Origin of the sequence: Roseicyclus sediminis, assembly GCF_025515305.1 — a bacterium.
In the GTDB taxonomy this organism is placed as follows: Bacteria; Pseudomonadota; Alphaproteobacteria; order Rhodobacterales; family Rhodobacteraceae; genus Roseibacterium; species Roseibacterium sediminis.
In genome coordinates this window covers 279,088-334,251 of sequence record NZ_JAOPHT010000004.1, presented here as the reverse complement: position 1 = coordinate 334,251, position 55,164 = coordinate 279,088, and the positions used below count along the sequence as shown (strand labels likewise).

Genomic DNA, 55,164 nt, shown 5'->3' with positions numbered 1-55,164 from the left:
GTGGACATGTCCTGTCCGGGCACGGGAACCTTCCGGGCGCGCCTGACGGGATTTGACACGCCCGAAACGGTTGACCCCGGCTGCCCGGCCGAAGCGCAGCTTGCGAGGCAGGCCACGGCGCGGCTGAGGGCGCTGGTCCGGCAGGCCAATTCGATCGAGCCGCGCTTCGGCGGAACGGACCGCTACGACCGCCGCCTCGTGCGGCTCGGATTGGACGGGCGCGACGTGGGCGCCATCCTTGTGGCAGAGGGTCTCGCGGTTCCCTATTCGGGCGGCCGCCGCATCGACTGGTGCACGCGCCTGGGCTGAGGCGTGCGCGATTGACGGGGCCGCGGCTCCGGTCCATCGTCCGGCCATGACATACCCCACGCCAGAAGACATCGCCGCCGCCGCCGCCCGGATCGCGGGCCGCGTGCGCGTCACCCCGGTCCTGCAGGTGGAGGCCGAGGCCTTCGGCCTGCCCTGCCCCCTGACGTTCAAGCTCGAACACACGCAGGTGACCGGCTCGTTCAAGGTGCGCGGCGCCTTCAACAACATGCTTTCGCGCGACGTGCCGCCCGCGGGCGTGGTCGCGGCCTCGGGCGGGAACCACGGCGCGGCGGTGGCTTATGCCGCGACCTCGCTCGGCCATGCCTCGCGCATCTTCGTGCCGCGTGCCATCGCCCGCGAGGAGAAGCTGCGCCGGATGCGGGACTTCGGCGGCGAGGTGATCCTGACCGACGGCACCGTCGCGGACTGCATGGCCGAATACGCGGCGTCGGCGGAAGAGACCGGGGCGCTGTCGGTCCACCCTTACGATACGGACTGGACACTGGCGGGCCAGGGCACCGTCGCGCGCGAATTCGAGGAACAGGCGGGCGGGCTCGACACGATCCTCGTCGCGACGGGCGGCGGCGGCCTGATCGGCGGCATCGCGGCGTGGTTCGGCGACCGGGTCAACGTCGTCTCGGTAGAGACCGAGGGGACCGACACGCTCGCCCGATCGCTGCGCGAGGGCCCCGATATCGACATCTCGGCCACCGGTATCGCCGCGGGCTCGCTCGGCGGGCCGAGGCTTGGCGTCACGTCATGGGAGGTGATCCGCGACCGGGTGAAGACCGCGCTCGTCCTGCCCGACGAAGCGGTGTTCGAGGCAGCGCGCAAGCTCTGGGAAACCACGCGCCTCGTGGGCGAACCGGGTGCCGCCGTGGCATTGGCCGCGCTGACCTCCGGGGCCTACGTGCCGGCGAAGGACGAACGCATCGGCGTTCTGCTGTGCGGGGGCAACGCGGACGTGGACTGGTTCGCGACGTGACCAGCCGGTTTCTTCCCGGCGCGCTCGCTCTGACCATTGCCGCCACGTTCCCGGCCGCGGCGCAGACCGACCGGCCCCCGGGCGAGACCGAGGCCTTCGCCGCCGCCATGGCCGAGACGCTGGGAGGGACGGGAAATGCCGCCTCGCTCCTGCGATGCACGGCCGTGTTCCGGGCCTTTCACCTCTATGCCGGGACCGACACGCAGGTCGGCGCCACCGCGGCCGAGCGCGAGACCGACATGGCCGTCAGCGGGGTCGTGGTCTGGCAGGACGAGACCGGAACCGACGATCTGGACGCCGCCTTCGAGACGGTTGTGCCGATGGTGACGGCGGCCACCGAGCTGTACCTCGACCGCATGGTGGCGAACGCCGAAGCCGGCGACAGCGTGTTCGACCCAGACTTGGAGGCGGAGCTGTCCTATTGCTCGGCGCTTCACGAACGGATCATGGACCGCGATGCGGAGTAGCGCCGCCGCCCTGCTGCTTGCCCTGCTGGCAGGCGGGGCGCAGGCGCAGCACCTCGACCAGCACGAGGCCGCGACGTTGCCCCGCATCATCGACAGCCTCTGCGTCGACCTGCACCCCGAGACGGGCTGCGAGACGGCGATCCTTCTGCAAAGCTCGGAGGAACCCGATACCGCCGATCTTGTCATCCTCGGCGACCGGCGAAGCGCGGCGGGAGCGCAGCCTCTGGCCGTCGCCCGCGCCATCGTCTTCAACGGCGCGATGTGGGGCATGGCGCCGTCGCTCGAGGCCGGCGAAGCGCGGACCCTCACGCTCCTGTCCGAACAGATCGGGATCGGGCGCAACGCCTGGATGCAGGCGCTGACCATCGGGTACGGACCGGACGGCTTCGCGGTACGCGCCTTCCACTGGTCCACCTATGACCGGGCCATCGGCGGCGCCTTTTCCTGCGATCTGGATCTTGCGACCGGCGTCTATGGGCTGGAGGCGTCGGCCGCCAATCCCGAAACGGGCGAGGAGCGCGTGCTCTTCGCGGAAACGGGGTCCGTCCCGGCCGGGGTCGTGCCGGTGTCGGACTGGCCCGCCTTCGGCCCCCTGCCCGCCCCCTGCGAGGAGGGACATGCGCGTTATGCCGCGCGGGAGTGACCCGGCCCCGGTGCACCGATCCGCCTTGCCCTCGCCCGCGCCGCGCGCCACATTCCCCCCATGAGCAAATCGCCCAACGACAACCCCGCAGACCCGTTCAAGAAGGCGCTGGCCGAGGCCACGCGTGTTCTGGCCGACGACCCTGACCTTGCGGTCACCTACTCGGTCGATCCGCCGGGTCTCGCCGCCGACAGCGTGCGCCTGCCGCAGGTCAGCCGCCGGATGACCCGCGACGAGGTCCTCCTGGCGCGCGGGACGGCGGACGCGCTGGCGCTGCGGCACCGCTACCACGACACGGGCACGGCGGCACGCTACGCGCCCCCCGGGGCCATGGCACGCGAGCTGATGGACGCGATGGAGACCGCCCGCTGCGAGGCCGTGGGCGCCCGTGCCATGCCCGGCACCGCGGGCAATATCGACGCCAAGATCGGCCACGAGGCCCGGCGCAAGGGCTATGGCGAGATCCGGCAGGCCTCCGACGCGCCGCTTGCCGTGGCCGCCGGTTACCTGATCCGACATCTGGCCACCGGACGCCCGCTTCCGCCCGAGGCCGCCAATGTCATGGAACTTTGGCGCGGCTTCATCGAGGACCGCTGCGGCGGGACGCTCGAGGATCTCGGCGACGTCCTGAAGGACCAGGCCGCCTTCGCCCGCTTCGCGCGGCAGATGATCGACGATCTCGGCTATGGCGACCAGCTGGGCGACGACCCGGACGAGCTTGATGACGAGGGCGATGAGGAAGGCTCGGAAGAGGAGCAGGACGCCCCCGATTCGACCGGCGAGGACGACAGCGAGGAAGACGACGCCGAGGCGAGCCCCGAGCGCAGCCAGGAGCAGCAGCAGGACGCCTCGCAGGCGCAGGTCGAGATGGACGACAGCGCCGACATGGAGGAGGCCGAGGAACAGGAGCTGCCCGACGGCGAGGCGCCGCAGGAGCCGCCACCCCCCGCCCCCCATTCCGAGGCCGATCCCGGCTATGCGGTCTTCACGACCGAGTATGACGAGGAGATCGAGGCCCAGGATCTCGCCGAGCCGCAGGAGCTGGAACGTCTGCGCGCCTATCTCGACCAGCAGCTCGAGCCCCTGAAGGGCGCCGTCAGCCGGCTTGCAAACAAGCTGCAGCGCCGCCTTCAGGCGCAGCAGAACCGCAGCTGGGAGTTCGACCGCGAGGAAGGCATCCTGGATGCCGGCCGGCTGGCGCGCGTGGTGGCGAACCCCACGACGCCGCTCAGCTTCAAGGTCGAGAAGGACATGGAATTCCGCGACACGATGGTGACGCTCCTGCTCGACAATTCGGGCTCCATGCGGGGGCGGCCGATCTCGATCGCGGCGATCTGCGCCGACGTCCTGGCCCGCACTCTGGAGCGCTGCGGCGTGAAGGTCGAGATCCTCGGCTTCACCACGCGTGCATGGAAGGGCGGCAAGGCGCGCGAGGACTGGCTGGCTCAGGGCCGCCCGCAGCAGCCCGGCCGCCTGAACGACCTGCGCCACATCATCTACAAGCCCGCGGACGCGCCATGGCGCCGGGTGCGCGACAATCTCGGGCTGATGATGAAGGAAGGCCTGCTGAAGGAGAACATCGACGGCGAGGCGCTGGAATGGGCGCATCGCCGGATGCTGGTGCGCCCCGAGGCACGCAAGATCCTGATGGTGATCTCGGACGGGGCGCCGGTGGACGATTCGACCCTTAGCGTGAACCCCGCGAATTACCTCGAGAAACACCTGCGCGACGTGATCGCGATGGTCGAGAAGCGCAAGGCCGTGGAACTTCTCGCCATCGGGATCGGGCACGACGTGACGCGCTACTACCAGCGCGCGGTGACGATCACCGATGCCGAGCAGCTGGCCGGGGCGATCACCGAACAGCTTGCAAGCCTGTTCGACAGCGACCCCAGGGCGCGGGCCCGCGTCATGGGGATGAGGAAAGCGTCCTGAGGGATTGCGCCGGCTTCGCCGTCGCCCGGGAGCGCGGGCTTGCGCCCGCGCGGGTGCTTGCGGCAGACCCCGCGCATTGCGGCGTGCCTCCGGGGATGCGTGACGGGCGGATGCCTCCGGCGGGAATTTTCTTGCCAGGATGAAGGGGCGGTCCCGAGGAAGGCGCGGGCGATGAACCGCGCGCGGGCCGGACGGACAGGGGAAGAGGAAAGATGTTCCAGAGTTTCGAGGTGCGGACCCGGCCCGAGCAGGGCCCGCCACGGGTGGCGGCGCTGCGCGCGGAGATGGCGGAGGCCGGGGTGGATGCCTTCCTCGTGCCGCGCGCCGACCGGTTCCAGGGCGAATACGTCGCCCCGGCCGACGAACGGCTGGCCTGGCTCACAGGGTTCACGGGTTCGGCCGGTTTTGCAGTGATCCTCGCGGAGCGGGCCGCGATCTTCGTCGACGGGCGCTACCGCGTGCAGGTGCGGGCGCAGGCCGACATGGACACCTTCACGCCGGTCGCCTGGCCCGAGACGAAACTCGAGGACTGGCTGGCGGACGCGCTTCCCAAGGGCGGCGTCGTGGCCTACGACCCCTGGCTGCACACGGCGGCCGAGATCGCGCGGCTGACCAAGGCGCTCGGGCCGCGGCAGATCTCGCTCCGGGCGGTCGAGAACCTCGTCGACCGGATCTGGGACGACCGCCCGGCCCCGCCCATGGCGCCCGCGATCGATTGGCCGGTCGAGTTGGCGGGCGCGAGCGCGGGCGAGAAGATCGCCGCCGTGGCGGGCGACCTGGCCGACGCGGGCGAGGATGCCGCGCTGATCACCCAGCCCGACAGCCTGTGCTGGCTTCTGAACCTGCGTGGCGGCGATGTCGGGCACACGCCGCTTCTGCACGCGATGGCCGTCCTTCACCAGACGGGCCAGGTCGACCTGTTCGCGGAGGCCGGAAAGCTCGCCGATGTGGCGCTGCCCTCGTCCGTGCGCATCCTGCCCGAGACCGACCTTCCCGCGCGCCTTGCACAAGCGACCGGCCGGGTGCGCGTCGACAGGACCTCCGCGCCGCAGGCCGCGCTCGATGCGCTGTCGGCCTGGCCTGCGGAGGTGGTCGAGGGCAGCGACCCCTGCCTTCTGCGCAAGGCCAGAAAGCACCCCGCCGAGATCGCCGCGACGACCGAGGCGCATCTGCGCGACGGGGCGGCCTTCGCGCGGTTCCTGCGCTGGTTCGACGAGACAACGCCGGGCGGCGGGCTGACGGAGATCGACGTGGTGCGCGCGCTGGAGGGGTTTCGCGCGGACACCGGCGCGCTGAAGGACATCAGTTTCGATACGATCGCGGGCGCGGGTCCGCACGGGGCCATCGTGCATTACCGCGTCACCGAGGAAACGAACGCGCCGGTCCTTCCCGGCCAGCTTTTCCTGGTCGATTCCGGCGCGCAATACGTGGACGGCACGACCGACATCACCCGGACGCTGCCGGTGGGCGAGATCGGCGAAGAGGAGAGAACCGCCTTCACGCTGGTGCTGCGCGGCATGATCGCGATCCACCGCGCGCGGTTTCCAAAGGGCGTCACGGGCGCGCATCTCGATGCGCTCGCCCGCGCGCCGCTCTGGGCGGCGGGGCGCGATTTCGACCACGGGACGGGGCATGGCGTCGGCGTCTATCTGGGCGTGCACGAGGGGCCGCAGCGGCTCAGCCGGGTCTCGACCGTGCCGCTCGAGCCGGGCATGATCCTGTCGAACGAGCCGGGGTATTATCGCGAGGGCGCCTTCGGCATCCGCATCGAGAACCTGATCGTCGTGCGTCAGGCGGCCCCCTTGCAGGGGGGCGACGACCGCGAGATGTTGGACTTCGGCACGCTCACCTGGGCGCCGATCGACCGGCGGCTGATCCGCGCGGACATGCTCCACGCCGAGGAACGTGCCTGGCTCGATGGCTACCACGCCGAGGTGGCGGAACGGATCGGCCCGAGGCTCGACGCGGAGACCGCCGCCTGGCTGAAAAAGGCAACCGCGCCGCTCTGACATGCTCTCGTCACGCGAGGACGGCAGAGAGGCGTACCTGGAAGAACGGGGTCCGGGGACACGGACCGGAAGGGAAGAACGGACATGGCAGACCACATCACGATCAGGAACGCGCCCGGCAAATGGGTGGTACGCGCGGGCGGCGCAATCGTCGGCGAAAGCTCGAACGCACTGGAACTGATCGAGGGCGGCGCGGCGCCGGTCATCTATTTCCCCCGCGAGGACATCGGGATGGCGCTGTTGGAGAAGACCACGTCGAGCACGCGCTGCCCCTACAAGGGGACGGCAACCTATTTCTCCGTCTCGACTGCCGCCGGAGACATCCCCGACGCGGCCTGGTCCTACGAGGCGCCTCTGGAAGGGGTTGCGAGGATCGCGGGCTACATCGCTTTCTATCCCGACCGCGTCACGGTCGAGCAGCTCTGAACCGGCTCAGGGCGCGATGAGCGCGCCGAGGGTCCCGTTCTCCCGAGCGCGCAGAAGGGCGGCGAGCGCATCGTTCGACGCCGCCTCGTCCTCACCCCAGTCGCCACCGATGGTCAGCACGAAGCCCGGGCGCGGACCGGGAATGGGGGTGATGTCAGGGTCCGCCGCCCAGCGCGCCAGCATCGTTCCTGGCCAGTTCTCGCGAAGCCGGGCCACGATGGCATCGACATCCGTCCCCGGCGGGTAGAGCACCCCGACAAGCGCCGCCTCCTCGCGGCGGTTCACGACATCGGCGAGGAAAACCCCCGCAAGTGCCGCCTCGGGCCAGTCGGCAAGCCCCTGCCCCGAGAGGTCCAGCGACAGCGCGACCGAGACGAGACGCCCATGGCGCCGCACCGCCTCCGAGAGGCCGGCGACCGCCTGCGCCACCTCCGGCCGATCGGCCAGCGTCGGAAAACCGCCCGCCTGCATCAGGTCGATCTGCGGCCAGCCCGTGGCCCAGCGCGCCCATTCGCCCTCGACCACGAAGCGGGTCGAAAGCCCCTCCGCGCCACCGAAGGGATTGGTCGGGTCGACCGCGTCGGGCCGCGCCGCGTGGTCAGCCTCTCCCTGCCATAGAACCATCTGGCCGTTCCGAGGCGTCATCTCCATCCCGTGCCCGAAAAGCGCGCCGCGCAGCCGCATCTCGCTGTCGGGAAAGAGGAAATGAACCCCCATCCGCGCCGGGGGCGCGGAGACCTCCAGCGTGTGCACCCAGTCGCGCCACGAAAGGCTCAGCGCCTCGCCCTCGCCGGCACGAAGCGCGGCCGCCTGCCCGGGGCTGGCCGAGCGCAAGGCCGCGTATTCATGCGCCCAGTCGTCGGCGGGCCAGGCCATGTTGCCGTTCCGCGCCACGCCGCGCACCGCGTCACCGTCGCCATAGGCGATGTCGAGCCGTGGGGCGCCGGCGGGGATCGCCGCATCGGGGATCATCTGCAGCATGTCGGACAGCCGCCCCGTATCCGCCGCGACCGAGAGCGGCAGGGCAAGGCAAACGGCGGTCAGCATCCCCAGGGTTCGCATGTCGAAACCCTAATCGCGCCAGCGCCTTGCTGGCAAGCGGGGCATTGTCTCAGGAATGTTCCTCGGCCGCCGTCGCCGCCAGGGCCTTGTTGTAGGCCTTGAGCGCATCGACATGGAACAGCGCGCCTTCGAGCGCGGGCGGCCCGTCGCCCGGGGCGAGTTGCACCACGGGCACGAAGTCGAGGCCCGTGCGCTCGAAGATCGGCAGCGCACGCTCCAGCGTGGCGTTGGTGTCGGTGTAGATCCCCTGCTCGATCAGCGTCAGAAGCTTTTCCTCGGGCGCGGCGTTCTCGTGATCCATCGGCCGCATCACCCGGCCGACCCGGAACATGGCGAGGAGATAGGCCTGCGGCCCGGCGGCGAGGTGGATGTTCCGCCGCTCCAGCTGCGTCAGGAAGAACGAACGGTCCACCAGCCGCGAGGCGAGCGCGGTCGAAAGCGAGACCGCGACCATCACGGCAAGGCCCGTCTGCCAGTCCCCGGTCAGCTCGAAGACGATCAGCGTCGTGGAGATCGGGGCACCGAGGACGGCCGCCGCCACAGCCCCCATCCCCGCAAGCGCATAAAGCGTGCCGGACCCAGACATCTCGGGCAGGATCGAGGTGGCGATGATCCCGAAGGCCAGCCCCGCCATCGCCCCCACCATGAGCGAGGGCGAGAAGACGCCGCCCCCCATCCGTCCCGCGATGGTGATCGCCGCCGCGGCGGCCTTGACGACGGTGAAGATGATGGCCTCGTGCAGCAGAAGCTGCCCGGTCAGCGCGGCACTCGTAGTCTCGTAGCCGACGCCGATGATGTGAGGATACCAGATCGCGATCGCCCCAAGCATGAGGCCCGCGATCGCCGGCCTGAGCCAGCGCGGGATCCCGGTGACGCGTTGCAGGGCATTGCCCATGTCCTCGGCCCAGAACGTCGCCTTCATGAAGACCACGGCGATCAGGCCCGAGACGAGGCCCAGGATCAGGAAGGCCGGCAACTCCACGTAGAATTGCAGCGTGCCGCCGTCGAGCAGGCTGAACTCGGTCACGTCGCCGAATTCGAGCCGGTTGATGACCGTGCCCGCAGCACTGGCGATGACGATGGGCGCGAAGGCGTGGACGGCGAAATGCCTGAGCACGACCTCGAGCGCGAAGAGCGCGCCGGCGATGGGCGCGTTGAAGCTCGCCGAGACGGCGGCCGCCACGGCGCAACCGAGCAGGTCGCGCCCCGTGATCCCGTCGGCGCGGATCCACTTCGACACCCGTGTCGAGATGACGGCGGCCAGGTGCACAACCGGCCCTTCCCGCCCCGAGGACCCGCCGGAGCCGAGCGTGATGAGAGAGGCCAAGGCCGAGGCGATGCCCGCCCGCTCCTCGACCCGGCCGTTGTCGAGCGCGGCGCCCTCGATCACGTCCGCGACCGAGCGCACGCGCCCATCGGGCGTGAACCAGTGCAGGATCAGGCCGACGACAAGACCGCCGCCGACCGGGATCAGGAGAATCAAATACCAGGGCAGGCTCTCGGCGAAGGAATGCATCAGCCGCACATCCTCCACCCCGTAGAGCGTGTGCTGCAGCGCGCTGATCCCCTTGCGGAAGAACAGCGCGGCAAAACCCGCGGCGATCCCGATCATCAGGGCGATGAACCAGAAGGTGACCTGGCTCGGCCCCTTCTCGCGCAGCACCTGCCAGAACCGGACGGCGGAGGCCACGGCCCCGTCCACCTGCTTCCGAAAGACGCCTTGCACTTTGCCGGCCAATGCCTCGTGCCTTCCCTTCCGGCGATGAACGCCGCCGTCGATCGCGCATCCCGTCGACGGACCGCGTTTATCCCGCGTAGTCCACGGGTTGCGCTGTGGCAAGGGGCGCCCCGCCACAGGGGCCCGTCTTCATCCTGGCAGGTAAACTCCCGCCGGAGGCCAGCCGCGGCCGAGCGGCTCCCGGGAACCGGGGGCCCGAGGACGCGGCTCCCCGGATCGGCGCCGAAGGCGACGATCCGGTCAGGCGGCCCCGTCGAGCAGCGCGCGCGCCGCGGCGCGGGCCTCTTCGGTCACCGTGTCGCCCGCGAGCATCCGTGCCACTTCATCGATCCGCGCCGCCGGATCGAGCGGCTCGACCCGGCTGAGCGTCATGCCCTCGCGCACCGCCTTGGCCACGCGCCAGTGATGGGCGCCGAGCGCGGCCACCTGCGGCGAGTGCGTCACCACGAGCACCTGACCGCCATCGGCCAGCGCCGCGAGCCGGCGGCCCACCGCATCCGCCGTCGCGCCGCCCACGCCGCGGTCGATCTCGTCGAAGATCATCGTGAGCCCGCTGTCGTCCCGCGTCAGGCAGACCTTGAGCGCGAGGAGAAACCGCGAAAGCTCGCCCCCCGACGCGATGCGGTTCAGCGGCCCCGCGGGCGCGCCGGGGTTGGTCGCGACGGTGAAGGTCACGGTGTCGGCGCCGCTCGGCCCCGGCTCGCCCGGCGTCAGCTCGGTCGTGAAGACGGCGCGTTCGAGCTTCAGCGGTGCAAGCTCGGCCGCCATGGCCGCGTCGAGCCGAACCGCCGCCTCCGCCCGCGCGGCACTCAGCCGGTCGGCCGCGTCGCGCCAGGCGGCCGCGGCGGCGTCATGCGCCTTCCTGAGCCCCGCGATCTCCCCCGCCCCGCCGTCCAGGGCCGCGAGCCGCGCCTCCAGGTCCGCACCGAAGACCGCGAGGTCATCGGCGACGATCCCGTGCTTGCGCGCGAGCCCCCGCAGCGCGAAGAGCCGTTCTTCGGCATCCTCGAGCTCCGACGGGTTGAACAGCAGCGCGTCGGCGAAGCGTTCGACTTCGCCCTGCGCCTCGCCCAGTTCCACCAGCGCCCGGTCGAGTGCCGCGAGCGCGGCGTCGAGCCCGCCCTCGGCGCGGTCCGTCACCCCCTCGAGCCAGCGGCGCGCGTCGCCGATGAGCCCCTCGGCCCCCTCGGTCGACAGCGCGCCCGCGGCGCGGGCCACGTCGGCGCGCATCTTCTCGGCCGCCTGCATCAGGCGCCGGCGGGCATCGAGTTCCGCCTCCTCGCCCGGCTCGGGCGCAAGGGCCGTGATCTCGGCCACGGAATGGCGCAGGAAATCCTCCTCCCGCCGCATCTCCTCCAGCCGGGCCTCCGCCTCTTCCAGCGCCCGGCGCGTCGCGGCGCGTGTCCGCCAGGCCGCGGCGACCGCGTCGCGGAGCGGTGCGAGGCCGCCGAAATCGTCCAGCATCGCACGGTGGTTCCTGGGATCGAGCAGCCCCCGGTCATCCTGTTGGCCGTGCAGTTCGACCAGCACGTCGGACAACGCGCGCAGCACCTCCCCGCTGGCGCGCCGGTCGTTGACCCAGGCTGTCTTCCGCCCGTCCGCGGTGTTCACGCGCCGCAGGATCAATTCGGGACCGCCCGGCAGGCCCGCCTCCGCCAGCACGGCCTGAACCGGGTGGTCGGGGCCGATCTCGAAGACCGCCTGCACCTCGCCCTGCGCCGCACCGCTCCGGACGAGATCGGCGCGACCCCGCCAGCCCAGGACGAAGCCGAGCGCATCGAGCAGGATGGACTTGCCGGCCCCGGTCTCGCCGGTCAGCACGTTGAGACCCGGGTGAAACCCGAGTTCCAGCCGGTCGATGATGAGAAGGTCGCGGATGTCGAGATGCCGCAGCATGGACGCACCATCAGGCGCGGCGGGCGGCGATGCAAGCGCCGTCCCGCCCCTGCCCGGTCCTCAGAGCCAGTCGCCCCGCACGGTCTGATCCCAGACCTCGCGCAGCCAGTTCTGACCCGCCGCTTCTGCCGAGAGCCCCTGCCCGGTCAATTGCCGGAAGGCATCGTCGTAGAAGGGCGAGCCCTGGAAGTTGTAGCCGAGGATCGCGCCCGCGGTCTGCGCCTCGTCGGTCAGGCCGAGCGCGAGATAGGCCTCCACAAGCCGCATCAGCGCCTCGGGCGTATGGCTCGTGGTCTGGAATTCCTCGACCACGAGGCGGAAGCGGTTGATCGCCGCCGTGTAGTGCGCGCGCCGGAGATAGTAGCGCCCGACCTCCATCTCGCTTGCCGCAAGCTGGTCGAGCGCCACGTCGAAGCGGAGGATCGCGTCCTGGGTGTAGTCGCTGTCCGGATAGCGCTCGATCACGAGGCGGAGCGCCTGCAACGCCTCGTAGGTGATGGCGGTGTCGTTGCCGATCTGGTCCATCTGGTCGTAGTAGCTGAGCGCCAGAAGGTACTGCGCGTAGGCGGCGTCCTCGTCGGCCGGGTAGAAGTCGAGGAAACGCTGCGCGGCGAGGCGCGAGTTGTCGTAATCGCGATCCTGGTGGTAGGAGAAGGCCGCCATGATCAGTCCGCGCTTGGCCCATTCCGAATAGGGGTGCAGGCGCTCGACCTCGATGAACAACTCGGCGGCGCGGTCCGCGCGACCGCGCTCCAATTCCAGTTCGCCCTGCTGGTAGATCGTCTGCGCGTCAAGCTCCTCGAGCGGCGCCGCCCGGTCGCGCGCCGCGAACAGGCCACCGCCGCCACCGCCGAACAGGCCGCCGCGATCTCCCTCGCCGCCGCCGCAGGCCGCCAGAAGCAGGCAGAGCGCGGCAACGCCCGCCCCACGCGTCCAGTTCACGCCGTCCGATGATGCCCGCTGCATGTGATCCATCCCCGCTCGTCTCGCGCCGCGGCTCCCGAAAGGTCTGGGGCCGCCGCACCCGGTCGCAGCGGTCCTAGCACAAAGTTTTTTCGGGCAAAACGCCTGAAATTCCCGTGAGGCGGCTGGACGCCGCCCGGCACGGCGCCTCAGGCGACGTGGGCGAGGTCGGCTGCGTTCACGCCCATTCCCGGCAGGCGCGCGGCCTGTTCGGGGCTGCATTCGACAAAGCGGACCGCGCCGGGCGTGGCGAAGAGCTTGCGCAGAAGGCGGTTCGTCAGCATGTGGCCCGCGCGGACGCCGGTATACCGTGCCAGCAGCGGCGCGCCGGCAAGGGCCAGATCGCCGAGCGCGTCGAGCATCTTGTGGCGCACGGCCTCGTCCGCGTGGCGGAAGCCGCCGGGGCTGAGCACGTCATCGCCGTCGACGACGACGGCATTGTCGTAGGTTCCGCCCAGTGCCAGGCCCGCGGCATGCATCGCGTCCACGTCGGCCTGGCGGCAGAAGGTGCGGCTGTCGCAGTACTCGCGGACGAAACGCCCGTTGGCGAGTTGCGCGACCCGACGCTGACGGCCGATCGCGGCATCGGTGAAGTCGATGGAGAAGTCCATCTCGAGCCCTTCGGCCGGCAACAGGCTGGCCGAGGCGGCACCTTCCGTCACGATGATCTCGCGGGTCACGGCGATCGCGTGGATCGGGGCGTCCTGCTTCTGGATGCCGGCGTCGAGGATGCCGCGCACGAAGGGCGCCGCGGAGCCGTCGAGGATCGGGACCTCGGGACCGTCCACCTCGACGAGCGCGTTGTGGATGCCGCAGCCGGCCAGCGCGGCCATCACGTGCTCGACCGTCGAGACGGAGGCGCCCGTGTCGCCGTCGATCCGCGTGCAGAGCCGGCTTTCGGGAACGCGATCGTAGCGGGCGGGAATGAAGGGCTGGTCGGGCAGGTCGATGCGGCGGAACCACAGACCCATGTTGGCCGCACGTGGGCGGATCGTCATGCGCACGAGCCGGCCCGTGTGAAGGCCTACCCCGCTGAAAGTCACGTCGGTCCTGATCGTCGCCTGCATGCGCTCACCCGCTGTCCCTTTACCCCTTGCCGCCTGATCGCTGCGTCCGGTCCTGCCGTCACCGCAGCCCGCGGTCTTTCGGGGGTGGCATCGGTCCGGTTCATCCGGCCCTTTGCCCGCAGTTACGGGCTAACCCCGCCCGTGAAAACTGACAATTCAACGATTATGACGGGTTGCAACATTGCCGACTCAGTTCGGCAGAAACCCGCCGACTCACCCACACGCACCGCATAACAAACTGTTTTTCAAGGAAAAAGGGTCGGCAAGATGCCGACCCTTCCGATTCGATTGTGACCACCGTCAATTGGCCTGGCGACGCAGGAAGGCCGGAATTTCGATGCGTTCCTGCTCGGGATCGACCGCCTCTTCCTGACGAGCCGGGATGTGCGTCTGCGGCGGAGCACCCGTGAAGGACGGCGTGCGCCGTGCCACCGGGGCCGCGGCTTCTTCGCCATGGCCGGTCATCCGGTTGATGAGGTTGTTGATGCCGAAACGCGTGCGGGACGGTTGCGGCTGAGCCTCGGCGGCGCGGGCCTGGGCCGGGGCGTCGGGCCTCGGCGCCTCGCGCTGGATCGCGTCGCGCAGACGCGCCAGCGCTTCCGGGGTCGGAGCGCCTGCGGGCGGGGCCTTCGGAGCGAGGAACCCGCGTTCCTCCTGTGACGGGGCATGCCGGACAGCGACGGTTGCCGCGGCTGTCGGGCGCGCGGGCGCTGCGGCGGGGCGATAGGCGGGCGGCGGAACTGCGGCCTCGTCTTCCGGCTCGAACAGGTCGGCCGGCAGGTCGTCGTCGGCGAAGCTCTCGAACAGCGAGGGCTCGTGTGCGCCGACCTCTTCCTCCGGCGCGGCTTCGGCGGCCACGGCGTGCTTCGGTGCGGCCTCGACCGAGGGGCGACCGCGGTTCTGGATGGCGGCGGCGCCATAGACGTCGCGGTGCGGCTCAACCGCCTCGGCGGAGACGTCGATGCCGGTCGCCACGACCGACACGCGCATCCGGCCTTCCATCTTTTCGTCGAGCGTGGAGCCGACGATGATGTTCGCATCCGGGTCGACCTCTTCGCGGATGCGGTTCGCGGCCTCGTCGAGCTCGAACAACGTCAGGTCGTAGCCGCCCGTGACATTGATGAGCACGCCGCGCGCACCCTTGAGGCTGATCTCGTCCAGAAGCGGGTTGGCGATGGCCTTCTCGGCGGCCTGAAGCGCGCGCGTCTCGCCATCGGCTTCGCCCGTGCCCATCATGGCCTTGCCCATCTCGTTCATCACCGCGCGGACATCGGCGAAGTCGAGGTTGATGAGGCCGGGACGCACCATCAGGTCCGTGACGCCCTTCACACCCTGGTAGAGCACGTCGTCGGCCATCGAGAACGCCTCGGTGAAGGTCGTCTTCTCGTTGGCCAGCCGGAACAGGTTCTGGTTGGGGATGATGATGAGGGTGTCGACGACCTTCTGGAGGGCGTCGATCCCCTCGTCGGCCTGGCGCATGCGCTTGGCGCCCTCGAACTGGAACGGCTTGGTCACGACACCGACGGTCAGGACGCCAAGCTCGCGCGCGGCCTGCGCGATGATCGGCGCCGCACCGGTTCCGGTGCCGCCGCCCATGCCGGCGGTGATGAAGGCCATGTGTGCGCCCGCGAGGTGATCGACGATCTCCTCGATCGATTCCTCGGCCGCGCTTGCGCCGACGGCGGGCCTTGCCCCAGCGCCGAGCCCTTCGGTCACCCGTGCGCCCATCTGGATCCGCGCGGGCGCCTTGGATTGCGAGAGCGCCTGCGCGTCGGTATTCGCCACCACGAATTCGCACCCCTCGAGGGCCTGGTCGATCATGTTGTTGACGGCGTTGCCGCCTGCCCCGCCGACGCCGAAAACGGTGATGCGCGGTTTCAGGTCCTGCCGCGAGTCGGGCATGGTGAGATTGAGTGTCATCGCTCTGTCCGCCTGTTGCCCCGGTTTGTCCGGTTCTTTCGAGATGTGAACCCGGTCTTTCGCCGGCTTGGCACCTTCTGCCTCGGTGTTTCCGCACAACTTAACGATTTCGGCTCCGCCCGTCACGCGGAAAATGGGAAAATCGTGCGAAATGTGGGGCGGATTTCCGCCGACGTGTCAGCCCGTTGCGGTGAGCTACCAGATACGGGGCTCACCAGTTGTCCCGGAACCATTTGACGGCGCGCTTCAGGCTGCGCGCCGGATAGCGGTCGGCGGGCGTCTCGAAGTCCCACCATTCGTCCTGGGGATGGGCGGCGAAGAGCGCGAGGCCCACGCAGGCCGAGAAGGCGGGGCCGCAGGCCGATTGCGGCAGGCCCTGCACGCGGAGCGGCCGCCCGAGCCGGACCTGGTTTCCGAGAATGCGGCTTGCCAGCCCGTCGAGGCCGGGCAGAAGGCTCGCGCCCCCCGTCAGCACGATGCGCTGAGAGGGCAGGTGCTCGAAGCCCGCCGCGTCGAGGCGGGCGCGGGTTTCCTCGAGGATCTCCTCAACCCTCGGGCGCATGACGCCGATCAGTTCGGACCGGGACACGGTGCGCCGGTCGTGGTGCCAGTCGCCGGTCTCGCTTTCCAGCTCGATGATCTCGCGGTCGTCCATGCCCGTCGCCATCACGCCGCCGAAACGGGTCTTGATCCGCTCGGCATGGGGCATGGGGATCTGCAGGCCCTGGCTGATGTCCGACGTCACGTGGTCCCCGCCCATCCGCACGGTGTCGGCGAAGATCATGTGCTTCTTGATGAAGATCGAGAGCGAGGTCGCCCCGCCGCCCATGTCGATGCAGGCCGCACCCAGTTCCTGCTCGTCCTCGACGAGGCTGGAGATGCCGGCGACGTAGGGCGCACTTGCCAGGCCCGCGAGTTCCAGGTCGCAGCGCTTCACGCAGTGCAGAAGCGTCTCGATCGCGCCGGCCTCGATCGTGAGAAGGTGCATGTCGACCGACAGGCGACTGCCCACGTGACCGCGCGGATCGGCGAGCCCCGTGCGATGATCGAGCGAGAAGTTCACCGGCTGGGCGTGCAGCACCTCGCGCCCGTGGCCGAGGTCCGGCACGTCGCAGGCCGCGAGCACGCGGGCGATGTCGCTGTCCTCGACGGTACCGGTCTGCAGCACCGCTTCGCCGTCCAGCCCGTAGCTGCGCGGCCGCGCGCCCGCCAGCGCGACGATCACGTGGTCGACGCGGGTCTGCGCCATCTTCTGGGCCGCCTGCACGGCGGTGCGGATCGCGCGCTCGGTCTCCTGCACCGTGTCGATCTCGCCGAAGCGGACCCCGCGCGAGCGCGTGGTGGCCGCGCCGATGACGCGGAACCCGGCCTGCCCCGCCATCGCGCCGATCCCGTCGCCGGGCGTCACGTCCATTTCGTCGAAGCGCAGGACGAGGCAGGCGATCTTGAAGCTTCCGATGTCGAGCACGGCGACGACGCCGCGGCGCATCGCCTCCTCGCGCTTGGCCCGCATGGCCCGCTGGGACTGATAGAGCAGGTTCATCCGCGTTCATCTCCGACAGGGATCTGGCCCGAGCGCTGCAGCGAGAGCGTCTCCAGTGCGTCGGGCGTCAGTTGCACGGTCATCCGCGAAGGGTTGCGCATGTCGATGCGCACCAGGTCGCGGTCCAGGATCTGCTGCACGTCCTGCAGCAGGAGGACTTCGTCGAGGGCGGCGCGCGGTGCGGCCGCCGGCAGCAAGATGCGCGGGCCGTCGCGCAGCACCACGTCCCAGCGCCGCTGTCCGACCCGCACGAGGCCGCGCACCCGGTCGCCGAGCGGCGCCGCCGCGGCCAGGAGGCGCAAGGCTTCGTCGACGGCAAGATCGGCGCCCGCGCCCGCCACCATGGGCAGCGGCGCTTCAGGCACGCGGTCGGCCAGCGCGGCGACGAAATGCCCCTCGGCATCGATCAGGACGGTGCCGGTCCGGGTCTGCCAGATCAGCGCGGGCACCCTTTCGGCCACGTCGACGGACAGGTATCCGCCGCCCGCGATCCTGACGGAGGCGGAGGCGACGGCCGGCAGCGCCTCGACCCGCGCGCGCAGCGCCTCGAGGTCGATGTCGAACGACGAGACCGGCAGGTCGAGCGCCAGCGCGCCGCGCACCTCCTCGGTCACCGCGGGGCTCGCGCCCTCGATCGACAGCAGGTTGACGCGGAACTCGGGGCGATCCTCGATCTCGCGGCGCACCTCGGCCACCTGGTCCCGGAGCGCGTTCACCTTTTCCTCGTCGGTCGCGAACCAGAGCGCGGCGAAGAGCATGGCGAAGACGGGCAGGCCCACGCGCAGGATCATGCGGAAGAAGGGCGTGAGCCAAAGCCGCTGCGCCCGGTAGGTCAGGCGCGAGGGCGCGGGATCGGGGCGCGGGCGCGGCAGGGGCACGGGACCCGTTTCGCGGCGGGCGATCAGCGGTCGCATGAAGCGTCCTCCACGAGCCAGCGGCAGAGCGCGCCGAAGGTGATCCCCTTCGCCTCGGCCTGTTCGGGGGTGAGTGAGGTGGGCGTCATGCCCGGCTGGGTGTTGGTCTCGAGCAGGATCAGGCCGTCCGCCCCCCTGCCCTCGTCCCAACGGAAATCGGTGCGGCTGACGCCCCGGCACCCGAGCGCTGCATGGGCCCGCGTCGCGTAGTCCATGCAGGCGTCGAAGATCGCGGCCGGGATCTCGGCGGGCACGACATGGCGCGAGCCGCCGGGGCGATACTTGGCGTCGTAATCGTACCAGCCTTCGGTGAGGATATCGGTTACGGTCAGCGCACCGGGGTCGCCCTCGCCCGCGCCCATGACCGAACAGGTCAGCTCCCGCCCGGTCACGAAGGCCTCGACCATGACGTGTTCCGGCATCTCGGCGCCCAGTTTCGGCGGATCGTTCGCGCCCTCGGCCACGAGGTAGACGCCGACCGATGAACCTTCGTTGTTGGGCTTCACCACGTAGGGCGGCGCCATGACGTGATGGGCCATGACCTCGGCCTTGCAGCGGATCACGCTGTCCACCACCGGCAGGCCATGGGCGCGGTAGACGTCCTTCGTGCGCGTCTTGTCCATCGCCAGCGCCGAGGCCAGCACACCCGAATGGGTATAGGGAATGCGGAGCCATTCCAGCATCCCCTGGACGCAGCCATCCTCGCCCCAGCGGCCGTGCAGCGCGTTGAAGACGACGTCGGGCTTGAGGTCGGCGAGACGCGCGGCGAGGTCGGGGCCGGCATCGACCTCGATCACATCGTATCCTTCGCCGCGAAGCGCCTCCGCACAGCCCTTACCGGTGGACAGCGACACCTCTCGCTCGGCCGAGGGGCCGCCCATCAGGACCACGACACGGGACGCAGGTCTGCTCGAACCTGTCACCACCTGAGCCTCTATCTGCCGCCGGAATTCTTTTGCCCGGTCGGCGCTTTTCGTTGTTGCCCCCCGTCTTGCGCGGGGGTGTTGCGCGTTCAGTCGTCCGAAGCGGGGCGGCCGACGCGCATGATTTCCCATTCTAGCGTTATTCCGCTGTGCTCGAAAACCCTTTTTCGCACCTCCTCGCCGAGAGCTTCCAGTTCGGCCGCGGTGGCGCCCCCGGTATTGACGAGGAAGTTCGGGTGTTTGGGCGACATCTGCGCCCCGCCCCGCGTCGCGCCGCGCAGGCCCGCCTCGTCGATCACCTTCCAGGCCTTCAGCTCGTGGCTGTCGTCGGCGCGGCCGGTCGAGGAAAACCCGGCGGGATTGCGGAAGGTCGAGCCGGCGCTCCGGTCCTTGGTGGGCTGGGTCGCGTCGCGGCGGGCCAGCTGCTCTTCCATCTTCGCGGCCAGCTCCTCCGGGTCGCCCGGATCGGCGCGGAGGGTGACGGAGGTGACGACCGTGTCGGGCGGCAGGTCGGTGTGGCGGTAGGCAAAGGCGATGTCGGAGGGGCCGAGGGTCACGCGGCGGCCATCACGCATCACGGCCACGGCCTGCACGAAATGATCGGCGACATAGGTCCCGTAACAGCCCGCGTTCATCCGGAGCGCTCCGCCGATGGAACCGGGGATCGTCCGCAGAAAGGTCAGGTCCAGCCCTGCCTCCGCCGCGCGCCGCGCCACCTGCGCATCGAGCGCCGCGGCCCCGGCGGTGACGGTGCCGGCCGCGATGTCCACGCCGTTGAAGCCACGCCCGAGGCGGATCACCACCCCCGGAATACCCCCGTCCCTCACGATGAGGTTGGAGCCGACACCCATCGGAAAGACCGGTATCCCGGGGTCGAGGGCGGCGAGGAACGCGGCGAGGTCGTCGTCATCGGCGGGCTGGAACAGCCAGTCGGCCGGTCCGCCGACACGCAGCCAGGTGAGGTCCGAGAGATCGCGGTTCGGCGTCAGGCGCCCGCGCACCGGCGGCAGGTCATGAAGGCTCGAAGCGTCGCTGGACATCATGGCGTGTCCCTAGCCCGACTTGGCCGGCGGCTCAATCCTCGCGGTCCACGCGCACCACGATGCGCCGCATCCTCTGGGCCGCGCGCAGGAGCGGCCAGCGCAGGACCGAGGCCCCGGCGGCGAGGCAGATCAGTCCCCAGACCGGTCCCGTCTGCCACGTCACGAAACCCAGAAGCGGAATGCCGGTGGCGATCAGGAGCCAGGCGGCGGGCCAGTGGAACTTCTGCGGCGCCATGCCGGCAACACCTGCCACGAGGCCCCAGAGGCAGGCGAGGACCAGCGAGGTCGGCATCAGGTCTCTCCCTGTCCGAAACCTGGCCGTCCGATGAGGACCGCCCCGATCCCCAGACCGATGAGGCCCCAGACCGGCCCCGCCTGGATCGTGATGAGACCGAGAAGCGGAATGCCGGAGGCGATCAGCACCCATGCGGCCGGGTAGAGAAGCCTTCGGGGTGCGGCGACCGTCAATCCGGCCATGAGGGCCCAGAGGAAGGCGAGGATCAGCGAGACGGGCATCATGTCTCTCCCGTGATGCGGCGGCGAAGGTGCCGCGCCAGAGCGAAAAGGGGACGACGATACATCGAGACAACGGCGAACAGCACGGCCGCAACCCAGGCCCAGCCGACCTCGCGGCCGACGAAGACGGCGAGCGGAAAGGCCAGCACCAGCAGCGTGAGGCCCGGCGCGTATTGCATGCGCATCGGCAGCATCGCGACGGCGGCAGCCGCCAACACCCACAGGCAGGCCAGGATCAGCGAGAGCGGCATGGCGCGCCTCCCCTGTCTGTCCCCTGCGCCCTCATCCCGAGACCACCCGCTTTTCGAGGTCCGACAGCCGGGCGGGCAGCCCCTGCGCCCAGGCCGAGATCGTGCCCGCGCCGAGGCAGACCACGATGTCGCCCGGCCGCGCCTGTTCCCGGACGAGCCGTTCGAGGTCGTCCTCGGAGGTGACCGCGCGGGCGTGCCGGTGGCCATGACGGATCAGGCCCACCACGAGATCGTCGCGGCTGGCGCCCGGGATCGGGTCCTCGCCCGCGGCGTAGACTTCGGAGATGCCCACCACGTCGGCGTCGTTGAAACAGGCGCAGAAGTCGTCGAACAGCGTGGCGAGGCGCGTGTAGCGGTGCGGCTGATGCACGGCGATGACCCGCGCGCCGGGCCTGTCGGCCACGGCCTGGCGGGCGGCCTTGAGGACGGCGGCGATCTCCACCGGGTGGTGGCCGTAATCGTCGATGATGCTCACGCCGCCAACTTCGCCCACCTTGGTGAAACGCCGGTTAACGCCGCCGAACGAGGCCAGCGCCTCGCGGATCTCGGAGGTCTTGAGCCCGAGGTGGCGTGCCACAGCGACGGCGGCCAGCGCGTTCGACACGTTGTGGTCGCCCGGCATCGGCAGCGTGCAGCCCTCGATCATCTTGTCCTCGGCCTGCAGCGCGATGTCGAAATGCGCGACCCCGCCCTTGTAACGCAGGTTGACCGCGCGGACGTCGGCCTGGGCGTTGAAGCCGAAGGTCACGACGCGGCGGTCGGTGATGCGGCCCACCAGTGCCTGGACTTCCGGATGGTCGGTGCAGCACACGGCGATCCCGTAGAAGGGAATGTTGGAGACGAAGTCGAGAAAGCCCTGTCTCAGCCGCTCGATGGAGCCCCAGTGCTCCATGTGCTCGGGGTCGATGTTGGTGACGATGGCGATCGTCGCGGGAAGGCGGTTGAAGGTGCCGTCGCTCTCGTCGGCCTCGACCACCATCCACTCGCCCTGCCCCACACGCGCGTTGGAGCCATAGGCGTGGATGATGCCGCCGTTGACGACGGTCGGGTCCATGCCGCCCGCATCGAGGAGCGTCGCGACGAGCGTCGTCGTCGTGGTCTTGCCGTGGGTTCCGGCGACCGCGATGTTCGAGCGCATGCGCATCAGTTCGGCCAGCATCTCGGCCCGGCGCACGACGGGCAGGCCCCGCGCGCGCGCGGCGTCAAGCTCGGGGTTGCCGGGCTTGATCGCCGAGGAGATCACGACGACCTCGGCATCCTCGAGGTTCTCGGCCCGCTGGCCGATGAAGACGCGCGCGCCCAGTTCCTCCAGCCGCGCCGTGATCTTCGAGGGCTTCAGGTCCGAACCCTGCACCTGGTAGCCGTGGTTCAGCAGAACCTCTGCGATCCCCGACATCCCGATCCCGCCGATGCCCACGAAATGGATCGGGCCGAGCTGAGTGGGGAGTTTCGTGGCGGCGGCGTTCATGCTGCGTCCTTCCTGCCCGGATGGGCGAGATCCTCGACGAGCGCGACAAGGCGCGCGGTCGCGTCCGGCACCGATACCGACAGCGCGGCCTCGGCCATGTGCGATGCGGCGTCGGGCTGGGTGAGAATGGCTTCGATCGTTTCGGCCAGAACCTCGGGCGTCAGACGACGCTCGGGGATGAGGACGGCGGCCTCGGCGTCCACGGGGCCGCGCGCGTTGGCCGTCTGCTCGTCCCGGATGGCGATGGCGAGCGGGATGTAGATCGCGGGGCGGCCCACGACGCAGATATCCGCGACCGAGGAGGCGCCGGACCGGGCGATGACGAGTTGCGCCTCCGTCAGGCGCCGGGGCATGTCGGCGAAGAAGGGTTCGACCTCGGCCCGGACCCCCATCGTGGCATAGGCCCCTGCGACGCGCTCGATATCCTCGGGCCGCGCCTGCTGCGCGACGCGGATCCGCTCGCGCAGGGCATCGGGAAGAAGGCCGATGGCGGCGGGCACCGTGTCGGACAGGATCCGCGCGCCCTGGCTGCCGCCGAAGACCAGAAGGCTCATCGGCCAGTCGCCGGGCGGCATGTAGGGCGCGCCGGCACGCTCCAGGATGGCGGCGCGGACGGGGTTGCCGGTATGCACGCCCGCCACGCCCGCGGGCAACGCCGTGGGCCAGGTGCCGCAGGCGACGAAATCGACCCGCTTGGCGAAGACGCGGTTGACGCGGCCCAGCACGCCGTTCTGCTCGTGCAGCGCGCGCGGCCGCCGCGTCAGCCAGGCCGCCGCCATCGCGGGGATCGCCGGGTATCCGCCGAAGCCGATGACGGCCGACGGCCGGTCGCGCAGCATTCCGAGCGTCGCCTGCAGCACACCGCCAGCGATCCGGAGCGGCACGAGAAGCTTCGCCAGGATGCCCCCGCGCGCGAAGGTGGCCGACGCGACCTGCCGGATCTCGACGGTGTGGGGGAAGCCGCCCGCATAGCGCGCGCCCCGCGCATCCGTCGACAGCACCACGCGCCAGCCCCTGCGCACCATCGCCTCGGCGAGCGCCTGGGCGGGGAACATGTGCCCCCCGGTGCCGCCCGCGGCGATGATGAGATATGGTGCGTCCGTGGTCATGGGTATGCCGGCCGGATGGTCCCTAGCGGTGCCGCGACAGAAGGATGTCGCCGATTTCGCCCTGCGGTCGGGTGCGGGTGAAACACAGCAGCATCCCCACCGCAATGCCTGTAGCGATCAGTGAGGAGCCGCCGTAGCTGACAAAGGGAAGGGTCATTCCCTTGGCGGGCAACAATCGGACCGCAACGCCCATATTGATGAATGCCTGGAGGGCAAGGAGGCTGACCAGTCCCGTGCCTGCCAGGCGGATGAAGGGGTCGCGCTCGCGCATCAGGCGGAAGAAGGAGCGCAGCGCGATCGTGGCATAGAGCGCGATGATCAGGAGAACGAGGATCAGACCGTATTCCTCGGCGGCGACTGCGATGATGAAGTCGGTATGCGCGTCGGGCAGCGTCCACTTGACCGACCCCTCGCCCAACCCGGCACCGAACAGCCCGCCTTCGCGGATCGCGTCGGTGGCATAGGCCAGCTGCGTGTTGGGATCGACCTCGGCCGAGAGAAAGCCGTCGATGCGGCGCGCGAAGTGTTCGGAATTGTGGTAGGCGAGATAGCCGCCGAAGCCCACGAGCCCCATGAACCCGATCAGGATCGTCATCGGCGCGCCCGCCACGAAATAGATCACCGACCAGGCGAAGACGATCAGCGCCGCCTGTCCGAAGTCCGGCTGCATGGCGAGGAAGACGACGATGGTCATGGTGACGGCGAGCGACACCGTCTTGCCCGGCGGCCCGCCGATCTCGGTGCTGGCCGCGATCATCCAGGCGGTGAAGACGACGAAGACGGGCTTCAGGAATTCCGAGGGCTGCACCGAGGCGAAACCGAGCGAGTACCAGCGCACCGCCCCCTGCCCGTAGTCGGTGCCGAAGATAGGCAGCAGCATCAGCGCCGCGAGCGCCGCGAAGAAGCCCAGCACGCCGAGACGGCGCACGGAGGTGGGCGACATCATCGAGACGAGGACCATGACGGTCAGCGCCATGCCCCCGAAGGCGAACTGGCGGATGACGTAGTGGAACGGATCGTGGTTGTTGCGTTCGGCCAGCGGCGGGGACGCCGCAAAGCCCAGCAGGATGCCGATGGCGAAGAGTGCGAGGATGCACCCGATCGTCACCCGATCCACCGTGCGCCACCAGCGTGGCAGCACTGCCTCGCCGGATTGCACGACAATTGTGCCATGCGCGATTTCCGTCATGTCGCCTGCCCGGGCCGAAGCCCTTGTTATGGATTGCGCGGCTGTTTTCGCCGGCTTGTCTGCTCGCTCCGCGCGGGTTGATCCCGCGTCGGATGTTTCATCCTAACCCGAAACGTGGCTTGGGGCCAGTGTTGATGCGATGCCGCCGCGAGTGACGCGCAGCGCCGGATTCGCCGCCGGGCCCGGCCCGGAAAACCGGTGTTTTCCGCTCCCTCACGTCGCCGCGGCGCGCGGCGGCTCCCAGAGTTCCAGCTTGCGGCCATCGGGATCCATGATCCAGCCGAACCGGCCGTAGTCGTAATCCTGGCGGGTCTGCACCTCCTCCACACCCTCCTTCGCGGCGCGGGCGAGGATGGCGTCCAGATCGTCGACCATCAGGTTCAGCATGAAAGGCAGCGTCGAGGGCGCGAAATACTCGGCCGAGCCGAAGGGCGCGAAGATCGTCCGCGCGCCGTCCCCGAAGGTGTCCGCACTTTCCGAATGCATGAAATGGAAGCCGCCGAAGTCGTTGACCTGCAACCCGAGAACCCGCGCATACCAAGCCTTCGTCGCCTCGGCGTCCTTGCAGGCGAGAAAGACACCGCCCAGTCCGACCACCTTTGCCATGACCGTGACCTCCCGTCAGGGTTGCACGGCGAGCCTATCACGAACGGCCGCGTTTTTCAGCGCCCGAGTGCTGCGACCTTGGCCGCGAAATCCTCGCCGCGTTTCTCGAAGTTGTCGTACTGGTCGAAGCTCGCCGCAGCGGGGGCCAGAAGCACCGTGTCGCCCGGCTCCGCCTCGGCGGCCGCGCGGGCCACCGCGGTGGCCATGTCGCCGCAGACCTCGTGCGGCACCCCGCCCAGCGCCAGCGCGAAGGACGCGGCCTCGCGGCCGATGACATAGGCCTTCACCACGTTGCCCGCCGCGGGCGCCAGTGCCTCCATCCCGCCTTCCTTGGCCAGGCCGCCGCAGATCCAACGGATGCGCGGGAAGGCCGACAGAGCCTTGATGGCGGCATCGACGTTGGTTGCCTTGCTGTCGTTGACGAAGGCGACGCCGTCGATCTCGGCCACGCGCTGGCTGCGGTGGGGCAGGCCCGCGAAGCTGGCCAGCGCGTCCTCGATGATCTTGGGCGCAAGGCCCAGCGCGCGCGCCGCGGCATAGGCGCAGGCCGCGTTCTGGTGGTTGTGGGCGCCCGGCAGGCCCGTCATGCCGCGCAGGTCGATCGAGGCCACCTGCCGTCCCTTGCGCCATTCCGAGAGCCATCCCTTGCGGGTCGAGATGTCCCAGCCGGGCCCGGAAAGCTTGCCCGCGGAGACCCGGATCAACCGGTCGTCGCCGGGCGCTTCGGCCAGCTGGTTGGCGAGGAAACGCCCCTCGGGCTCGTCCACGCCGATCACCGCGCGATCCGGCCCGCCTTCGGAGAAAAGCCGCCGCTTGGCCGCGAAATACCCGCCCATGCCGCCGTGCCGGTCGAGATGGTCGGGGCTGAGATTGGTGAAGACCGCGATATCGGGGGTGAGGGCGCGGGCAAGCTCCGTCTGGTACGAGCTGAGCTCCAGCACGATCACCGCGCCGTCGCCCGGCGGGTCGAGGTCGAGCACCCCGCGCCCGATATTCCCGGCCAGCGCGACCGGCGTGCCCGCGGCTTCCAGCACATGCGCGATCAGCGCCGATGTCGTGGACTTGCCGTTCGTGCCGGTCACCGCGACGACGCGGGGCGGCGTGTCGAGGTCGACCCATTCGCCCTGCCCCAGCGAGCGGAAGAAAAGCCCGATGTCGTTGTCGACCGGCACGCCCGCCGCCATCGCCTCGGCAATGGCCTTGTGCGGGGCCGGGTAGAGATGCGGTATACCAGGCGAGGTGACGAGGCAGGCGACGTTCTCGAAAGCCCCGCGCGTCAGCGGGTCGGTGACGGCGAACCCTTCGGCCTCCGCGGCCTCGCGTGCCGCGGCCCCGTCGTCCCAGCACAGGACGTCCGCCCCGCCGGCCCGCAGCGCGCGCGCCGCGGAGAGGCCGGAACGCCCGAGCCCCAGAACCATGACCTTCTGCCCCTCGAAACCCTGAACCGGGATCATGCCGCGCGCCTCTCGTCCTGCTTTCGGCGTGAATACATGGAGCGGACGCGCCCCGCCAGCCCGGCTATGGCGCGGCCGGCGGGCATTCGAGCGCGAAGGCCCGCGCGAGGTGCGCCTCCGCCGCCTCGCGGGTCATGGGTGGCACGCCGCTGAACAGGAAGCCGAGAAGCCCGTCATGGAGCGCGAGAAGGCGCATCGCGGCGCCACCGGGATCGGGGCAGGTCCAGTCGCCCGCCGCCACGCCTTCGGCGATCAGCGCCGCGACATCCGCCACGAAACCGACCATCGCCCGGTCGAGGACCTCGGCCAGCGCGGGGTCGGCGCGCGCCGCGTCGCCCGCCTCGACCCAGACCTGCCACAGAGGGTCGTTGCCGGCGTCGAAGGCCGCCCTGATGAGCCCGTCGCGCCGGGCGGCCGGCGTCTCGGGGCCAAGGCCGAGCAGCCGGTCGCGCCCCGCCCCGAGCACGCGGTCGAGCGCGGCCGCGCGCAGGTCGGACCACTTGAAGTAGTGGTTGAGCAGCCCGACACCCACGCCCGCTCGCGCGGTCACGTCGCGCGTCCGCACGGCCGCAAGCCCGCGCTCGGCGATCAGCGCCGCGGCCGAGGCGACAAGCTCCTCGCGCCGGTCCTGTTTCGTCACAGCCATTCCCCGTCTCCTTCACGAGGCATCTTGACAGATGTTGAGCGGGCGCTCAATTAGGCACGGTCACGAGTTGAGCAATTGCTCAATTGGAGGTTTCCATGTCCCCTTCCCGCGCCCCCGAAGTCGACCTGCTGCGCGCCGTCGCGCTTTACGGCATCTGCATCGCGAATATCCCCTACCTCGCGCTGCCCTTCGACGCGCTGGCGGTTCCGCCGTCCGAAGGCATCGACCGTCTCGCGGCCATCGGCTCGGCCCTCCTGGTTCATGGCAAGTTCTTCGTCCTTTTCTCCTTCCTGTTCGGCTGGGGCTTCGGCGTGCAGCTTGCGGCCGCCGAGCGCCGCGGACGGCCCGCGCGCGAGACCTACCTGAGGCGTCTTGCGGGCCTGCTGGTCATCGGGATCGCCCATGCATTCCTCGTCTTCGCGGGCGACATCCTGATCCTTTATGCAATCCTCGGCCTCGTGCTGTGGACCTTGCGCAACGCCTCCGACCAGACGTTGCGGAGAATCGCGATGGGCTCCGTCGTGGTCGCCGCGCTGGCCTACGCGATCGTGGGCGCCGCGCTGACCATCCCGCTCGACACGATCCTCTCGCCCGAACCATCGGGCTATCTCGGCGGCTTCAACGACGCTCTGGCGCAGCGGGCGGGCGACTGGGTGCTGGCCTTTCCCTTCGTGCTCCTCTTCAACGGGCCGCTCGCCTTCGGCGCCTTCGCGCTCGGCCTTCTCGCCCATCGGCACGGGTTCCTCGAGCCCGGCAGCGCCGCCTTCGCACGGCTCGAACGCGCGATCCCCTGGCTGCTCCTGGTCGCCATCCCGGCCAATGCCGCCTATGCCGCGACGGTCACCTCTACCGGGTTGCAGGCGCTGACCGGCGCTGCGGGCTGGGCCTGCCTCGCGGTCGGTAGCCCGGCACTCGCCTCGGTCTACCTCTGGGCGACGGTGCGACTTGCCCGGACGGGATCCGCGGGCGATCCCGGCATGGGCCGCGTCTCGCTCAGCGGCTACATCCTGCAGGGCATCGTCGCAGGGCTGATCTTCAATGGGCTGGGCCTCGGCCTCCACGGACAGTTCGGGCTCGCCGCGCTCGTCGCCATGGCGGTTCTGGTCGCCGTCATCGTGGACGTCGCGCTGCGCGTATGGCTCCGGTTCTTCCGCACGGGCCCCTTCGAGGCGGTCCTGCGGCGGATCACCTACGGTCCGGCCTGAGCGAGCGCGCGCAGGATGGCCAGCGCCTCCTCCGCGCGGTTCTCGGGGACGAAGGCGTGGTCGTGGTGGAAGGCCGCGACCATGTTGCAGGGGATGCCGGCATCGGCCAGAGCGCTGGCGACGGCGGCGGTGAGGCCAACACCGTCGAGCGCGGAATGAACCGTGAGCGTGATGCAGGCCATCGGCAGCGAGACGTCGAGGCCTTGAGCAGTCGCCTCCTCGATCGGCAGGATCGCCGACAGCCCTTCCTCCTCGGCAAAGGTGGCGATGGCCCCCTCCGGCACCGAGGTCAGGGTCGCAAAGACGTAGGCGCCCTCGCGCCGAACCGGGGCCATGCCCCGGATCATCGCGGACCGGTCGCGGACCGGTCCGGGCATCAGCGCAGCTTCAGCGTAGCCAGACCGATCAGCGCGAGGATCAGCGATATGATCCAGAACCGGATGACAACCTGCGGCTCGGCCCAGCCCTTCTTCTCGAAGTGGTGGTGGATCGGCGCCATCAGGAAGACGCGCTTGCCGGTGGCCTTGAAGTAGGCGACCTGCACGATGACGCTGACGGCCTCGGCCACGAAGAGGCCGCCGACGATCGCCAGCACGATCTCGTGCTTCGTCGAGACCGCGATCGCCCCGAGCGCGCCGCCGAGCGCGAGCGAGCCGGTGTCGCCCATGAACACCGCCGCGGGCGGCGCGTTATACCACAGGAACCCGAGCCCCCCGCCGATCAGCCCGGCGGTGAAGATCAGAAGCTCCCCCGTTCCCGGCACGTAGTGGACATCGAGATACTCGGTGAAGTCGACGCGGCCGACGGCATAGGCGATCACGCCCAGCGTTCCGGCGGCGATCATCACCGGCATGATGGCGAGACCGTCGAGACCGTCCGTCAGGTTCACGGCATTGGCGGACCCCACGATCACGAACATGGCGAAAGGCACGAAGAACCAGCCCATGTTGAACAGGACGTCCTTGAAGACCGGCACGGCAAGCCGTGCCGACAGCTCGTCGGGGTGGACACCCACGGCGATGACCGCCGCGACCGCCGCGATGGCGAAGCCGATACCCAGACGCACGCGGCCCGATACACCCTTGGAGTTGTTGCGGCTGACCTTGGCCCAGTCATCGGCGAAACCCAGAAGCCCGAAGGCCACGGTCACGCCCAGCACGAGCCAGACATAGGGATTGTCGAGCCGCGCCCACATCAGCGTCGACAGCGTCAGCGCGGCAAGGATCAAGAGCCCCCCCATCGTCGGGGTGCCCGCCTTGGTGGCGATGTGGTGGGCCGGACCGTCCTCGCGGATCGGCTGCCCGCGCGAGTATTTCCGCCTGAGCGCGTTGATGAGCGGCCGCCCGAACAGGAACCCGAAGATCAGAGCGGTGAAGAACGCGCCGCCGGCACGAAAGGTTATATAGCGGAAAAGATTGAAGAAATCTCCGCCATCCGACAACTCGTTCAGCCAGAACAGCATTCAGGAGGATCCTCGCGGTTTGGTCGGCGTCGCTTGCCCGAGTTTACGCAGCGCGTCAACCACGCCGGACACGCGGCTGCCCTTGGAGCCCTTGACGAGCACGACGTCGCCGGCCCGCAGTTCCCGCGGGAGGAGACGCGCAAGCTCGGCGGCGGTCTCGGCATGGAGGCCGCGGCGGGAGGCTGGAAGCGCGGCGTGAAGATGCTCCATCAGAGGGCCGGCGGTATGCACCATGTCGACGCGCGCCATGGCCGGCAGGTCGGCCACCTCGGCGTGGATCTCGGGCGCCGAGGTTCCCAGTTCCAGCATGTCGCCCAGCACCGCGATGCGGCGGCCCCGGCCCTGGGGCTCGGCCGCCGCAAGCACGTCGAGCCCGGCGGCGAGAGAGGCGGGGTTGGCGTTGAAGGCGTCGTCGATGAGTTCGATCGTCAGGTCGCCGGTGCCCGACAGGTCGAGCGCCTCGCGCGTGCCCCGGCCCGAAACCGGCTCCCAGCGGGACAGCGCGAGCGCCGCCTCGGCCACGTCGGCACCGACCACGTCGCAGGCCGACAGGGCGATCAGCGCATTCATCGCATGATGCCGACCGGGAACCGCCAGCTTGAACAGCCGCTCGTCGCCCCGCATGCGGGCGCGCACCACCGTGCTCGTGTCCGACAGCCGCACTTCGGTCAGGCGCATCTCGGCCTCCTCCGCCTCGCCGAAGCGGATGAGCTCCGCACCGACCGAGCGGGCCTTGTCGAAGAGGATGGGCGCCGTCTCGACGTCGGCATGGGCGAGCGCGATGCCGCCCGCGGGCAACCCCTCGTAGATCGACGCTTTTTCGTGCGCGATCCCCTCGATCACGCCGAAGGCCTCCAGATGCGCCGGGGCGACGGTGGTCACGATGGCGACATCCGGCGCGGCCATGCGCGCGAGCGGGGCGATCTCGCCCGGGGCGTTCATCCCGATCTCGATGATCGCGAAATCCGTGTCGGCCGGCATCCGCGCCAGCGTCACCGGCACGCCCCAGTGGTTGTTGAAGCTCGCCTCGGCGGCGTGCGTCGCGCCCTGCGGCGACAGGGCGGCGCGCAGCATCTCCTTGACCGTCGTCTTGCCGACCGAGCCGGTGACGGCGATGACCCTGGCCTTCGTTCTGGCCCGCGCGGCGCGGCCGAGCGCGGCCAGACCCTCCAGCACATCCGGCACGATCAGCAGGCGCGCGGGGTCCACGCCGGCCGGCACCCGCGAGACGAGGGCCGCGACCGCGCCCTTGTCCAGCGCGTCGGCGACGAAATCATGGCCGTCCCGCGCGGCGGAGAGCGCGACGAACAGGTCGCCCGGCTGCACCGAGCGGCTGTCGATGGAAATGCCGTTGGCCTGCCAGTCGCCCGTGGCCTCGCCCCCCGTGGCGGCGGCGGCCTCGGCCGCGGTCCAGAGCGAAGCCCTCATGCACGGCCCTCCAGCGCGGCGACCGCAACGCTCGCCTGTTCCACGTCGTCGAACGGATAGACCACGTCACCCACCTGCTGCCCCGTCTCGTGCCCCTTGCCCGCGATGAGGAGCGCGTCGCCCGCCTCCAGCGCATCGACGGCGCGCAGGATCGCCTCGGCCCGGTCGCCGATCTCGGTCGCATCCGGGCATCCGCCCAGCACGGCCGCCCGGATCGCGGCGGGGTCCTCGCTGCGGGGGTTGTCGTCGGTGACGATCACCACGTCGGCATAGGCGGCCGCCGCCTGCCCCATCAGCGGACGCTTGCCCCGGTCCCGGTCGCCGCCCGCGCCGAACACGACGTGGAGCCGCCCCAGCACATGCGGGCGCAACGCCTTCAGCGCGTTCTCGAGCGCGTCGGGTGTATGCGCATAGTCGACATAGACCGGCGCGCCGCTCGTCCGGACACCGGCAAGCTGCATCCGGCCGCGCACGCCAGTGAGCCGCGGCAGGACGCCGAACACGGCCTCGACCTCCTCGCCCGCGGCGATGGCGAGGCCCGCGGCGGTCAGCACGTTCATCGCCTGGAAGGCACCGATCAGCGGCAGGCGCAGGCGGATGGGCTTGCCCCAGGCCTGCACCAGGAGGTCCTGGCCCCGTTCGTCCAGCCTGCGGCCGGCGATGCGGAGTTCCGCGTTCTCGGCGTATTGGGCGACGCCGATCACCTCGTTGCCGCGCATCTCGACGGTGTTGGCGACCTCGCGGCCATAGGGGTCGTCGACGTTCACCACCGCCACGCCGTCATCCACCAGAAGCTCGGTGAACAGTCGCAGCTTGGCGGCGAAATAGGCCTCCATCGTGCCGTGGTAGTCGAGATGGTCCTGGGTGAGGTTGGTAAAGGCGGCGGCGCAGGGGCTGACCGCCTCCATCCGCCGCTGGTCCAGCCCGTGGGACGAGGCCTCCATCGCCACATGCTCGATCCCGTCGGCCTTGATCGCCGCCAGCAGGGACTGAAGCGTGAGGGCGTCGGGCGTGGTGTGGATACCGGGCGCGGAATAGCTGCCTTCGACACCGGTCGTCCCGATGTTGACCGCGGGATGGCCCAGGTGTTCCCAGATCTGTCGGGTGAAGCTCGCCACGCTGGTCTTGCCGTTGGTGCCGGTGACCGCGACGAGGGTTTCCGGAACCGGCCCGAACCAGAGCGCGGCGGCATTGGCCAGCGTGGCGCGCGAATCCTCGGCCACAACCAACGCGACGCCGGACCCTTCGAGCGCATCGGCGGCCAGCGCCGCGCCCTCGCGGTCGGTCAGGATCGCCGCCGCGCCATCGGCGATGGCCTGCGCCACGAACCGTGCGCCGTGCACCGTCGTGCCGGGCAGCGCGGCGAACAGCGTCCCTTGCCGGATCTTGCGGCTGTCGATGGCGATGCCGCTGACCACGACATCCGCGCCGCCCTTCGCGGCGAGGCCAAGCCCCGAGAGCGTCCTTGCCTCTGTCGTCATCGGCGGCCCCCTTGCCCCGCCGACCGCGAACCCTGCGCGGTCAGTTCGAGCTGCTGGATAGCGGAAGTGCGGGGGTGGGTTCAATCTCGGGACGCAGCCCCAGAAGGGGCGCGGCGCGGCGGATCACCTCGGCGGCGACGGGAACGGTGGTCCAGCCCGCGGTGCGCCGCGGCTCGGGCCCGGACAGTTCGACCGGCTCGTAGAGCGTGGTCACCAGCACGTATTGCGGATCATCCGAGGGGAAGACCGCGGCGAAGGTGTTGATGTTGCGGTCCTCGTAGTAGCCGCCGCGGGCGCGCGGCATCTCGGCCGAGCCGGTCTTGCCGCCGACGCTGTAGCCCTCGACCTCGCCGAAACTCGCCGTTCCATCGGTCACCACGGCCCGCAGGAGTTCGCGGATCTGGGCGCTGACCCTCTCCGAGATGATGCGCTCGCCCGTGGCGGGCGCATCGGTCCGCAACAGCGTCGGCGTGACCAGCGTGCCGCCGTTCACCATCGCGGCATAGGCAGCCGCGAGATGCAGCGGCGACGTCGATAGGCCATGCCCGTAGGAAATCGTCATCGTGGACAATTCTCCCCAGCGGGCAGGCCACAACGGACGACCGCTCGGCGCCTCGATCATCTCGATCGTGGTGGGCGCGAGAAAGCCGAGACGCTCCATGAAGGCGCGCTGCCGTTCGCCGCCGATCAACTGCGCGATCCGCGCGGTGCCGATGTTCGAGGAATGGGTGAAGACGTCATGCACGGATTGCTCCGGCCCGCGGGAGCGGAAATCGGTGATCGCGAAGCCCGCCATCCGAAGCGGTCCGCGCGTGTCGATCAGGTCGTCGAGGCTGACCAGCCCTTCCTCGAGCGCCTGGGCGACGGTGAAGGTCTTGAACACCGAGCCGAGTTCATACACCCCCTGCAGCGCCCGGTTGAACAGCGGGCTGTCGGCCTGGTCGCCCTCGGTCAGGGGGCGGGGGCGCGCGTTGGGGTCGAAGTCGGGCAGGCTCGCCATGGCGATGATCTCGCCGGTGCGGATGTCCATGAGGACGGCGGAGGCGCCGCTTGCGTTCATCAGGGCCATGCCGCCGGCCAGAACCTCCTCGACGGCGGCCTGAACCGTCAGGTCGAGCGACAGGCGCAGCGGCGCCTCGCGCGCGGGATCGCGCAGCGTCTCGTCGAAATTCGCCTCGACCCCCGCCACGCCGACGACTTCCGCCGCGTTCACGGCCTCCTGGCCGAAGCCCGCGCCACCGAGCACATGGGCCGCGATGGCGCCGTTGGGATAGAGCCGCATCTCGCGCGGCCCGAACAGCAGGCCCGGCTCGCCGAGGTCGTGCACCATCTGCTCCTGCTCGGGCGAGATGTAGCGGCGCAGCCAGATGAAGCGGCTGTCGGAGGTGAAGCGGCGATAAAGCGCCTCGGCATCCATGTCGGGGAAGATCTCGGCCAGCCCGTCGGCGGCGGCGCGGGGATCGACGATCTCGTGCGGATGGGCATAAAGCGCGTTGGTGGCGAAATTCGTCGCGAGCACCCGGCCATGCCGGTCGACGATATCCGCCCGCGTGTTCAGGATCGACGTGCCCGAGACCGCGACGCGCGGCTCCTCGGCCTCGGAGGTGGCGAGCGCCGCCATTCTCGTGCCGACAGCGCCGAACCCCATGAGAAAGCAGATCGCGACCAGCAAAAGGCGGCTTTCGGCGCGCACGCGCATCCGGTCGCGCTGCGCCTCGTGGCGCAGCCGCAGGTTCTCACGTTCGATCGCGTCGGGGTTCTCGCCTTTCTGGCGGGCATCGAGAACGCGGGCGAGCGGGCGGAGCGGCGTGCGGATCATGGCACCTGCTCCTCGGCGGTGGAGGAATTCTGCAGGAGAAGCTCCTCGACCTGCGAGGCAGGGTCCGGCTCTGGCCTCGGATGCGGCAACTCGGCGACGAGGCCGAACTGCTCGGGCACCATCGGCAGAAGGCCGAGGCGGTCGAAGTTGAACTCGGCCAGTTCGCGCAGGCGGTCGGGGCGGTTGAGATAGGCCCATTCGGCGCGAAGCACCGCGAGACGCTCGCGCTCGGCGCCGATCGAGACCTGAAGACGCTCCACCTCGCGGATCGCCGACTGGGTCAGGATCGTCTGGTGATAGGCCCAGTATCCCAGGCCGATGACGGCAAGTGCGGCAAGGATCGTGGGAAGGCCGCGCATCAGTGAAGCCCTCCGACCTGCGGAAGCCCGAGGCGCGCCGCGTCCACGGTATCGGCGGGTGCGTCCGTCCGGGTCGCGACACGGAGCTTGGCCGACCGCGCGCGCGGGTTCGCGGCGATCTCGGCCTCGTCGGCGACGACGGCCTTTTTCGGGGTCAGGACGAAGCCCGGCTCCCGGTGCGCCTCGGCGGGGGCGTGGCGCGAGCCGCCGCCACCCTCCGAGGCGCGCTCCGCGAGGTACCTCTTCACGATCCGGTCTTCGATGGAATGGAATGTCACGACGGCGAGCTTGCCGCCCGGCTTCAGCGCGCGCTCGGCGGCGGCCAGCGCCGCGACCAGCTGGCCCAGTTCGTCGTTCACGGCGATGCGGATCGCCTGGAAGCTCCGGGTGGCGGGATGGCTCTGGCCCGGCTTCTTGCGCGGCAGACAGGATTCAACGATTCCAGCGAGTTGCAGGGTGGACGTGATGCGGCCCGTCGCGCGCTCGGTCACGATGGCGCGCGCGATCCGGCGCGCGGCGCGCTCCTCGCCGTAGAGAAAGAGAATATCGGCCAAGAGCGCCTCGGGCGCATCGTTGACGAGGTCCTCGGCCGAAAGCCCCGCCTGCCCCATGCGCATGTCGAGGGGCCCGTCGCGCAGGAAGGAAAAGCCGCGCTCGGCGCGGTCGAGCTGCATCGACGACACACCGAGATCGAGCGTCACGCCGTCGAGCAAGGGATGCCCGGCGGCGGCCGCGTGTTCGTCGAGTTCGGAAAACGTGCCGGGAACGAGGATCAGGCGATCCCCCCACGCCCCCGCCCAGGGCGCGGCCATCTCGAAGGCGAGCGGATCCCGGTCGATGCCGATCACGATCTCCGCCCCTGCCTCAAGCAATCCACGGGCGTAGCCACCAGCGCCGAAGGTGCCATCTAACCACACGCCAGATATCGGGGCGACCGCCCGCAACAACGGCCCCAGAAGGACCGGCAGGTGCGGCTGGCCGTTGTCTGCGCCCGTCATTCCGCATCGCTTCCGACCACGTCGGGCTTGCGGCGGTTGGCCAGCGAGATGGGATTGAAGAATTCCTTGCCCTCACCGAACTTCTCCAACATTTTCAGGATCTTGTCATCCGCTGCCGTGCCGTCGGCCGGCTTGAGGATGTGAAACTTGCGGCCCTTGCCCTGGAACAGCGCCTCGCCATCGAGGTCCAGCTTGTCGCGGGCGGCGGTCGGCAGCACGAAACGCCCCGTCTCGTCCACGGCGACCTCGTCGCACTTCGCGAAATAGAGGTATTCGAGCACTTCGCGCTCGTCCTCGCCGTCGTCCATCGCCTCGATGCGCGCCACGAGGTCGTCGTAGTAATCGCCCGAGAGGCACTCGACGAAATCGTTCCTGGGGTTTCCGTAGGCGATGTAGAGGCGCGCGGGATCGCCCGGTCCGCAGCGGCTGTCGCTGGCCTGCAGGGCACGACGGAACTTGGCCGGAAGCGACATCCGGCCCTTTCCATCCACCTTGTTCAGGCTTTCGCCTTGAAACCTGCTGTCCACGGGCTTGCGCCTTGTTCTTTTATCGTAGGCCCGTCGCCATTTTTTCGCCGCATTGCGGCCTTATTCGGGCCCCGGGAACGGAAACGGCGGATTGAGCAAGCTGCCACTGCTCAATCCGCCGCCCTCGTCCCATTGCTGGGTGTCCGACTACGCAGGCCACCTGGGGGGATGTCTGCTCGCTTGCGCGCCGGATCTCTTTGTTCTGGCGTTCGAGATTGCCTGTATGAACCTGCCGTTTTTTGTTTTTCCATCAGACCCTTGGGTCCGAAGTTCGATCTCGTTTGCCGATGAACAAGGTGTGCCACGCCACTTTCATCCAATCAACTCCTTTTTTCGGAACTTTCATCCACCACGTGCCTCAGTGCGGAAATGCAACACCGCCATCCACCCGAATTGATGCGACCCGAACGGCAATTGTGGTAGTTTCACGCGCAATGGACCCAACATCTTGGGAGATGTCGGGCCGTGGCAGGTTTTTCCGGGTGGTGGCAGAAAATTCCCGAAAAATCCGGCGAGAGGCCGGGATCGGGGTGTTTTCAGGTTTTCAGGGCCGCGAATCAGCCCGTGGGACGGCCTTGGCTCAGGCCATCCCGCCCGCGATGAAGCGATGCGCGAGGGCCGCGTAGGCCTCGGCCATGGGTCCCTCGCCCGCCGCGATGGGCTTGCCGGCATCCCCCGCGATGCGGGTTTCCAGGCTGATCGGCAGGGAACCGAGGAACGGATGGCCCATGCGCTCGGCCTCGGCCCGCACGCCGCCCTCGCCGAAGATGTGCTCCTCGTGGCCGCACTTGGGGCAGACATAGGTCGACATGTTCTCGATCAGCCCGAGAACGGGCGTCTTCAGGAGCTCGAACATGTTGAGCGCCTTCCTCGCGTCGAGAAGGGCCACGTCCTGCGGCGTCGAGACGACGATCGCGCCCGTCACCTCGGATTTCTGGCAGAGCGTCATGGCCACATCGCCGGTGCCGGGCGGCAGGTCGACGAGGAGGATGTCGAGCTCGCCCCACTCCACCTGTGTCAGCATCTGCTGGAGCGCCCCCATCAGCATCGGCCCACGCCAGACCACGGCCTTCTCCTCGGGCAGCATGAAGCCGATGGACATGCAGGTGACGCCGTGGGCCTTGAGCGGGATGATCGTCTTGCCGTCGGGCGAGGACGGGCGCTTGTTCACGCCCATCATGCGGGGCTGGGAGGGTCCGTAGATATCGGCGTCGAGCAGGCCCACGCGCCGCCCGGCCCGCGCCAGCGCCACGGCAAGGTTGGAGGCGACCGTGGATTTGCCCACGCCACCCTTGCCCGAGCCGATGCCGATGATGTGCCGCACGCCCGAGGGTTTCATCGATCCCGCTTGCGGCTTCATGTGCCCGCCGATCTGCAGGTTGGGGGGCGCGCCCGCGGGCTCCGCGGGCCTCGGCGGCGCCTTCGCGGCCGGACCATGGGCGGTCAGCGCGACGATCACCTGCTCCACGCCCGGCAGCTTCTTCACGAGGTGCTCGGCGGCAAGCCGCACAGGCTCCATCCTGCGGGCGGCATCAGGGGACTCGGCCTCGAGGATGAAGGACACGCGCCCCTCCTGCACGCTCAGCGCGCGGACCATGTCGCGGGAAACAACGTCGCCGCCATCGGGCAGGGTCAGGCCGGAGAGGGCCTGCAGGATGCTGTCGCGGGTCTGCGTCATCGTCTGGGTTCCTTGTCGCGCGCAATCGTTCCGCCCCGAGATAGGACGGAATTCAGGCGCGCGCACCCCCAAGACGCCACACCGCGATGACGAGAAGGCCGACGACCCCCGCCACGGCCAGCGCCCGGCCGATCTGCATGATCTCCGCGACCGCGCCGATGAAGGCCGCGCCGATGGCCACCGTGCCGAAGCCGACGACCGTCCAGAGGCTCATGACCCGGCCACGATAGGCGTCCGGAAGGTCGGTCTGGATCGCGGCCTGCAGGCTGACGCCGCACCATGTCGCACAGAACCCGGCGAGCGCTGTCGCCCCGAGCGCCATCGGCCAGTACGGCGCGAGCCCCATGCCGATGATCGCCGCGAAGCCCAATGTCATCGCCACAACGACGCTGCGGGGAATGCCGGCGGAGACATCGCCCATCCCGAAGGCCTTGAACGAGGCCGACAGCAGCGCACCGGCACCGGCCGCGGCGGTCAGCATCCCGAGGCCCGCCGCCCCCTGCCCGAAGGCCCCGTCGGCCAGCACCGGCAAAAGCTCGAGCCCACCGCGCACCAGCGTGGCGAAGACCAGCGTCAGCAACAGCGCCTCGCGGATCAGGGGCGTGTCGCGGGCGAAGCGGACCCCGTCGCGCAGCTCGGACAGGTAGGGCGCGCGCGGCCGCGGCGGCAGGTCGCGGGGGCGCAGCGCAGGCAGCACCGCCAGCATCGGCATGTAGCACAGCACCGCGACCCAGAGCGCCGCGCCCGCGCCGAAGCCCGCGATGATCCAGCCCGCGGCGACCGGCGCCACGAGGCGCGCGAGGTTGAAGTTCAGCGCCGTGGCCGAGACCACGTGTTGCACCATCTCGCGCGGAACCAGACGCGGCCCCAGCGACATCCGGACCGGATGATGGGCGGAGGTCACGAGGCCGATGCAGAGCGCCGCCGCCGCCACGCCCCAGGGGCCCACCAGCGGCAGGGCGAGCGCAAGGACGGCGAGGACCGCCGCCATCAGCGCGTTCGTGACCAGCGCCGCCCGGCGGATGTTCACGCGATCGGCCATGACACCGAAGACCGGGCCCGCCAGCAGCGTCGGCGCGAGGCTGAACGCGGCGACCATCCCGACGAATCCCGCCGAACCCGTCCGCTCCCAGGCAAGCCAGGACAGTGTCACCCGCTGCACCCAGATCGCCTGCACGGCGAAGAAGACCCCGACGAAAAAGCGGGCGAACTGGGGGTCCCGGAAGGCGCCGCCGACGATCATGCTCAAAGCGCTTCGGGCCCTAGCGCGCAAGGGCGCGACGACCTATGCGGTTTCTGCATAGCAGCATTGAACCCTCGGTTATTGTGCACCTGCAGCATTTCCTTATCTTCCAATCGTAACGGGGTGATCGAAATGCTCCAGCGCCGGGCCATTCGGGTTCGCCGCATCAAGATTTGAGGACGCTATGGCTTACGTATCGAGCAACCGGACCACAAGCATTTCTGTAGGCGCGCGCCTTGCCGAAATCGGCAAGCAGGCCGCAGAAGCATACGCCGCATGGCGGCTTTACCATCGCACCCTGGCCGAGCTGAACGAGCTCTCGGGCCGGGAACTGGATGACCTCGGCCTGAACCGGTCGATGCTCCGGGGCGCCGCCTTCCAGGCCGTATACGGCAAGGCGGACTGAAACGAGATTTCCCGACGGCCCCCTCCTCCCTTGGGGTCGCGGGAATTGCGGGTGCATCTCTCCTCCTCCCTTGGGGTGCATCCGCCAGGATCCCGGGCCCGCAGGTCCGGGGAAGGATCGGTCCCTCCTCCTCCCTTGGGACCGTGACGACCGGCGGCGAACCCTCCTCCTCCCTTGGGTTCGCCGCCACCCAAATCGGCGCCTCCTCCTCCCTTTGGCGCTGAAATCTGGCGGTGATGCCCTCCTCCTCCCTCGGCATCACCGCCATTTTTTTTGTCGAAAGCATCGGTGCGGCGACATGAGGCACGGTCAGTCGGGAATCGCGACTGCGCCCATCTCGAACATCATCGGATCGGCGGCGTGCTTCGGCACGGGCACGGGCCTCTGCGCCGCCAGCGCCGGGCCGAAGCCCCGCGTGACCGACTCCCAAAGGGTTGCGCGCCTCCACATGTCGTGGGCGCCGACGCAGGCCGGGGTTTTCAGGACAGGTTCGGGCCCCGCGCCCTACTTGCGCTCGTCCTTGGGCGAGCCGATCACGACATAGGTGGTGATCGTCGAGACCTGCGGCAGAGCGCCGAGGATATCGGTATGGAAGCGCTTATAGGCCGGAAGATCCGCCGCCTCGACGCGCAACAGGTATTCCACGTTTCCCGTAACGTTGTGGCATTCCCGGACCTCGGACGCCGCCGCCATCGCCTGCTCGAAGGCGGCCTGCGCGGACTTCGTGTGCGTCTTCAGCCCCACCGAGAGATAGGCGACGAAGCCCTGCCCCATCTTCGCGGGGTCCAGCATCGCGCGGTAGCCCGCGATCACCCCCGCCGCCTCCAGCGCCTGCACTCGGCGCAGCGTCGCCGAGGGGCTGAGCGCGACACGCTCGGCCAGCGCGAGGTTGCTGATCCGCCCCTCACGGGCCAGAACTCGCAATATCTGGCGGTCTTTCTGGTCAATTTTCATCATTGATTGCGCAAATAGCGCGAAAGCCGCGCAATTCGCAATTCCATTCGGGGGCGAAAGCGGGAGCGTTGGCGCCATGACCATCGACATCCTCGCCGCCCTTCTCCTCTTCGCCTTCGCGTCCTCCGTGACGCCGGGGCCGAACAACATCATGCTGCTCGCGTCGGGCGCCAATTTCGGGTTGAGGCGGACGGTGCCGCACATGCTCGGCATCTCGGTTGGCCACGCCGTTATGGTGGCGCTCGTGGGACTTGGCCTGATCGGGGTCTTCGCGGCGCTGCCCTGGCTGCGCACCGCGCTGATGGTGGCCTGCGCCGGCTATCTCCTGTGGCTCGCCTGGCGCATCGCCAACGCCGCCCCGCCGCGCGAGGGGCAGGCCGCGGGCCGGCCCTTCACCTTCCTGCAGGCGGCAGGCTTCCAGTGGGTGAACCCGAAGGCTTGGTACATGGCGATCTACGCGCAGACCAACTACAACACGGGGCAGGAGGCATGGGACGCCGTCGCCGTCGCGCTGGCATTCGCCGCCGTGAACCTTCCCTCGGTGACGGTCTGGGCCTGGGGCGGCACGCAGATCCGCCGCTGGCTCGAGGCGCCTGGGCGGCTCAGGGCCTTCAACGTGACGATGGCTCTGCTCCTGGTGGCCTCGCTCTGGCCGATGTTCAGCGCGCTTCGGTAGCGGGCACTGCCGCCACTGCGGGGCCCGAAACCGGCCGCGCCCGCATAGAGCCGAGATCGACCATGACGCAATCGGGATTCGACGCCCGCGCAGCCCCGAGCAGCGCGCGCGCCGCCCCTGCCCCGCGCCGGAGCGCGAGCCGGTCGTACCTGTCGTTCAGCAGCATGAGCCGCGCCTGCGCGAGGCTGCGTGCCACCTCGATGTCGCTGGCGTCTTCGGCAAGCAGGGCAGCATGGCCCCGCGCCCGACTGGCGTCGGGTTCGTAGATCAGCGTCTTCATCGGGATCCTCCCTTGGACGGACCGGTATCCCGGCCCCTCCCCTTTTTCCGATGCGGTGTCGCGTGAGGGTTCATACCCCGGATCACGCGAAAATTACAGTCTTGAAACCTTCAGAAGGGAACGTCGCCCGCCGCATCGGCGGAAACGAGGAAGCGGCCGACGATATGCTTGTCCCCCGCCTTGTCGAAGGCCACGCCCAATTTGTCGCCTTCCACTGTCATTACAGTGCCGTAGCCGAATTTCTGGTGGAACACCCGGTCGCCCGGCGAAAACACGCTCACCGCCTCGGCGTCGATGGTGATGCCGCGCGATTCGGAGGGCTGGCGCAGGCCGAAGCGGCCCTGGTTCTCCTGCAGCCGCTTCCATCCGGGCGAGTTGTAGACATCCGCGCGCGCGGCCTTCTCGTGCAGGTCCGAGCCGCGCATCACCTGCGAAACCGGGCTCGCAGTGGCCGCCATGCCGCCGGTATGCCCGTAAAGGCCCGGGGGCGTCAGGACCTCCACATGCTCGCCGGGCAACTCGTCGATGAAACGCGAGGGCATCTGGCTCTGCCATTGCCCATAGACGCGGCGGTTGCCGGCGAAGGAGATCGTGCAGACCTTCTCGGCACGCGTGATGCCGACATAGGCCAGTCGCCGTTCCTCCTCGAGGCCCTTCATGCCGGTCTCGTCCATCGAGCGCTGAGAGGGGAAAAGCCCGTCCTCCCAGCCCGGCAGGAAGACGGCGGGAAACTCCAGGCCCTTGGCGGCATGGAGGGTCATCAGCGTGACCTTCGGCTCCTGGTCGTCCTGCTCGTTGTCCATGATGAGCGAGACGTGTTCGAGGAAGCCCTGCAGGTTCTCGAATTCCTCCAGCGCCTTGACGAGTTCCTTGAGGTTCTCGAGCCGCCCCGGCGCCTCGGGCGTCTTGTCGTTCTGCCACATCGCGGTGTAGCCGGACTCGTCGAGGATCACCTCGGCAAGCTCCACGTGGGACAGCTTGTCGCCCGCGCCGAGGTCCTCGATCAGGTCGTCGGAGGCGGCGGCGACCGCGCCGGCCATCATGCCGCGCCAGCGGGCGAGACCCTCGAGGAATATGCGAAGCTCCTTCGCTCCCTTGCCGCCCAGCGCGCCGGTCTCGATCACAAGGCGCGCGCCTTCGACGAGACTGACCCCGTTCGACCGCGCCATGCGCTGGATCGTCTGAACCGCCTTGTCGCCGAGGCCGCGCTTGGGCGTGTTGACGATCCGCTCGAAGGCGAGGTCGTCCTCGGGGGAAACGACGAGCCGGAAGTAGGCCATGGCGTCCCGGATCTCCATCCGCTCGTAGAAGCGGGGGCCGCCGATGACGCGGTAGGGCATGCCGATGGTCAGGAACCGGTCCTCGAAGGCGCGCATCTGGTGGGAGGCGCGGACGAGGATGGCGATGCCGTCGGGGGAGATCGGGTCCATGCCGCGGGTGCCGCGGGCCATCGCCTCGATCTCCTCGCCGACCCAGCGCGCCTCCTCCTCGCCGTCCCAGTGGCCGATCAGGCGGACCTTCTCGCCGTCCTCGCCGTCGGTCCAGAGCGTCTTGCCAAGCCGGTCCCTGTTTGCCGCGATCACGCCGGACGCAGCGGCCAGGATATGCCCGGTGGAGCGGTAGTTCTGTTCCAGCCGCACCACGTGCGCGCCCGGGAAATCCTTCTCGAAGCGCAGGATGTTGCCGACCTCGGCCCCGCGCCAGCCGTAGATCGACTGGTCGTCGTCGCCGACGCAGCAGATGTTGTTGTGGCCCTGCGCAAGCAGGCGCAGCCAGAGATACTGCGCGACGTTGGTATCCTGGTACTCGTCCACGAGCACGTAGCGGAACCAGCGCTGGTACTGCGCGAGCAGGTCGCCGTTTTCCTGGAAGATGCGGATGACATGCAGCAGCAGGTCGCCGAAATCGACGGCGTTCAGTTCCTTCAGGCGCTGCTGGTATTCAGCGTAGAGCGCGGGTCCCCGGCCGTTGAAGGCGCCCGCCTCGGCGGCCGGAAGCTTCTCGGGCGTCAGCGCGCGGTTCTTCCAGCCGTCGATGATCGAGGCGAGCTGGCGGGCGGGCCAGCGTTTCTCGTCGATGTCGGCGGCGACGATCAGCTGCTTCATCAGCCGCACCTGGTCGTCGGTGTCGAGGATGGTGAAGTTGGACTTCAGCCCCACGAGTTCGGCGTGGCGGCGCAGGAGTTTCACGCAGATCGCGTGGAAGGTTCCGAGCCAGGGCATCCCCTCGGCCGGCTGGCCGAGAAGCGCGCCCACGCGGTTCTTCATCTCGCGCGCGGCCTTGTTGGTGAAGGTCACCGCGAGGATCTCGTTGGGGCGCGCGGTGCCTGTGGACAGAAGATGCGCGATCCGGGCGGTCAGCGCCCGGGTCTTGCCGGTGCCCGCGCCCGCGAGCATCAGGACGGGGCCGTCGAGCCGCTGCACCGCCTCCGCCTGGGCCGGGTTGAGCCCGTCGAGATAGGGCCGCGGCCGCGACGCCATGGCGCGGGCGGAGAGCGAGAGGGCGGAGGCGGCCTCGAACGCCTCGGAATCGTCGTAACTGCTCATGGCGTGACCATAGGGCGGAATGCGGGGCGATTAAAGGTTTGTTCGCAGATTGTTCCGTTGGCGCGGGAGGGCACATGCCGCTTTTGCGTATTTGGAGAAAGATGAAGGCGGGGCGGCGGGAGAGGCTGGACAAGGGGCGCGCGACAGCGCTTTTGTGCGCCTCATGGACCTGCACGCAAAATATCCCGCGATTTCCGACCTGAAGGCGCGCGCGAAAGCGCGGATTCCGCATTTCGTCTGGGAGTATCTCGACAGCGCCACCGGCTCGGAGAGCGTGACCGCGCGCAACCGCGCGGCCTTCGACCGGGTGCTGTTCCGGCCCGCCGCGCTGCGCGGCGAGATCAAGCCGGAACTGGCGACCGAGTTTCTCGGGCGGGCCTACCCCGTGCCCTTCGGCATATCGCCGCTGGGCATGTCGGGACTGATCTGGCCCGAGGCGGAGACGCTGCTTGCGCGCCATGCGGCCAAGGCGGGCATTCCCTATGGCCTGTCGACCGTGGCGACGCGGACGCCGGAGGACCTGAAGGGCGTGCAGGGCGACCAGGGATGGTTCCAGATGTATCCGCCGCGCGATCCCGGCATTCGCGACGACATGCTCGCGCGCGCCAGGGGGGCGGGCTTTCACACGCTGGTCCTGACCGTGGACGTGCCCGCGGCCTCGCGTCGCGAGCGGCAGACCCGCGGGGGCCTCGTGCAGCCGCCGCGCCTGACGCCGCGGCTGGCGCTGCAGGTGGCGCGCTGCCCGGCCTGGGCGCTGGGGATCCAGGCCACGGGCATGCCGCGGATGCGGCTGATGGACAGCTATGCCGACCAGGAGAAGCTGGGCCGCCTGCCCTCGACGGCTCATGTGGGCTACCTGCTGCGGGCGGCGCCCGACTGGGACTACGTGCGGGCGCTGCGCGAGGCCTGGGACGGCCCCTTCATCCTGAAGGGCGTGCTGGAGGCGGACGTTGCGGCGCGGGCCGAGGCCGAGGGGGTGGACGCCGTCTGGGTGTCGAACCATGCGGGGCGGCAGTTCGACGGGGCGCCGGCGGCGCTCGACGTCCTGCCCGAGATCCGGGCCGCGACCGCCCTGCCCCTCATCCTCGACAGCGGGATAGAGGGCGGGCTCGACATCCTCAGGGCTCTGGCGACGGGGGCGGATTTCGTGATGATGGGCCGGGCCTGGCATTATGCGCTCGGCGCGCTGGGGCGCGAGGGGCCCGCGCATCTCCATGACATGCTGGAAAAGGACATGGCGTCGAACATGGCGCAGATCGGGGCGGCGCGGCTGGGTGATCTGCAAGGGCGGCTGATGCCCGGTACTTGATCCTGCGGCACAGCTTCCGGTTGCAGGCCGCCCCCCGTCGCCCTAAGGATTCTGCATCCGCGAAAGGGAGCCTCGTACGTCATGCCCGAGTTCAAGAAGATCCTGATCGCCAACCGTGGTGAAATCGCGATCCGCGTCATGCGGGCGGCCAACGAACTGGGCAAGCGGACGGTCGCGGTCTACGCCGAGGAGGACAAGCTGAGCCTCCACCGCTTCAAGGCGGACGAGGCCTACAAGATCGGCGAGGGGCTGGGCCCCGTCGCGGCCTATCTCTCCATCCCCGAGATCATCCGCGTGGCCAAGATGTGCGGGGCGGATGCGATCCACCCGGGCTATGGCCTGCTGTCCGAGAACCCGTCCTTCGTGGATGCCTGCGAGGCCGCGGGTATCGCCTTCATCGGGCCGAAGGCCGAGACGATGCGCGCGCTCGGCGACAAGGCCAGCGCGCGCCGCGTCGCGATCGAGGCGGGTGTGCCGGTGATCCCGGCGACCGAAGTTCTCGGCGAGGACATGAAGGCCATCGCGAAGGAGGCCGCGGAGATCGGCTATCCTCTGATGCTGAAGGCCTCCTGGGGCGGTGGCGGCAGGGGCATGCGGCCGATCATGAAGCCCGAGGAGCTGGAGGAGAAGGTGCGCGAGGGCCGGCGCGAGGCCGAGGCCGCCTTCGGCAACGGCGAGGGCTACCTCGAGAAGATGATCCTTCGCGCCCGCCACGTGGAGGTGCAGATCCTCGGCGACAGCCATGGCAACATCTACCACCTCTACGAGCGCGACTGCTCGGTGCAGCGGCGCAACCAGAAGGTCGTGGAGCGCGCGCCCGCCCCCTACCTCTCCGAGACCCAGCGCGAGGAGCTGTGCCTGCTGGGCAAGAAGATCTGCGAGCATGTGAACTACCAGTGCGCGGGCACGGTCGAGTTCCTGATGGACATGGATTCGGGCGACTTCTACTTCATCGAGGTGAACCCCCGCGTGCAGGTCGAGCACACCGTGACCGAGGAGGTCACCGGCATCGACATCGTGCGCGCTCAGATCCTCATCACCGAGGGCAAGTCGCTGGTGGAGGCCACCGGGATCGCCAGCCAGTACGACGTGAAGCTCGACGGCCACGCGATCCAGTGCCGGATCACCACCGAGGATCCGACGAACAACTTCATCCCCGACTACGGGCGCATCACGGCCTACCGGGGCGCCACGGGCATGGGCATCCGCCTTGACGGCGGCACGGCCTATTCGGGCGCCGTCATCACGCGCTACTACGACTCGCTGCTGGAGAAGGTGACAGCCTGGGCGCCGACGCCCGAGGCCGCGATCGCGCGGATGGACCGTGCGCTGCGCGAGTTCCGCATCCGCGGCGTCTCGACGAACATCGCCTTCGTCGAAAACCTGCTGAAGCACCCGACCTTCCTGAATTACCAGTATACGACCAAGTTCATCGACGACACGCCCGAGCTGTTCGATTTCAAGCCTCGCAGGGACCGGGCGACGCGCATCCTGACCTATATCGCCGACATCACGGTGAACGGGCATCCCGAGACCGAGGGCCGCCCCGAACCCCGCGCCGACGTGAAGGACCCGCGCCCCCCCGCGCTCCGGGCCGAGATGCCCGCGATGGGGACCCGGCAGCTGCTTGACGAGCATGGGCCCGAGGCGGTCGCGAAATGGATGAAGGAGCAAAAGCGCCTTCTCGTCACCGACACGACCATGCGCGACGGGCACCAGTCGCTTCTGGCGACACGAATGCGCTCGATCGACATGATCAAGGTCGCCCCCGCCTATGCCGCGAACCTTCCGGAGTTGTTCTCCGTGGAATGCTGGGGCGGTGCGACCTTCGACGTGGCCTATCGCTTCTTGCAGGAATGCCCGTGGCAGCGGCTGCGCGACATCCGCGAGAAGATGCCCAACATCATGACGCAGATGCTGCTCAGGGGCGCCAACGGGGTGGGCTACACGATCTATCCCGACAACGTGGTGCAGGCCTTCGTGAAGCGCGCCGCCGAGAGCGGCGTCGACATCTTCCGCGTCTTCGACAGCCTCAACTGGGTCGAGAACATGCGCGTCTCGATGGATGCGGTGCTCGAGACGGGCAAGATCTGCGAAGGCACGATCTGCTACACCGGCAACATCCTCGATCCAGACCGGGCCAAGTACGACCTGAAGTACTACGTGAAGATGGCCAAGGATCTCGAGGCCGCGGGCGCGCATGTGCTGGGGCTGAAGGACATGGCCGGGCTGCTGAAGCCGGCGGCGGCGGCGGTGCTGATCCCGGCCCTGAAGGACGCGGTCGACCTGCCGATCCACTTCCATACCCATGACACGGCGGGCATCGCCTGCGGCACGATCCTCGAGGCCTCGGCCGCGGGCGTCGATGCCGTCGATTGCGCGATGGACGCCCTTTCGGGGAACACGTCGCAGGCAACGCTGGGCACCGTGGTCGAGGCGCTGAGGTTCACCGAGCGGGATACCGGCCTCGACATCCGGGCGATCCGCGAGATCAGCGATTACTGGGAGGCCGTGCGTGCCCATTACGCCGCCTTCGAGAGCGGTATGCAGGCGCCGGCCTCCGAGGTCTATCTCCACGAGATGCCCGGCGGGCAGTTCACTAACCTCAAGGCGCAGGCGCGGTCCATGGGGCTGGAGGACCGCTGGCACGAGGTCGCGCAGATGTATGCCGATGTGAACCAGATGTTCGGCGACATCGTAAAGGTTACGCCCTCCTCCAAGGTCGTGGGCGACATGGCTCTGATGATGGTGAGCCAGGGCCTGACGCGGGACGACGTGGAGAACCCGACGAAGGAAGTGTCCTTCCCCGACAGCGTCATCGACATGATGCGCGGCAATCTCGGTCAGCCGCCGGGCGGCTTCCCGCCGGGTATCCTCAAGAAGGTCCTGAAGGACGAGCAGCCGATCCTCGACCGGCCGGGCAAGCATGTCGCGCCGGTGGACCTTGAAAAGACCCGCGCAGAGGTGGCCTCGAAGCTCGATACCGAGATCGATGACGAGGACCTGATGGGCTACATGATGTATCCCAAGGTCTTCACCGACTACGCCACGCGGCACAAGGACTACGGACCCGTCCGGACCCTGCCCACGCGGACCTTCTTCTACGGAATGGAACCCGGCGAGGAGATCGAGGCCGAGATCGACCCCGGCGTGCGCCTTGTCGTCCAGCTCCAGGCGATCGGCGAAACGAACGAGGAAGGCGAAGCCAAGGTTTTCTTCGAACTGAACGGTCAGCCGCGCACGATCCGCGTGCCCAACCGCCGGATCGCCGCGACCCAGGCGAAGCGGCCAAAGGCGGAGACGGGAAATCCCGCCCATATCGGCGCCCCTATGCCGGGCGTGGTGGCCACGGTCGCCGTTTCCGCCGGACAGAAGGTGCAGCAGGGCGACCTCCTGCTGACGATCGAGGCGATGAAGATGGAGACCGGCATCCACGCCGAGCGCGACGCGACCGTGAAGGCCGTCCACGTCGCGGCGGGAAGCCAGATCGACGCCAAGGATCTGCTGATCGAACTCGGCGACTGAACCGCCGCGCGGAGGTGGTATCGGCGCGGAAAAACCCCTCGCTCGCCCTTTTTCCGCCCGAGACTGCGGCTACTCCTGATTTTACGTGAAGTTTAATCAGAGTTAGTTTCATGCGGATCTCGGATTTCCTGCGATCGGACAGCGGCGCCACGACGGTTGACTGGGTGGTGCTGACCGCCAGCGCCACGGGCCTTTCGCTGGGAACCTTCATCGTCGTCTCCGGCGGCGTGAGCGGCATGTCCACGACCATCGGCAGCACGCTTTCGGGCTACGAGATCTCCGGCGCCTTCGCCGAGGCCTTCGAGGCCGTGCAACTGGCCGCGGCGGACTTCGCGGGCGGCGCGCTCGGCGGCTGGACCGGCGGCAGCGCGGCGGATGCCGGCGGCGCGATCGGCGAAGTCCTGATGCTTGGGCCGGGCGACATCGCGGAACTGGCGCTCGACGTGCCCGAGGGCGCATCGCAGGCGGTCTTCACCTTCGACCTGATCGGCGGCGACAGCCTCGACGGCGAAACCGCGACCGTGATGATCAATGGCCAGCCCGTGAGCATCGCGACCGGCGGCCACGGCACGATCGACTGGAACAATTCGGGCATCCCGGGCGTGACGGTCGAGACGACGGTTCAGGCACAGGGACAGCAACTGGGCGGCTCGCAGGTCGGCGCATGGACCGAGTCCGTGACCTCCGTCAGCATCATCGTGGACAACCCCGGCCAGACCGTGACGCTCGGCGTCGCCTCGGGCACGAACCAGCCCGTCAACGACGAATGGTTCGGCATCGACAACGTGACGGCAGAGGCCCGCTGACACCGGCACCTGCCGTCTTCCCGACCCGAAGAAGTCACGACTTGGACAGATTCGCTTCGCAGTCTCTCGATCACGGGGGCGCGGGAGACTGCGTGTGTTCAAGGATTTTATTCAAAGCGAAAGCGGCGCGATCACGGTCGACTGGGTCGTCCTGACTGCCGGGATCACCGGAATGGCGATCGCCACGGTCGCCGTCGTCTCGGGCGGGGTCGAGAACCTCGCGGGCGATACGTCCAGTCAATTGTCGGGCTTCTCGATCCAGACCGCCTTCGCGGTGTCGCAATCCCTGCTCTCAACGGACTTCTCCGAGGGGATCGGCGCGTGGGTCGGCGGGACGGTCGCCAGCCTCACCGGCTTTGGCGACGTGCTGCAACTGGGTCCGGGCGAGCTGGCGCAGATGACACTGGCCGTGCCGGCCGGGGCGCAGACCGCGACGATCAGCTTCGACATGCTCGGTATCGACGACCTCAGCGGCGAGCCCGCGACCGTCTTCATCAACGGCCAGCCGGTCGCGATCTACTCCGACAACCACGGAAACATCACGACCTCCGAGATGGGCGTTCCCGGCGTGACGGTCGAGGTCAGCCAGCAATACACCAACGACCCCGTCGGTGCGGGCAGCCACGGCAATGACAGCCGCGCGACCTACACGATCACCGTCGAGAACCCCGGCGAGACGTTGACCTTCGGCGTCGCCTCGGGGACCGGCCAGCCGATCTCCGAGGAGTTCTACGCCATCGACGACGTCGCGATCAGCGCGAATTGACCGTTTCGCGGCCCGCAGCCTGCCTGCGCCTCATTCCACAATGAACTCGGCGACCTTGTCCGACAGGTAGTAGATCGAATAACGCCCGGGTTCCGCGGTGCCGATGTAGTAATTCGACAGCTCGATCGGGCGCGTCTCGTTCTCCCAGGTGGACGAGACCGACCAGCGCGTGCGAACCGAGCGCCCGGTGTCGGTGCCGACGAAGGGAAGCGGCACGCCATCGGGACCCGTGATCCGGATGTAGTTCCCGTACATCAGGAACCGGTTTTCACCCGTCTGCGCGTCCGTCGCCGTGGACATGCGCGGCGTGACGGAGACCGACAGCCGCAGGAAACGCCCCCCGATCCCGGGTTCGAGGACGCCGGGCATGTCCTGCCCGTTGTAACGGTCGTCCAGCGTGATGGTGTCGACCGCGCCGAAGCCCGTGACCTCCACCGCGACGGTCATGCGCGGCGGCATCACCGTGGTGACAGGCATCGTCAGATCGAGAGGGACGTCGATGCGCGCATCGGCGGGACCGACCTGCAACGTCGCCGAGGTCTGGCCCGCGGGAACGATCCAGACCCCGTCGATGAAGGCCTGCGCGGTCTCCTCGGGCCAGTCACGCGGCCGGTTCACGAAGATCGAGGGAGAGCCGAATTCGAACACGGGCATGTGGTCGAACCGTCCCACCGCCCGCTGCCCTTCCTCCGCCCCTGGAAACAGCATCAGCACGTCGGCGGAATTGACCTGCACACGGTCGATCGTCTCGGAAAAGGCGACGTCGAAGACCGCACGCACATGGACGAAATCGGCGTCAGGGCCGCTTTGCTGGATATGCGTGGCGCAGCAGAAGATGCCGCTGTCGCCCGAGAAGTTCGGCAACGCGTCATAGCGCTGGACCGTGACCGAGGCGGCCGAAAGCGGCGATTGCGCCATGGCCGCGCCCGAGAGCGTGCTGGCGGCGAACAGGAGCGTCGCCCCAAGGGCGTGCGAGAAACTGGGCATATCGGACCTTCCCCCGAAAGTTTTGACGGACAGGGGCGTATGCTTCCGGGTTGCCACCGATCGGTCAAGTACGGGATATCCTTCCCTCACCGCCGAGCAAGACCCGCCGGGATTCGCCACAGATGCGAGTGAATAATATTTAAAAACAATGTTTTGCGCCGTTTCCGCGAGGCGGCGACATGGGTCGCAAATTCCCTCTTGCACCCGTGAGCGACACTTTATATCTACGCGTCCTACAGAGCGGGTGTAGCTCAGGGGTAGAGCATTACCTTGCCAAGGTAAGGGTCGTGAGTTCGAATCTCATCACCCGCTCCAGTATCCTCCGGCCGACATGACGGACGGGACGACAGGGCCGCCTTCGGGCGGCCCTTCGCGTTTTCGACCCGGAAAAATCGCCGCCCTTAATCCCCCGTAAAGCCGCGCGAGGCAGGCTGCGTCTTCAGGCGGATGGCACAATGGGCCCCCGCACCAGGCGAAGGGAGGCGGCGGATGCGGGTGCTCCGGAGACGGCGATGATACGGCCAGGCGACCTGCACCTGCGCCGCGGGGATACCTCCCTGTCAGCGCCCCCGCTGTCCCGACGCCGGGCGGGGTCGCGCCGCGCGGCCATCATCGGCACGGTCGGCCTTCCCGCCCGCTACGGCGGCTTCGAGACGCTGGCCGAGCAACTGGTGCGCGCGGCCGACGCGCGCGGCCTCTCGGACCGGCTGACGGTCTGGTGCAGCCGGAGGCGCGGCGACCCTTCCCCGCCCGGGGAGTTCCATGGCGCGCGGCTCCGCCACCTTCCGATCCCGGCGAATGGCGCGGCCTCGATCGCCTATGACGGTCTCTCGGCGCTGGCGGAGGTGCTGACCGCCGACGGCGCGGACAGCCTTCTCCTTCTCGGGGTTTCGGGCGGCGGACCCGTCGCCGCCCTGCGGCCCCTGACAACGCGGCGCATCGTCGTCAACGTCGACGGGCGGGAGGCCGGACGCGCCAAGTGGGGCGGAACCGCCCGACGCGTCCTTGCCTGGTCCGAGGCCCGCGCCGTCGCGGCCGCCGACGCGGTCGTGGCGGACAATGCCGCGCTCGCCGCCGAGATCGAGATGCGGCACCGGATCCGGCCAAGGGTCATCGCCTATGGCGGCGACCATGCCTGGACCGCCGCGCCCGCCGAGATCTCGGACCTCGGGCTTCCGCCGGCCTACGCGCTCTGCCTCGCCCGCGCCGAACCGGAGAACAACCTGACGACGATCCTCGAGGCCTTCTCGGGCGGGCGTCTCGGCCCGCTGGTCGCCGTCGCCAACTGGTCGGCCACCCGCCACGGTCGGACGCTTCACGCGCGATGGTCCGGAACGCCGGGCCTCCACCTCGTCGAGGCCGAATACGACCCCGCCCGCCTGCGCGCCATCCGCGACCGCGCCTGGCTCTACGTTCACGGGCATTCTGCCGGCGGCACGAACCCCGCACTCGTTGAAATGATGGGGTTTTCCGTCCCGATCCTGGCCTGGGACTGCCCCTACAACCGGGAGACCACGGCCGGCAAGGCCGCATGGTTCCGCGACGCCCCCGGCCTCGGGGAGGCCGTCGCCGCCCTCGCCGCAGACCCCGCAGGCGGGGCCAGGATGGGCGCGGCGCTCGCCGGCATGGCCATCGCCCGCTATGTCTGGGACGACATCGCCGAGGCCTATTTCGACCTCCTCGATCTCTGAGCCCCGTGAACGCGCTTCCCAAGCGGCGCCCCCCGCCCTATAAGCGGCCCGCCGCCGAAGGAGAGAGCCGATGCGCCGCGCAGAGATTGCCCGCAAGACCGCCGAGACCGAGATCTCCGTCTCGATCAATCTCGACGGAACCGGCACTTACGACAACGCGACGGGCGTGGGCTTCTTCGATCACATGCTCGACCAGCTTTCGCGCCACGCGCTCATCGACATGGAGGTGCGCTGCTCGGGCGATCTGCACATCGACGACCACCACAGCGTGGAGGACGTCGGCATCGCGCTTGGACAGGCGCTGACGAAGGCGCTTGGCGACAAGCGCGGCATCCGGCGCTACGGGTCCTTCCACCTCGCCATGGATGACGCGCTGGTGCGCGCGGCACTCGACCTGTCGGGGCGGCCCTACCTTGTCTGGGACGTGGACTTCCCCACGCAGAAGATCGGCACCTTCGACACCGAGCTTGTGCGGGAGTTCTTCCAGGCCCTTTCGACCCATGGCGGCATCACGCTCCACGTGACGAAGCTCGCGGGCATCAACTCCCACCACATCGCCGAGGCCGCCTTCAAGGCCGTGGCACGCGCCCTGCGCGAAGCGGTGGATCCCGATCCGCGCAAGGCCGACGCCATCCCGTCGACCAAGGGCACGCTCTGATCCCACGATGACGACTGTCCTGATCGACTACGATTCCGGCAACCTGCACTCCGCCGAGAAGGCGTTTCAACGCATGGCCGCCGAAGTGGGCGCGGGCCCCGTCGTCGTGACCTCGGACCCCGAGGCCGTCGCCCGCGCCTCCCGCGTCGTCCTGCCCGGAGACGGCGCCTTCCCGGCCTGCCGCCGGGGGCTCCGGTCCTTCGACGGCCTGGAGGAAGCCCTGATCGAGGCGGTGGAGGGACGCGCCGTCCCCTTCCTCGGCATCTGCGTCGGCATGCAGATGCTCACGACATGGGGGCGCGAATACGAGGATGTCGCGGGCTTCGACTGGATCCCGGGCGAGGTCGTGCGGATCGCGCCCCGCGATACGTCGATGAAGGTGCCGCACATGGGTTGGAACGACCTCGTCATCGACCGGCCCCACCCCGTGCTCGAAGGGATCGAGACCGGCGACCACGCCTATTTCGTGCATTCCTACGCGATGAAGGTGGAAGAGGAGGCGGACCTCCTCGCCCATGTCGACTACGGCGGCCCGGTCACGGCCATCGTCGGGCGCGGCACTGTCGTCGGCACGCAGTTTCACCCCGAGAAGAGCCAGCGCGCGGGCCTTCGCCTGATCGCGAACTTCCTGACCTGGAAGCCTTGAACGGGATCAGTTGAAGGATCAGGGCCAAATCCACAGGAAATGGCCCCACTGTTTCCTAAACGGAAACAATCGCTCGCCTGCGTCTACTGCACCCGCACCCAGTTCTGCGAGGCGCAGAACAGACCGCCCGCAACGCAGCCGCGCAGGCGCATCCGGTCGCCGTCGATGGCCATCCGGCCGATGTAGATCCGGTCGTTCGAGGGCCGCCAGACCGAGCCCTCGTAGTTGCCGTCGCCTTGCGGGATCATGTCGATCACGATCTGACGCCCGATGGTTTCGGCCTGGTAGGGCGTGCCGCCATCGCGATAGGTGCGCGTGATCGTGCCGCAGACGGCCTGCGGGTTCGCGCAGGGACCAAGCGTCACATGCGCGAAGGACCCGTCGTCGGGTTCGGTCTGCCAGACACCATGGGCGATGTCGGCGGATGCCGCGCTGGCCAGTCCGAGCGCCAGGGCAAGGCCGAGAACAGGGGATTTCATCTGTGCGTCTCCTCCCAAAAAGGCACGGGCGCGATGGTGCCGCGCCGCGGCCCTCCCTGTAAAGCGTGACGTGGCGAGAGCCCTTCCGCTTGCCCCCGGCCGCCCCTTGCGGCAGGAGGACGGCGCGACGACAGACGAAGGGACGGAACCCAT

At 69.1% G+C, this 55,164-nt stretch carries 53 protein-coding genes and 1 tRNA gene (2 of these 54 cut by a window edge); 19 read left to right on the top strand and 35 right to left on the bottom strand.

Features of this window, described 5'->3' with window-relative positions; genetic code table 11:
- The 7 genes from N8I71_RS08655 to N8I71_RS08625 all read left to right on the top strand — a co-directional run.
- Positions 1-309, top strand: the 3' portion of a protein-coding gene (locus N8I71_RS08655) for a thermonuclease family protein (protein ID WP_262877557.1). The gene continues 150 nt to the left of window position 1, outside the view; the window shows 309 of its 459 coding nt (coding positions 151-459); its start codon lies off the left edge, out of view; the stop codon is at positions 307-309.
- Positions 310-355: 46 nt separating this feature from the next.
- Complete coding sequence (locus tag N8I71_RS08650) at positions 356-1,294, top strand: threonine/serine dehydratase (protein WP_262877556.1); 939 nt, start codon at positions 356-358, stop codon at positions 1,292-1,294.
- A complete protein-coding gene (locus N8I71_RS08645) occupies positions 1,291-1,761 on the top strand; it encodes a hypothetical protein (RefSeq protein ID WP_262877555.1) in 471 nt (156 codons plus the stop codon). Before N8I71_RS08650 ends, N8I71_RS08645 begins: the two co-directional genes overlap by 4 nt.
- On the top strand, positions 1,751-2,404 hold the full coding sequence (locus N8I71_RS08640; protein ID WP_262877554.1) for a hypothetical protein: 654 nt from the start codon (positions 1,751-1,753) through the stop codon (positions 2,402-2,404). Before N8I71_RS08645 ends, N8I71_RS08640 begins: the two co-directional genes overlap by 11 nt.
- A 60-nt stretch (positions 2,405-2,464) precedes the next feature.
- Positions 2,465-4,339, top strand: a complete 1,875-nt coding sequence (cobT, locus tag N8I71_RS08635) for a cobaltochelatase subunit CobT (RefSeq protein WP_262877553.1) — start codon at positions 2,465-2,467, stop codon at positions 4,337-4,339.
- Between the two features lie 212 nt (positions 4,340-4,551).
- A complete protein-coding gene (locus N8I71_RS08630; protein ID WP_262877552.1) occupies positions 4,552-6,348 on the top strand; it encodes an aminopeptidase P family protein in 1,797 nt (598 codons plus the stop codon).
- A gap of 84 nt (positions 6,349-6,432) precedes the next feature.
- Entirely contained in the window at positions 6,433-6,774 is a 342-nt protein-coding gene (locus N8I71_RS08625; RefSeq protein WP_262877551.1) for a DUF427 domain-containing protein, read from the top strand.
- A gap of 6 nt (positions 6,775-6,780) precedes the next feature.
- Here the strand turns inward: N8I71_RS08625 and N8I71_RS08620 are convergent, their stop codons facing one another.
- From N8I71_RS08620 to N8I71_RS08530, 19 genes are all read right to left on the bottom strand, one after another.
- Positions 6,781-7,836, bottom strand: a complete 1,056-nt coding sequence (locus N8I71_RS08620) for a hypothetical protein (protein WP_262877550.1) — start codon at positions 7,834-7,836, stop codon at positions 6,781-6,783.
- A gap of 49 nt (positions 7,837-7,885) precedes the next feature.
- The gene (locus N8I71_RS08615; RefSeq protein ID WP_262877549.1) at positions 7,886-9,526 is read right to left on the bottom strand and encodes a chloride channel protein; all 1,641 of its coding nucleotides are present in this window, start codon (positions 9,524-9,526) and stop codon (positions 7,886-7,888) included.
- A 288-nt stretch (positions 9,527-9,814) separates the two neighbouring features.
- Positions 9,815-11,470: a DNA repair protein RecN gene (gene recN, locus N8I71_RS08610; RefSeq protein ID WP_262877548.1), complete on the bottom strand. Its 1,656-nt coding sequence runs from the start codon at positions 11,468-11,470 to the stop codon at positions 9,815-9,817.
- Positions 11,471-11,530: 60 nt separating this feature from the next.
- Complete coding sequence (locus N8I71_RS08605) at positions 11,531-12,436, bottom strand: outer membrane protein assembly factor BamD (RefSeq protein ID WP_262877547.1); 906 nt, start codon at positions 12,434-12,436, stop codon at positions 11,531-11,533.
- A 146-nt stretch (positions 12,437-12,582) separates the two neighbouring features.
- Positions 12,583-13,500 carry a UDP-3-O-acyl-N-acetylglucosamine deacetylase gene (gene lpxC, locus N8I71_RS08600; RefSeq protein ID WP_262877546.1) on the bottom strand — a complete coding sequence of 306 codons (918 nt, stop codon included), beginning with the start codon at positions 13,498-13,500 and terminating at the stop codon, positions 12,583-12,585.
- 300 nt (positions 13,501-13,800) lie between these two features.
- Positions 13,801-15,420 carry a cell division protein FtsZ gene (gene ftsZ, locus N8I71_RS08595; protein WP_262877545.1) on the bottom strand — a complete coding sequence of 540 codons (1,620 nt, stop codon included), beginning with the start codon at positions 15,418-15,420 and terminating at the stop codon, positions 13,801-13,803.
- Between the two features lie 211 nt (positions 15,421-15,631).
- Positions 15,632-16,963 (bottom strand): cell division protein FtsA, encoded by a 1,332-nt coding sequence (gene ftsA / locus N8I71_RS08590; protein WP_262877544.1) that lies wholly within the window; start codon positions 16,961-16,963, stop codon positions 15,632-15,634.
- The gene (locus N8I71_RS08585; RefSeq protein WP_262877543.1) at positions 16,960-17,877 is read right to left on the bottom strand and encodes a cell division protein FtsQ/DivIB; all 918 of its coding nucleotides are present in this window, start codon (positions 17,875-17,877) and stop codon (positions 16,960-16,962) included. The genes ftsA and N8I71_RS08585 overlap by 4 nt, the downstream gene beginning before the upstream one ends.
- Complete coding sequence (locus N8I71_RS08580) at positions 17,865-18,800, bottom strand: D-alanine--D-alanine ligase (protein WP_262877542.1); 936 nt, start codon at positions 18,798-18,800, stop codon at positions 17,865-17,867. The genes N8I71_RS08585 and N8I71_RS08580 overlap by 13 nt, the downstream gene beginning before the upstream one ends.
- Positions 18,801-18,889: 89 nt before the next feature.
- Positions 18,890-19,843, bottom strand: coding sequence for a UDP-N-acetylmuramate dehydrogenase (gene murB / locus N8I71_RS08575; protein ID WP_262877541.1), 954 nt, complete (start codon positions 19,841-19,843; stop codon positions 18,890-18,892).
- A gap of 31 nt (positions 19,844-19,874) precedes the next feature.
- On the bottom strand, positions 19,875-20,135 hold the full coding sequence (locus N8I71_RS08570; protein ID WP_262877540.1) for a DUF2484 family protein: 261 nt from the start codon (positions 20,133-20,135) through the stop codon (positions 19,875-19,877).
- Entirely contained in the window at positions 20,135-20,359 is a 225-nt protein-coding gene (locus N8I71_RS08565) for a DUF2484 family protein (protein WP_262877539.1), read from the bottom strand. Before N8I71_RS08565 ends, N8I71_RS08570 begins: the two co-directional genes overlap by 1 nt.
- Complete coding sequence (locus N8I71_RS08560) at positions 20,359-20,610, bottom strand: DUF2484 family protein (RefSeq protein ID WP_262877538.1); 252 nt, start codon at positions 20,608-20,610, stop codon at positions 20,359-20,361. Before N8I71_RS08560 ends, N8I71_RS08565 begins: the two co-directional genes overlap by 1 nt.
- A 31-nt stretch (positions 20,611-20,641) precedes the next feature.
- Positions 20,642-22,078 (bottom strand): UDP-N-acetylmuramate--L-alanine ligase, encoded by a 1,437-nt coding sequence (murC, locus tag N8I71_RS08555; protein ID WP_262877537.1) that lies wholly within the window; start codon positions 22,076-22,078, stop codon positions 20,642-20,644.
- The gene (locus tag N8I71_RS08550; RefSeq protein WP_262877536.1) at positions 22,075-23,187 is read right to left on the bottom strand and encodes a UDP-N-acetylglucosamine--N-acetylmuramyl-(pentapeptide) pyrophosphoryl-undecaprenol N-acetylglucosamine transferase; all 1,113 of its coding nucleotides are present in this window, start codon (positions 23,185-23,187) and stop codon (positions 22,075-22,077) included. The genes murC and N8I71_RS08550 overlap by 4 nt, the downstream gene beginning before the upstream one ends.
- A gap of 22 nt (positions 23,188-23,209) precedes the next feature.
- Positions 23,210-24,376 carry a putative lipid II flippase FtsW gene (ftsW, locus tag N8I71_RS08545; RefSeq protein ID WP_262877535.1) on the bottom strand — a complete coding sequence of 389 codons (1,167 nt, stop codon included), beginning with the start codon at positions 24,374-24,376 and terminating at the stop codon, positions 23,210-23,212.
- A 213-nt stretch (positions 24,377-24,589) separates the two neighbouring features.
- Complete coding sequence (locus tag N8I71_RS08540; protein WP_262877534.1) at positions 24,590-24,982, bottom strand: VOC family protein; 393 nt, start codon at positions 24,980-24,982, stop codon at positions 24,590-24,592.
- A gap of 56 nt (positions 24,983-25,038) precedes the next feature.
- A complete protein-coding gene (gene murD / locus N8I71_RS08535; RefSeq protein ID WP_262877533.1) occupies positions 25,039-26,436 on the bottom strand; it encodes a UDP-N-acetylmuramoyl-L-alanine--D-glutamate ligase in 1,398 nt (465 codons plus the stop codon).
- A 64-nt stretch (positions 26,437-26,500) separates the two neighbouring features.
- Positions 26,501-27,082, bottom strand: coding sequence for a TetR/AcrR family transcriptional regulator (locus N8I71_RS08530; protein ID WP_262877532.1), 582 nt, complete (start codon positions 27,080-27,082; stop codon positions 26,501-26,503).
- 95 nt (positions 27,083-27,177) lie between these two features.
- Here N8I71_RS08530 and N8I71_RS08525 point away from each other — a divergent pair, with 95 nt between their 5' ends.
- Positions 27,178-28,287, top strand: a complete 1,110-nt coding sequence (locus N8I71_RS08525) for a DUF418 domain-containing protein (RefSeq protein WP_262877531.1) — start codon at positions 27,178-27,180, stop codon at positions 28,285-28,287.
- On the opposite strand, the gene N8I71_RS08520 is transcribed toward N8I71_RS08525, so the two are convergent.
- The 10 genes from N8I71_RS08520 to N8I71_RS08475 all read right to left on the bottom strand — a co-directional run bounded on the left by N8I71_RS08520 (position 28,272) and on the right by N8I71_RS08475 (position 39,282).
- Entirely contained in the window at positions 28,272-28,664 is a 393-nt protein-coding gene (locus tag N8I71_RS08520; RefSeq protein ID WP_262877530.1) for an ACT domain-containing protein, read from the bottom strand. The genes N8I71_RS08525 and N8I71_RS08520 overlap by 16 nt on opposite strands.
- Positions 28,664-29,749: a phospho-N-acetylmuramoyl-pentapeptide-transferase gene (gene mraY / locus N8I71_RS08515; protein WP_262877529.1), complete on the bottom strand. Its 1,086-nt coding sequence runs from the start codon at positions 29,747-29,749 to the stop codon at positions 28,664-28,666. The genes N8I71_RS08520 and mraY overlap by 1 nt, the downstream gene beginning before the upstream one ends.
- On the bottom strand, positions 29,750-31,177 hold the full coding sequence (locus N8I71_RS08510) for a UDP-N-acetylmuramoyl-tripeptide--D-alanyl-D-alanine ligase (RefSeq protein WP_262877528.1): 1,428 nt from the start codon (positions 31,175-31,177) through the stop codon (positions 29,750-29,752).
- A complete protein-coding gene (locus N8I71_RS08505; RefSeq protein WP_262877527.1) occupies positions 31,174-32,658 on the bottom strand; it encodes a UDP-N-acetylmuramoyl-L-alanyl-D-glutamate--2,6-diaminopimelate ligase in 1,485 nt (494 codons plus the stop codon). Before N8I71_RS08505 ends, N8I71_RS08510 begins: the two co-directional genes overlap by 4 nt.
- A gap of 40 nt (positions 32,659-32,698) precedes the next feature.
- The gene (locus N8I71_RS08500) at positions 32,699-34,477 is read right to left on the bottom strand and encodes a peptidoglycan D,D-transpeptidase FtsI family protein (protein WP_262877526.1); all 1,779 of its coding nucleotides are present in this window, start codon (positions 34,475-34,477) and stop codon (positions 32,699-32,701) included.
- The gene (gene ftsL / locus N8I71_RS08495; protein WP_262877525.1) at positions 34,474-34,836 is read right to left on the bottom strand and encodes a cell division protein FtsL; all 363 of its coding nucleotides are present in this window, start codon (positions 34,834-34,836) and stop codon (positions 34,474-34,476) included. The genes N8I71_RS08500 and ftsL overlap by 4 nt, the downstream gene beginning before the upstream one ends.
- Positions 34,836-35,834, bottom strand: a complete 999-nt coding sequence (gene rsmH, locus N8I71_RS08490; RefSeq protein WP_262877524.1) for a 16S rRNA (cytosine(1402)-N(4))-methyltransferase RsmH — start codon at positions 35,832-35,834, stop codon at positions 34,836-34,838. The genes ftsL and rsmH overlap by 1 nt, the downstream gene beginning before the upstream one ends.
- Complete coding sequence (locus N8I71_RS08485) at positions 35,831-36,361, bottom strand: division/cell wall cluster transcriptional repressor MraZ (protein ID WP_262877523.1); 531 nt, start codon at positions 36,359-36,361, stop codon at positions 35,831-35,833. Before N8I71_RS08485 ends, rsmH begins: the two co-directional genes overlap by 4 nt.
- Before the next feature lie 580 nt (positions 36,362-36,941).
- A complete protein-coding gene (locus N8I71_RS08480; RefSeq protein WP_262877522.1) occupies positions 36,942-38,039 on the bottom strand; it encodes an Mrp/NBP35 family ATP-binding protein in 1,098 nt (365 codons plus the stop codon).
- A gap of 52 nt (positions 38,040-38,091) precedes the next feature.
- Positions 38,092-39,282 (bottom strand): MFS transporter, encoded by a 1,191-nt coding sequence (locus tag N8I71_RS08475; RefSeq protein WP_262877583.1) that lies wholly within the window; start codon positions 39,280-39,282, stop codon positions 38,092-38,094.
- Between the two features lie 184 nt (positions 39,283-39,466).
- On the opposite strand from N8I71_RS08475, the gene N8I71_RS08470 reads away from it, so the two are divergent.
- Positions 39,467-39,688 carry a DUF1127 domain-containing protein gene (locus N8I71_RS08470; RefSeq protein ID WP_262877521.1) on the top strand — a complete coding sequence of 74 codons (222 nt, stop codon included), beginning with the start codon at positions 39,467-39,469 and terminating at the stop codon, positions 39,686-39,688.
- Between the two features lie 309 nt (positions 39,689-39,997).
- On the opposite strand, the gene N8I71_RS08465 is transcribed toward N8I71_RS08470, so the two are convergent.
- Entirely contained in the window at positions 39,998-40,138 is a 141-nt protein-coding gene (locus N8I71_RS08465) for a hypothetical protein (RefSeq protein WP_262877520.1), read from the bottom strand.
- A 54-nt stretch (positions 40,139-40,192) separates the two neighbouring features.
- Positions 40,193-40,645: an Lrp/AsnC family transcriptional regulator gene (locus tag N8I71_RS08460; RefSeq protein WP_262877519.1), complete on the bottom strand. Its 453-nt coding sequence runs from the start codon at positions 40,643-40,645 to the stop codon at positions 40,193-40,195.
- A 73-nt stretch (positions 40,646-40,718) separates the two neighbouring features.
- Here N8I71_RS08460 and N8I71_RS08455 point away from each other — a divergent pair, with 73 nt between their 5' ends.
- Complete coding sequence (locus N8I71_RS08455) at positions 40,719-41,318, top strand: LysE family translocator (protein WP_262877518.1); 600 nt, start codon at positions 40,719-40,721, stop codon at positions 41,316-41,318.
- Here N8I71_RS08455 and N8I71_RS08450 read toward each other — a convergent pair.
- Entirely contained in the window at positions 41,302-41,598 is a 297-nt protein-coding gene (locus tag N8I71_RS08450) for a hypothetical protein (protein WP_262877517.1), read from the bottom strand. The two genes, N8I71_RS08455 and N8I71_RS08450, sit on opposite strands and share 17 nt — an antisense overlap.
- Positions 41,599-41,708: 110 nt before the next feature.
- Positions 41,709-44,144 carry an ATP-dependent helicase gene (locus N8I71_RS08445; RefSeq protein WP_262877516.1) on the bottom strand — a complete coding sequence of 812 codons (2,436 nt, stop codon included), beginning with the start codon at positions 44,142-44,144 and terminating at the stop codon, positions 41,709-41,711.
- Positions 44,145-44,307: 163 nt separating this feature from the next.
- On the opposite strand from N8I71_RS08445, the gene N8I71_RS08440 reads away from it, so the two are divergent.
- From N8I71_RS08440 to N8I71_RS08425, 4 genes are all read left to right on the top strand, one after another.
- Positions 44,308-45,453: an alpha-hydroxy acid oxidase gene (locus tag N8I71_RS08440; protein WP_262877515.1), complete on the top strand. Its 1,146-nt coding sequence runs from the start codon at positions 44,308-44,310 to the stop codon at positions 45,451-45,453.
- A gap of 81 nt (positions 45,454-45,534) precedes the next feature.
- Positions 45,535-48,978 (top strand): pyruvate carboxylase, encoded by a 3,444-nt coding sequence (locus N8I71_RS08435; RefSeq protein WP_262877514.1) that lies wholly within the window; start codon positions 45,535-45,537, stop codon positions 48,976-48,978.
- Between the two features lie 110 nt (positions 48,979-49,088).
- On the top strand, positions 49,089-49,784 hold the full coding sequence (locus N8I71_RS08430) for a hypothetical protein (RefSeq protein WP_262877513.1): 696 nt from the start codon (positions 49,089-49,091) through the stop codon (positions 49,782-49,784).
- Between the two features lie 94 nt (positions 49,785-49,878).
- The gene (locus tag N8I71_RS08425) at positions 49,879-50,550 is read left to right on the top strand and encodes a hypothetical protein (RefSeq protein WP_262877512.1); all 672 of its coding nucleotides are present in this window, start codon (positions 49,879-49,881) and stop codon (positions 50,548-50,550) included.
- Positions 50,551-50,580: 30 nt separating this feature from the next.
- On the opposite strand, the gene N8I71_RS08420 is transcribed toward N8I71_RS08425, so the two are convergent.
- Positions 50,581-51,537 (bottom strand): hypothetical protein, encoded by a 957-nt coding sequence (locus N8I71_RS08420; RefSeq protein ID WP_262877511.1) that lies wholly within the window; start codon positions 51,535-51,537, stop codon positions 50,581-50,583.
- A gap of 240 nt (positions 51,538-51,777) precedes the next feature.
- On the opposite strand from N8I71_RS08420, the gene N8I71_RS08415 reads away from it, so the two are divergent.
- The 4 genes from N8I71_RS08415 to hisH all read left to right on the top strand — a co-directional run bounded on the left by N8I71_RS08415 (position 51,778) and on the right by hisH (position 54,532).
- Positions 51,778-51,852: transfer RNA gene (locus N8I71_RS08415), tRNA-Gly, on the top strand.
- A 197-nt stretch (positions 51,853-52,049) separates the two neighbouring features.
- A complete protein-coding gene (locus N8I71_RS08410) occupies positions 52,050-53,228 on the top strand; it encodes a DUF1972 domain-containing protein (protein WP_262877510.1) in 1,179 nt (392 codons plus the stop codon).
- 70 nt (positions 53,229-53,298) lie between these two features.
- On the top strand, positions 53,299-53,886 hold the full coding sequence (hisB, locus tag N8I71_RS08405) for an imidazoleglycerol-phosphate dehydratase HisB (RefSeq protein WP_262877509.1): 588 nt from the start codon (positions 53,299-53,301) through the stop codon (positions 53,884-53,886).
- A 7-nt stretch (positions 53,887-53,893) separates the two neighbouring features.
- Positions 53,894-54,532 (top strand): imidazole glycerol phosphate synthase subunit HisH, encoded by a 639-nt coding sequence (hisH, locus tag N8I71_RS08400; RefSeq protein ID WP_262877508.1) that lies wholly within the window; start codon positions 53,894-53,896, stop codon positions 54,530-54,532.
- 83 nt (positions 54,533-54,615) lie between these two features.
- On the opposite strand, the gene N8I71_RS08395 is transcribed toward hisH, so the two are convergent.
- On the bottom strand, positions 54,616-55,011 hold the full coding sequence (locus N8I71_RS08395; RefSeq protein ID WP_262877507.1) for a DUF2147 domain-containing protein: 396 nt from the start codon (positions 55,009-55,011) through the stop codon (positions 54,616-54,618).
- A gap of 151 nt (positions 55,012-55,162) precedes the next feature.
- On the opposite strand from N8I71_RS08395, the gene hisA reads away from it, so the two are divergent.
- Positions 55,163-55,164 carry a 2-nt sliver of a 1-(5-phosphoribosyl)-5-[(5-phosphoribosylamino)methylideneamino]imidazole-4-carboxamide isomerase gene (gene hisA, locus N8I71_RS08390; RefSeq protein ID WP_262877506.1) on the top strand. The gene runs 715 nt beyond the window's last position, so a 2-nt sliver of its 717-nt coding sequence is all that appears in the window; the start codon is cut by the window's right edge — 2 of its three bases fall inside, at positions 55,163-55,164; the stop codon falls past the right edge of the window.

What these genes read in the sequence shown, in the direction of transcription:
- N8I71_RS08550 (WP_262877536.1), bottom strand. Translation starts at nt 23,187, where the DNA reads ATGACCACGGACGCACCATATCTCATCATCGCCGCGGGCGGCACCGGG.
- N8I71_RS08625 (WP_262877551.1), top strand. Translation starts at nt 6,433, where the DNA reads ATGGCAGACCACATCACGATCAGGAACGCGCCCGGCAAATGGGTGGTA.
- hisH (WP_262877508.1), top strand. Translation starts at nt 53,894, where the DNA reads ATGACGACTGTCCTGATCGACTACGATTCCGGCAACCTGCACTCCGCC.
- cobT (WP_262877553.1), top strand. Translation starts at nt 2,465, where the DNA reads ATGAGCAAATCGCCCAACGACAACCCCGCAGACCCGTTCAAGAAGGCG.
- N8I71_RS08470 (WP_262877521.1), top strand. Translation starts at nt 39,467, where the DNA reads ATGGCTTACGTATCGAGCAACCGGACCACAAGCATTTCTGTAGGCGCG.
- mraY (WP_262877529.1), bottom strand. Translation starts at nt 29,749, where the DNA reads ATGCTGTTCTGGCTGAACGAGTTGTCGGATGGCGGAGATTTCTTCAAT.
- recN (WP_262877548.1), bottom strand. Translation starts at nt 11,470, where the DNA reads ATGCTGCGGCATCTCGACATCCGCGACCTTCTCATCATCGACCGGCTG.
- N8I71_RS08455 (WP_262877518.1), top strand. Translation starts at nt 40,719, where the DNA reads ATGACCATCGACATCCTCGCCGCCCTTCTCCTCTTCGCCTTCGCGTCC.
- N8I71_RS08510 (WP_262877528.1), bottom strand. Translation starts at nt 31,177, where the DNA reads ATGAGGGCTTCGCTCTGGACCGCGGCCGAGGCCGCCGCCGCCACGGGG.
- N8I71_RS08465 (WP_262877520.1), bottom strand. Translation starts at nt 40,138, where the DNA reads ATGTGGAGGCGCGCAACCCTTTGGGAGTCGGTCACGCGGGGCTTCGGC.
- N8I71_RS08475 (WP_262877583.1), bottom strand. Translation starts at nt 39,282, where the DNA reads ATGATCGTCGGCGGCGCCTTCCGGGACCCCCAGTTCGCCCGCTTTTTC.
- murB (WP_262877541.1), bottom strand. Translation starts at nt 19,843, where the DNA reads ATGATGTCCAGCGACGCTTCGAGCCTTCATGACCTGCCGCCGGTGCGC.
- N8I71_RS08570 (WP_262877540.1), bottom strand. Translation starts at nt 20,135, where the DNA reads ATGCCGACCTCGCTGGTCCTCGCCTGCCTCTGGGGCCTCGTGGCAGGT.
- N8I71_RS08395 (WP_262877507.1), bottom strand. Translation starts at nt 55,011, where the DNA reads ATGAAATCCCCTGTTCTCGGCCTTGCCCTGGCGCTCGGACTGGCCAGC.
- N8I71_RS08560 (WP_262877538.1), bottom strand. Translation starts at nt 20,610, where the DNA reads ATGCCGCTCTCGCTGATCCTGGCCTGCCTGTGGGTGTTGGCGGCTGCC.
- rsmH (WP_262877524.1), bottom strand. Translation starts at nt 35,834, where the DNA reads ATGACGGGCGCAGACAACGGCCAGCCGCACCTGCCGGTCCTTCTGGGG.
- N8I71_RS08460 (WP_262877519.1), bottom strand. Translation starts at nt 40,645, where the DNA reads ATGATGAAAATTGACCAGAAAGACCGCCAGATATTGCGAGTTCTGGCC.
- lpxC (WP_262877546.1), bottom strand. Translation starts at nt 13,500, where the DNA reads ATGCAGGCGACGATCAGGACCGACGTGACTTTCAGCGGGGTAGGCCTT.
- N8I71_RS08525 (WP_262877531.1), top strand. Translation starts at nt 27,178, where the DNA reads ATGTCCCCTTCCCGCGCCCCCGAAGTCGACCTGCTGCGCGCCGTCGCG.
- N8I71_RS08640 (WP_262877554.1), top strand. Translation starts at nt 1,751, where the DNA reads ATGCGGAGTAGCGCCGCCGCCCTGCTGCTTGCCCTGCTGGCAGGCGGG.
- murD (WP_262877533.1), bottom strand. Translation starts at nt 26,436, where the DNA reads ATGATCCCGGTTCAGGGTTTCGAGGGGCAGAAGGTCATGGTTCTGGGG.
- N8I71_RS08620 (WP_262877550.1), bottom strand. Translation starts at nt 7,836, where the DNA reads ATGCGAACCCTGGGGATGCTGACCGCCGTTTGCCTTGCCCTGCCGCTC.
- N8I71_RS08630 (WP_262877552.1), top strand. Translation starts at nt 4,552, where the DNA reads ATGTTCCAGAGTTTCGAGGTGCGGACCCGGCCCGAGCAGGGCCCGCCA.
- N8I71_RS08410 (WP_262877510.1), top strand. Translation starts at nt 52,050, where the DNA reads ATGATACGGCCAGGCGACCTGCACCTGCGCCGCGGGGATACCTCCCTG.
- N8I71_RS08420 (WP_262877511.1), bottom strand. Translation starts at nt 51,537, where the DNA reads ATGCCCAGTTTCTCGCACGCCCTTGGGGCGACGCTCCTGTTCGCCGCC.
- N8I71_RS08505 (WP_262877527.1), bottom strand. Translation starts at nt 32,658, where the DNA reads ATGACGACAGAGGCAAGGACGCTCTCGGGGCTTGGCCTCGCCGCGAAG.
- N8I71_RS08480 (WP_262877522.1), bottom strand. Translation starts at nt 38,039, where the DNA reads ATGACGCAGACCCGCGACAGCATCCTGCAGGCCCTCTCCGGCCTGACC.
- ftsZ (WP_262877545.1), bottom strand. Translation starts at nt 15,420, where the DNA reads ATGACACTCAATCTCACCATGCCCGACTCGCGGCAGGACCTGAAACCG.
- N8I71_RS08440 (WP_262877515.1), top strand. Translation starts at nt 44,308, where the DNA reads ATGGACCTGCACGCAAAATATCCCGCGATTTCCGACCTGAAGGCGCGC.
- hisB (WP_262877509.1), top strand. Translation starts at nt 53,299, where the DNA reads ATGCGCCGCGCAGAGATTGCCCGCAAGACCGCCGAGACCGAGATCTCC.
- N8I71_RS08430 (WP_262877513.1), top strand. Translation starts at nt 49,089, where the DNA reads ATGCGGATCTCGGATTTCCTGCGATCGGACAGCGGCGCCACGACGGTT.
- ftsW (WP_262877535.1), bottom strand. Translation starts at nt 24,376, where the DNA reads ATGACGGAAATCGCGCATGGCACAATTGTCGTGCAATCCGGCGAGGCA.
- N8I71_RS08585 (WP_262877543.1), bottom strand. Translation starts at nt 17,877, where the DNA reads ATGCGACCGCTGATCGCCCGCCGCGAAACGGGTCCCGTGCCCCTGCCG.
- ftsL (WP_262877525.1), bottom strand. Translation starts at nt 34,836, where the DNA reads ATGCGCGGCCTTCCCACGATCCTTGCCGCACTTGCCGTCATCGGCCTG.
- N8I71_RS08445 (WP_262877516.1), bottom strand. Translation starts at nt 44,144, where the DNA reads ATGAGCAGTTACGACGATTCCGAGGCGTTCGAGGCCGCCTCCGCCCTC.
- N8I71_RS08650 (WP_262877556.1), top strand. Translation starts at nt 356, where the DNA reads ATGACATACCCCACGCCAGAAGACATCGCCGCCGCCGCCGCCCGGATC.
- murC (WP_262877537.1), bottom strand. Translation starts at nt 22,078, where the DNA reads ATGAACGCCGCCGCCACGAAACTCCCCACTCAGCTCGGCCCGATCCAT.
- N8I71_RS08500 (WP_262877526.1), bottom strand. Translation starts at nt 34,477, where the DNA reads ATGATCCGCACGCCGCTCCGCCCGCTCGCCCGCGTTCTCGATGCCCGC.
- N8I71_RS08565 (WP_262877539.1), bottom strand. Translation starts at nt 20,359, where the DNA reads ATGCCCGTCTCGCTGATCCTCGCCTTCCTCTGGGCCCTCATGGCCGGA.
- N8I71_RS08435 (WP_262877514.1), top strand. Translation starts at nt 45,535, where the DNA reads ATGCCCGAGTTCAAGAAGATCCTGATCGCCAACCGTGGTGAAATCGCG.
- N8I71_RS08450 (WP_262877517.1), bottom strand. Translation starts at nt 41,598, where the DNA reads ATGAAGACGCTGATCTACGAACCCGACGCCAGTCGGGCGCGGGGCCAT.
- N8I71_RS08540 (WP_262877534.1), bottom strand. Translation starts at nt 24,982, where the DNA reads ATGGCAAAGGTGGTCGGACTGGGCGGTGTCTTTCTCGCCTGCAAGGAC.
- N8I71_RS08520 (WP_262877530.1), bottom strand. Translation starts at nt 28,664, where the DNA reads ATGCCCGGACCGGTCCGCGACCGGTCCGCGATGATCCGGGGCATGGCC.
- ftsA (WP_262877544.1), bottom strand. Translation starts at nt 16,963, where the DNA reads ATGAACCTGCTCTATCAGTCCCAGCGGGCCATGCGGGCCAAGCGCGAG.
- N8I71_RS08605 (WP_262877547.1), bottom strand. Translation starts at nt 12,436, where the DNA reads ATGCAGCGGGCATCATCGGACGGCGTGAACTGGACGCGTGGGGCGGGC.
- N8I71_RS08530 (WP_262877532.1), bottom strand. Translation starts at nt 27,082, where the DNA reads ATGGCTGTGACGAAACAGGACCGGCGCGAGGAGCTTGTCGCCTCGGCC.